At 63.3% G+C, this 57,671-nt stretch carries 41 protein-coding genes, 2 tRNA genes and 3 rRNA genes (2 of these 46 running past the window's edge); 24 read left to right on the top strand and 22 right to left on the bottom strand.

The genetic code is table 11. The features are described from left to right. From SA496_RS26590 to SA496_RS26550, 9 genes are all read right to left on the bottom strand, one after another. On the bottom strand, window positions 1–738 hold the 5' portion of the coding sequence (locus tag SA496_RS26590) for a phosphate/phosphite/phosphonate ABC transporter substrate-binding protein (protein ID WP_330114722.1). It extends 48 nt beyond the left edge of the window; only the first 738 of its 786 coding nucleotides appear in the window; it begins with the start codon at window positions 736–738; the stop codon falls past the left edge of the window. 9 nt (window positions 739–747) lie between these two features. Beyond that, window positions 748–1,692, bottom strand: a complete 945-nt coding sequence (locus tag SA496_RS26585; RefSeq protein ID WP_120653724.1) for a fatty acid desaturase — start codon at window positions 1,690–1,692, stop codon at window positions 748–750. A gap of 296 nt (window positions 1,693–1,988) precedes the next feature. After that, window positions 1,989–2,104, bottom strand: a 5S ribosomal RNA gene (gene rrf / locus SA496_RS26580). A 135-nt stretch (window positions 2,105–2,239) separates the two neighbouring features. Further along, window positions 2,240–5,130, bottom strand: a 23S ribosomal RNA gene (locus SA496_RS26575). A 228-nt stretch (window positions 5,131–5,358) separates the two neighbouring features. Next, a tRNA-Ala gene (locus SA496_RS26570) sits at window positions 5,359–5,434 on the bottom strand. 32 nt (window positions 5,435–5,466) lie between these two features. Beyond that, a tRNA-Ile gene (locus SA496_RS26565) sits at window positions 5,467–5,543 on the bottom strand. A 65-nt stretch (window positions 5,544–5,608) separates the two neighbouring features. Next, window positions 5,609–7,145, bottom strand: a 16S ribosomal RNA gene (locus SA496_RS26560). Together the 16S, 23S and 5S rRNA genes with 2 tRNA genes alongside form the textbook arrangement of a ribosomal RNA operon. A 559-nt stretch (window positions 7,146–7,704) precedes the next feature. Further along, window positions 7,705–8,928 (bottom strand): CaiB/BaiF CoA transferase family protein, encoded by a 1,224-nt coding sequence (locus SA496_RS26555; RefSeq protein ID WP_120653725.1) that lies wholly within the window; start codon window positions 8,926–8,928, stop codon window positions 7,705–7,707. A gap of 63 nt (window positions 8,929–8,991) precedes the next feature. Next, window positions 8,992–10,173 (bottom strand): acyl-CoA dehydrogenase, encoded by a 1,182-nt coding sequence (locus tag SA496_RS26550; protein ID WP_120653726.1) that lies wholly within the window; start codon window positions 10,171–10,173, stop codon window positions 8,992–8,994. Between the two features lie 192 nt (window positions 10,174–10,365). Between SA496_RS26550 and SA496_RS26545 the strand changes: the two genes are divergently transcribed. The 13 genes from SA496_RS26545 to SA496_RS26485 all read left to right on the top strand — a co-directional run bounded on the left by SA496_RS26545 (window position 10,366) and on the right by SA496_RS26485 (window position 26,513). Beyond that, entirely contained in the window at window positions 10,366–11,274 is a 909-nt protein-coding gene (locus tag SA496_RS26545) for a LysR family transcriptional regulator (protein WP_120653727.1), read from the top strand. Between the two features lie 188 nt (window positions 11,275–11,462). After that, window positions 11,463–13,229 (top strand): DUF1302 domain-containing protein, encoded by a 1,767-nt coding sequence (locus SA496_RS26540; protein WP_120653728.1) that lies wholly within the window; start codon window positions 11,463–11,465, stop codon window positions 13,227–13,229. A gap of 17 nt (window positions 13,230–13,246) precedes the next feature. Next, window positions 13,247–14,614, top strand: coding sequence for a DUF1329 domain-containing protein (locus tag SA496_RS26535; RefSeq protein ID WP_280359810.1), 1,368 nt, complete (start codon window positions 13,247–13,249; stop codon window positions 14,612–14,614). A 158-nt stretch (window positions 14,615–14,772) separates the two neighbouring features. Further along, on the top strand, window positions 14,773–17,292 hold the full coding sequence (locus SA496_RS26530) for a LuxR C-terminal-related transcriptional regulator (RefSeq protein ID WP_280359811.1): 2,520 nt from the start codon (window positions 14,773–14,775) through the stop codon (window positions 17,290–17,292). 617 nt (window positions 17,293–17,909) lie between these two features. Then, window positions 17,910–19,031 (top strand): Re/Si-specific NAD(P)(+) transhydrogenase subunit alpha, encoded by a 1,122-nt coding sequence (locus SA496_RS26525; protein WP_120653730.1) that lies wholly within the window; start codon window positions 17,910–17,912, stop codon window positions 19,029–19,031. 12 nt (window positions 19,032–19,043) lie between these two features. Then, window positions 19,044–19,358 carry an NAD(P) transhydrogenase subunit alpha gene (locus SA496_RS26520; protein WP_016490057.1) on the top strand — a complete coding sequence of 105 codons (315 nt, stop codon included), beginning with the start codon at window positions 19,044–19,046 and terminating at the stop codon, window positions 19,356–19,358. 2 nt (window positions 19,359–19,360) lie between these two features. After that, window positions 19,361–20,797, top strand: coding sequence for an NAD(P)(+) transhydrogenase (Re/Si-specific) subunit beta (locus tag SA496_RS26515; RefSeq protein WP_120653731.1), 1,437 nt, complete (start codon window positions 19,361–19,363; stop codon window positions 20,795–20,797). Between the two features lie 244 nt (window positions 20,798–21,041). Then, a complete protein-coding gene (locus tag SA496_RS26510) occupies window positions 21,042–22,535 on the top strand; it encodes an acetyl-CoA hydrolase/transferase family protein (RefSeq protein WP_153919422.1) in 1,494 nt (497 codons plus the stop codon). Between the two features lie 329 nt (window positions 22,536–22,864). Further along, complete coding sequence (locus tag SA496_RS26505) at window positions 22,865–23,080, top strand: DUF1127 domain-containing protein (RefSeq protein ID WP_028627123.1); 216 nt, start codon at window positions 22,865–22,867, stop codon at window positions 23,078–23,080. 335 nt (window positions 23,081–23,415) lie between these two features. Beyond that, complete coding sequence (locus SA496_RS26500; protein ID WP_120653733.1) at window positions 23,416–23,625, top strand: DUF1127 domain-containing protein; 210 nt, start codon at window positions 23,416–23,418, stop codon at window positions 23,623–23,625. 105 nt (window positions 23,626–23,730) lie between these two features. Continuing rightward, window positions 23,731–24,048 carry a DUF2388 domain-containing protein gene (locus SA496_RS26495; RefSeq protein ID WP_120653734.1) on the top strand — a complete coding sequence of 106 codons (318 nt, stop codon included), beginning with the start codon at window positions 23,731–23,733 and terminating at the stop codon, window positions 24,046–24,048. A 166-nt stretch (window positions 24,049–24,214) separates the two neighbouring features. After that, the gene (locus SA496_RS26490; protein WP_330114721.1) at window positions 24,215–24,535 is read left to right on the top strand and encodes a DUF2388 domain-containing protein; all 321 of its coding nucleotides are present in this window, start codon (window positions 24,215–24,217) and stop codon (window positions 24,533–24,535) included. Between the two features lie 19 nt (window positions 24,536–24,554). Beyond that, window positions 24,555–26,513 (top strand): Lnb N-terminal periplasmic domain-containing protein, encoded by a 1,959-nt coding sequence (locus SA496_RS26485; protein ID WP_442965099.1) that lies wholly within the window; start codon window positions 24,555–24,557, stop codon window positions 26,511–26,513. A gap of 118 nt (window positions 26,514–26,631) precedes the next feature. On the opposite strand, the gene SA496_RS26480 is transcribed toward SA496_RS26485, so the two are convergent. Then, the gene (locus SA496_RS26480; RefSeq protein ID WP_330114720.1) at window positions 26,632–27,033 is read right to left on the bottom strand and encodes a GFA family protein; all 402 of its coding nucleotides are present in this window, start codon (window positions 27,031–27,033) and stop codon (window positions 26,632–26,634) included. Between the two features lie 102 nt (window positions 27,034–27,135). On the opposite strand from SA496_RS26480, the gene SA496_RS26475 reads away from it, so the two are divergent. From SA496_RS26475 to SA496_RS26465, 3 genes are all read left to right on the top strand, one after another. Next, complete coding sequence (locus SA496_RS26475) at window positions 27,136–28,044, top strand: AEC family transporter (RefSeq protein WP_330114719.1); 909 nt, start codon at window positions 27,136–27,138, stop codon at window positions 28,042–28,044. Window positions 28,045–28,306: 262 nt separating this feature from the next. Continuing rightward, window positions 28,307–29,614 (top strand): CitMHS family transporter, encoded by a 1,308-nt coding sequence (locus SA496_RS26470; RefSeq protein WP_120653738.1) that lies wholly within the window; start codon window positions 28,307–28,309, stop codon window positions 29,612–29,614. A 102-nt stretch (window positions 29,615–29,716) separates the two neighbouring features. Further along, window positions 29,717–30,475 carry a TerC family protein gene (locus tag SA496_RS26465; RefSeq protein WP_120653739.1) on the top strand — a complete coding sequence of 253 codons (759 nt, stop codon included), beginning with the start codon at window positions 29,717–29,719 and terminating at the stop codon, window positions 30,473–30,475. Between the two features lie 154 nt (window positions 30,476–30,629). On the opposite strand, the gene SA496_RS26460 is transcribed toward SA496_RS26465, so the two are convergent. Beyond that, complete coding sequence (locus tag SA496_RS26460; protein WP_162945857.1) at window positions 30,630–32,471, bottom strand: C1 family peptidase; 1,842 nt, start codon at window positions 32,469–32,471, stop codon at window positions 30,630–30,632. Between the two features lie 272 nt (window positions 32,472–32,743). Between SA496_RS26460 and SA496_RS26455 the strand changes: the two genes are divergently transcribed. After that, the gene (locus SA496_RS26455) at window positions 32,744–33,115 is read left to right on the top strand and encodes a phage infection protein (RefSeq protein ID WP_120653741.1); all 372 of its coding nucleotides are present in this window, start codon (window positions 32,744–32,746) and stop codon (window positions 33,113–33,115) included. 220 nt (window positions 33,116–33,335) lie between these two features. Here SA496_RS26455 and recD read toward each other — a convergent pair whose 3' ends face one another. The 3 genes from recD to recC all read right to left on the bottom strand — a co-directional run bounded on the left by recD (window position 33,336) and on the right by recC (window position 42,190). Continuing rightward, window positions 33,336–35,180 (bottom strand): exodeoxyribonuclease V subunit alpha, encoded by a 1,845-nt coding sequence (recD, locus tag SA496_RS26450; protein WP_330114718.1) that lies wholly within the window; start codon window positions 35,178–35,180, stop codon window positions 33,336–33,338. Next, window positions 35,180–38,707, bottom strand: a complete 3,528-nt coding sequence (gene recB / locus SA496_RS26445) for an exodeoxyribonuclease V subunit beta (RefSeq protein ID WP_330114717.1) — start codon at window positions 38,705–38,707, stop codon at window positions 35,180–35,182. Before recB ends, recD begins: the two co-directional genes overlap by 1 nt. A 237-nt stretch (window positions 38,708–38,944) precedes the next feature. Next, the gene (gene recC / locus SA496_RS26440) at window positions 38,945–42,190 is read right to left on the bottom strand and encodes an exodeoxyribonuclease V subunit gamma (RefSeq protein ID WP_330114716.1); all 3,246 of its coding nucleotides are present in this window, start codon (window positions 42,188–42,190) and stop codon (window positions 38,945–38,947) included. A 318-nt stretch (window positions 42,191–42,508) separates the two neighbouring features. Here recC and SA496_RS26435 point away from each other — a divergent pair, with 318 nt between their 5' ends. After that, window positions 42,509–44,206, top strand: a complete 1,698-nt coding sequence (locus SA496_RS26435) for a Na/Pi cotransporter family protein (RefSeq protein WP_120653744.1) — start codon at window positions 42,509–42,511, stop codon at window positions 44,204–44,206. 45 nt (window positions 44,207–44,251) lie between these two features. After that, the gene (locus SA496_RS26430; RefSeq protein WP_120653745.1) at window positions 44,252–45,271 is read left to right on the top strand and encodes an AraC family transcriptional regulator; all 1,020 of its coding nucleotides are present in this window, start codon (window positions 44,252–44,254) and stop codon (window positions 45,269–45,271) included. 61 nt (window positions 45,272–45,332) lie between these two features. On the opposite strand, the gene SA496_RS26425 is transcribed toward SA496_RS26430, so the two are convergent. Together SA496_RS26425 and SA496_RS26420 are read right to left on the bottom strand one after the other, a co-directional pair. Beyond that, window positions 45,333–46,331 (bottom strand): SDR family oxidoreductase, encoded by a 999-nt coding sequence (locus SA496_RS26425; protein WP_330114715.1) that lies wholly within the window; start codon window positions 46,329–46,331, stop codon window positions 45,333–45,335. Next, window positions 46,319–47,233: a bile acid:sodium symporter family protein gene (locus SA496_RS26420; RefSeq protein WP_120653747.1), complete on the bottom strand. Its 915-nt coding sequence runs from the start codon at window positions 47,231–47,233 to the stop codon at window positions 46,319–46,321. The genes SA496_RS26425 and SA496_RS26420 overlap by 13 nt, the downstream gene beginning before the upstream one ends. Before the next feature lie 189 nt (window positions 47,234–47,422). Here SA496_RS26420 and SA496_RS26415 point away from each other — a divergent pair, with 189 nt between their 5' ends. Further along, a complete protein-coding gene (locus SA496_RS26415; protein WP_330114714.1) occupies window positions 47,423–47,926 on the top strand; it encodes a GNAT family N-acetyltransferase in 504 nt (167 codons plus the stop codon). A gap of 91 nt (window positions 47,927–48,017) precedes the next feature. Beyond that, window positions 48,018–49,061 (top strand): DUF5924 family protein, encoded by a 1,044-nt coding sequence (locus SA496_RS26410; RefSeq protein WP_120653749.1) that lies wholly within the window; start codon window positions 48,018–48,020, stop codon window positions 49,059–49,061. Window positions 49,062–49,163: 102 nt separating this feature from the next. Here the strand turns inward: SA496_RS26410 and SA496_RS26405 are convergent, their stop codons facing one another. Both SA496_RS26405 and gltP read right to left on the bottom strand, forming a co-directional pair. Beyond that, window positions 49,164–50,390: a nucleoside recognition domain-containing protein gene (locus SA496_RS26405; protein ID WP_120653750.1), complete on the bottom strand. Its 1,227-nt coding sequence runs from the start codon at window positions 50,388–50,390 to the stop codon at window positions 49,164–49,166. Between the two features lie 182 nt (window positions 50,391–50,572). Then, window positions 50,573–51,904, bottom strand: a complete 1,332-nt coding sequence (gltP, locus tag SA496_RS26400) for a glutamate/aspartate:proton symporter GltP (RefSeq protein WP_153919398.1) — start codon at window positions 51,902–51,904, stop codon at window positions 50,573–50,575. A 307-nt stretch (window positions 51,905–52,211) separates the two neighbouring features. Here gltP and wrbA point away from each other — a divergent pair, with 307 nt between their 5' ends. Then, window positions 52,212–52,808 (top strand): NAD(P)H:quinone oxidoreductase, encoded by a 597-nt coding sequence (gene wrbA, locus SA496_RS26395; RefSeq protein ID WP_120653752.1) that lies wholly within the window; start codon window positions 52,212–52,214, stop codon window positions 52,806–52,808. 312 nt (window positions 52,809–53,120) lie between these two features. Here wrbA and SA496_RS26390 read toward each other — a convergent pair whose 3' ends face one another. Genes SA496_RS26390 through SA496_RS26375 form a run of 4 tightly spaced genes read right to left on the bottom strand, consistent with a single transcriptional unit; the run spans window position 53,121 to window position 54,177 of the window. After that, window positions 53,121–53,585, bottom strand: a complete 465-nt coding sequence (locus SA496_RS26390; RefSeq protein ID WP_330114713.1) for an inhibitor of vertebrate lysozyme family protein — start codon at window positions 53,583–53,585, stop codon at window positions 53,121–53,123. A 10-nt stretch (window positions 53,586–53,595) separates the two neighbouring features. Next, window positions 53,596–53,757 (bottom strand): DUF1328 domain-containing protein, encoded by a 162-nt coding sequence (locus SA496_RS26385; protein ID WP_069081432.1) that lies wholly within the window; start codon window positions 53,755–53,757, stop codon window positions 53,596–53,598. A gap of 25 nt (window positions 53,758–53,782) precedes the next feature. Beyond that, the gene (locus SA496_RS26380) at window positions 53,783–53,917 is read right to left on the bottom strand and encodes a hypothetical protein (RefSeq protein ID WP_256660888.1); all 135 of its coding nucleotides are present in this window, start codon (window positions 53,915–53,917) and stop codon (window positions 53,783–53,785) included. Window positions 53,918–53,937: 20 nt separating this feature from the next. Continuing rightward, window positions 53,938–54,177, bottom strand: coding sequence for a hypothetical protein (locus SA496_RS26375; protein WP_153919392.1), 240 nt, complete (start codon window positions 54,175–54,177; stop codon window positions 53,938–53,940). A 450-nt stretch (window positions 54,178–54,627) separates the two neighbouring features. Here SA496_RS26375 and algB point away from each other — a divergent pair, with 450 nt between their 5' ends. Together algB and SA496_RS26365 are read left to right on the top strand one after the other, a co-directional pair. Continuing rightward, window positions 54,628–55,974 (top strand): sigma-54-dependent response regulator transcription factor AlgB, encoded by a 1,347-nt coding sequence (gene algB / locus SA496_RS26370; protein ID WP_153919389.1) that lies wholly within the window; start codon window positions 54,628–54,630, stop codon window positions 55,972–55,974. A 13-nt stretch (window positions 55,975–55,987) separates the two neighbouring features. Then, on the top strand, window positions 55,988–57,671 hold the 5' portion of the coding sequence (locus SA496_RS26365; protein WP_330114712.1) for a KinB sensor domain-containing domain. 92 nt of this gene lie beyond the right edge of the window; the window shows 1,684 of its 1,776 coding nt (coding positions 1–1,684); it begins with the start codon at window positions 55,988–55,990; the stop codon falls past the right edge of the window.

Raw genomic sequence — 57,671 nt, 5'->3', positions numbered from 1 at the left:
GAGGAGGAGCCGGTAATCGTCGTCTTTCGCGGGCAGGATTTCACGGATAGCCAGGACGGCGGCAACCTGGGGAAGGTAGCTCAACGCCTGGTTCATAGCCTCGCGCACACGCTCGGCCTCGTCGGGACCGAGATCGGCCGTGCAAATGTACGGCAGGGTCGGGCTGGGGGCGCTGCGCGCTATCAGGCGCAGGCCAGCCACCTCTTTCGGCGCGTAACGAGCCAAGTAGGCATAGGTGACGCTGTCTACCGCGGCAAGATCGGCCTTGTCCTCCCGTAGCAGGCGCAGGCTTTCACGGTGGCTACCGCTGTGGATAAGGCTGGAGAAGAAGGTTCCGCTTTGCTGCAACGGGGCAAGGCGATGGCGGAAGAGATTCATGCCTGTATTCGATCCGGCGTCATTGAGCACGCCGCGACTACAGAGGAAATCATCGAGTGTGGTTCGGGCGTCGTGAACGCGGGCGAGGATCAGACTGCAATGCCAGCCGTCTGTACTGTCGGGCAGCACGTAGTCAGGACGGCCTAGAACGCGAACCCGGCCGCGCAGTTGAGTGATCAGCGGATATCCACAGGTCTGGGTCAGCAACAGGCGGGGCGAGGTCCAGAGTTCTGACAGGCTGAGACCATCGGCGGCAATCCGATCCTCGCCAAGCAGCTCGAGTATCCGTTTTAACCAGATGGCATTGGCCTCCTCCACACATTGCGGAGCGACGTACATCAACAGTTCGGCATGGCGCATGAACGCTCCTCAGTGGGCACTGGGATGACGGGGGCTATCGATCGGACGGAGTCCGTACCGGCGGAAGAACTCGCCATAGCCGCGCACGTGAAAACCACCGCTGCGTGCCAGCCATTGTTCACGGCGCACGCGGTATACCCGAGGCAGGTAGTACCAGGGCAAGCCAGGAAGGTCGTGGTGAACCAGGTGCAGGTTGATATGGAGGAAGAGCCAACTCCAGGGCCAGGCAGACTCGTTGATCACCGTCCGCTGTTCCGGGTGCTCCGCAGGGCGATGCTCATAGAACGAACGCACCATGGCCAGGGACAACGCGGGGACGCTCACCAGCAGCAGGTAGTGCCAGACGGACAGCTGGCTGAAACGGGCGATGAAGGCGAGCATCAGCAAGGTAGCCGTGCCGTGGACGATCCACATGATCCAGGCCTTGAGGTCACCCTTCAACAAGCGAGTAGCCTCCTCCCTGGCCAGCGACCATAGCGCCAGAGGGGGGCCAAGGAGCAGACGACCGAGCAGCGTCTTATCAAGCCATCGCAATGTGCGGGAAAGCCTGTGGCTGTTACTCCATTGGCGTTGGCCGAGGTAGCGGCTTTCGGGGTCAAGACCAGGCAAGGTCAAGTCCTCATCGCGGTGGTGACGCAGGTGGGTATCGCGATAGAGGGTATAGGGATACCACACCGCAAACGGGGCATAGCCGAGCAGTTTATTGATGCTGGCCCAGCGGGTTGGGTGGCCATGGAGCAATTCGTGCTGCACGGATAGCCAGAGCACCACCAGTGGAACGAGCAGCACGGTCGTCGGCCACAGCCCGAGGTGCGGGCTAGCCAGGTGCAAGCTGAACCAGCCGGCGTAAACGCCGATGAGCAACAACCAGGTCGGCCAATCGGTTCTCGCAGTCAGGCTGCTCTGCAGGCGCTCAACCTGCCGGCGCTGGGCATCATCCAGATAGCGCGGCATGGTCGCCCTCGGCTATCGGCTGGAGATAAGCGTGACTCATGGAGGCTCCTGCGTGAGGTCAGCGGAAAGGCCAGCGGCCTGTATTCCCGTCTGTGCAACGACGCAGGAAAAACATGCAGATCGATTGGTTATCAGGTGCTAACTGGAGAATCTATGAGCAATGGAGGCTGCTTGCTGCTACATCGAAGTGGGCTGCAGCGCGTTAGACGTGCGGGTTGGGAAGGCGGTGTGATGATTTTGCGCGCGCAAAGACAAACCCCCGAACCGTTTTCACGGATCGGGGGTTTGGGATAGAAGCTTGACGATGACCTACTCTCACATGGAGAAGCTCCACACTACCATCGGCGATGCGTCGTTTCACTGCTGAGTTCGGGATGGGATCAGGTGGTTCCAACGCTCTATGGTCGTCAAGCAATTCGGTTGGGATCTCGTCTGCGACGCGACCCCGAATCAGGTATGTGACAGTCTGTTTTGCGGTTCAGGCCAATTTTCGGTCTGTCGACTTCAACCAGTCGCACCCACAATCACCAGATTGTTTGGGTGTTATATGGTCAAGCCTCACGGGCAATTAGTATTGGTTAGCTCAACGCCTCACAGCGCTTACACACCCAACCTATCAACGTCGTAGTCTTCGACGGCCCTTTAGGGGATTCAAGATCCCAGTGAGATCTCATCTTGAGGCGAGTTTCCCGCTTAGATGCTTTCAGCGGTTATCTCTTCCGAACATAGCTACCCGGCAATGCCACTGGCGTGACAACCGGAACACCAGAGGTTCGTCCACTCCGGTCCTCTCGTACTAGGAGCAGCCCCTCTCAAATCTCAAACGTCCACGGCAGATAGGGACCGAACTGTCTCACGACGTTCTAAACCCAGCTCGCGTACCACTTTAAATGGCGAACAGCCATACCCTTGGGACCGGCTTCAGCCCCAGGATGTGATGAGCCGACATCGAGGTGCCAAACACCGCCGTCGATATGAACTCTTGGGCGGTATCAGCCTGTTATCCCCGGAGTACCTTTTATCCGTTGAGCGATGGCCCTTCCATACAGAACCACCGGATCACTAAGACCTACTTTCGTACCTGCTCGACGTGTCTGTCTCGCAGTCAAGCGCGCTTTTGCCTTTATACTCTGCGACCGATTTCCGACCGGTCTGAGCGCACCTTCGTACTCCTCCGTTACTCTTTAGGAGGAGACCGCCCCAGTCAAACTGCCCACCATACACTGTCCTCGATCCGGATGACGGACCAGAGTTAGAACCTCAAGCATGCCAGGGTGGTATTTCAAGGATGGCTCCACGAGAACTGGCGTCCTCGCTTCAAAGCCTCCCACCTATCCTACACAAGCAGGCTCAAAGTCCAGTGCAAAGCTACAGTAAAGGTTCACGGGGTCTTTCCGTCTAGCCGCGGATACACTGCATCTTCACAGCGATTTCAATTTCACTGAGTCTCGGGTGGAGACAGCGCCGCCATCGTTACGCCATTCGTGCAGGTCGGAACTTACCCGACAAGGAATTTCGCTACCTTAGGACCGTTATAGTTACGGCCGCCGTTTACCGGGGCTTCGATCAAGAGCTTCGCTTGCGCTAACCCCATCAATTAACCTTCCGGCACCGGGCAGGCGTCACACCCTATACGTCCACTTTCGTGTTTGCAGAGTGCTGTGTTTTTAATAAACAGTCGCAGCGGCCTGGTATCTTCGACCGGCATGGGCTTACGCAGTAAATGCTTCACCCTCACCGGCGCACCTTCTCCCGAAGTTACGGTGCCATTTTGCCTAGTTCCTTCACCCGAGTTCTCTCAAGCGCCTTGGTATTCTCTACCCAACCACCTGTGTCGGTTTGGGGTACGGTTCCTAGTTATCTGAAGCTTAGAGGCTTTTCCTGGAAGCATGGCATCAACCACTTCGTGTTCTAAAAGAACACTCGTCATCAGCTCTCGGCCTTGAACACCCGGATTTGCCTAAGTGTTCGGCCTACCACCTTAAACTTGGACAACCAACGCCAAGCTGGCCTAGCCTTCTCCGTCCCCCCATCGCAATAACTAGAAGTACGGGAATATTAACCCGTTTCCCATCGACTACGCATTTCTGCCTCGCCTTAGGGGCCGACTCACCCTGCGTCGATTAACGTTGCGCAGGAACCCTTGGTCTTTCGGCGTGCGAGTTTTTCACTCGCATTGTCGTTACTCATGTCAGCATTCGCACTTCTGATACCTCCAGCAAGCTTCTCAACTCACCTTCACAGGCTTACAGAACGCTCCTCTACCGCTCGTCTTACGACGAACCCGTAGCTTCGGTGTCTAGTTTGAGCCCCGTTACATCTTCCGCGCAGGCCGACTCGACTAGTGAGCTATTACGCTTTCTTTAAAGGGTGGCTGCTTCTAAGCCAACCTCCTAGCTGTCTAAGCCTTCCCACATCGTTTCCCACTTAACTAGAACTTTGGGACCTTAGCTGACGGTCTGGGTTGTTTCCCTTTTCACGACGGACGTTAGCACCCGCCGTGTGTCTCCCACGCTGACACTTCCAGGTATTCGGAGTTTGCATCGGTTTGGTAAGTCGGGATGACCCCCTAGCCGAAACAGTGCTCTACCCCCTGGAGTGATACGTGAGGCGCTACCTAAATAGCTTTCGAGGAGAACCAGCTATCTCCGAGCTTGATTAGCCTTTCACTCCGATCCACAGGTCATCCGCTAACTTTTCAACGGTAGTCGGTTCGGTCCTCCAGTCAGTGTTACCTAACCTTCAACCTGCCCATGGATAGATCGCCCGGTTTCGGGTCTATACCCAGCGACTAAACGCCCTATTAAGACTCGCTTTCGCTACGCCTCCCCTATTCGGTTAAGCTCGCCACTGAATATAAGTCGCTGACCCATTATACAAAAGGTACGCAGTCACCTAACAAAGTAGGCTCCCACTGCTTGTACGCATACGGTTTCAGGTTCTATTTCACTCCCCTCTCCGGGGTTCTTTTCGCCTTTCCCTCACGGTACTGGTTCACTATCGGTCAGTCAGTAGTATTTAGCCTTGGAGGATGGTCCCCCCATATTCAGACAAAGTTTCACGTGCTCCGTCCTACTCGATTTCACTTCCTGGACCCTTTCGCGTACGGGGCTATCACCCACTATGGCCGCACTTTCCAGAGCGTTCCGCTAAAATCCAAGAAGCTTAAGGGCTAATCCCCGTTCGCTCGCCACTACTAAGGGAATCTCGGTTGATTTCTGTTCCTCAGGGTACTTAGATGTTTCAGTTCCCCTGGTTCGCCTCTTGCACCTATGGATTCAGTACAAGATACCTAGGTTATCCTAGGTGGGTTCCCCCATTCAGAGATCTCCGGATCAAAGTCTGTTTGCCGACTCCCCGAAGCTTATCGCAGGCTACCACGTCTTTCATCGCCTCTGACTGCCAAGGCATCCACCGTATGCGCTTCTTCACTTGACCATATAACCCCAAGCAATCTGCTCGTGATCATAGGGGTGAAGACGACATTCGCCGAAAATTCGCGCTTGAACTCGCAAATTTTTACCTTGAATTATTGAGTGCAGTGAAACACTCAACAAGTCACTTCTATCACATACCCGAATTTTTAAAGAACGATTCTGAAGCAAAGTTCAGAATTCAATATCCCACCCGGGATATTCAATTCTGGACTCTTGGTCAGCCTGGAGATGGTGGAGCCAAGGAGGATCGAACTCCTGACCTCCTGCGTGCAAAGCAGGCGCTCTCCCAGCTGAGCTATGGCCCCAATGTCAACCGGTCATACGACCCCGCGACAATTGGTGGGTCTGGGCAGATTCGAACTGCCGACCTCACCCTTATCAGGGGTGCGCTCTAACCAACTGAGCTACAGACCCAATCGCCTTCGCAATTGAATCAAGCAATTCGTGTGGGAACTTATGAAGAAGCTGAAGTCTTCGATTAAGGAGGTGATCCAGCCGCAGGTTCCCCTACGGCTACCTTGTTACGACTTCACCCCAGTCATGAATCACTCCGTGGTAACCGTCCCCCTTGCGGTTAGACTAGCTACTTCTGGAGCAACCCACTCCCATGGTGTGACGGGCGGTGTGTACAAGGCCCGGGAACGTATTCACCGTGACATTCTGATTCACGATTACTAGCGATTCCGACTTCACGCAGTCGAGTTGCAGACTGCGATCCGGACTACGATCGGTTTTATGGGATTAGCTCCACCTCGCGGCTTGGCAACCCTTTGTACCGACCATTGTAGCACGTGTGTAGCCCTGGCCGTAAGGGCCATGATGACTTGACGTCATCCCCACCTTCCTCCGGTTTGTCACCGGCAGTCTCCTTAGAGTGCCCACCATAACGTGCTGGTAACTAAGGACAAGGGTTGCGCTCGTTACGGGACTTAACCCAACATCTCACGACACGAGCTGACGACAGCCATGCAGCACCTGTGTCTGAGTTCCCGAAGGCACCAATCCATCTCTGGAAAGTTCTCAGCATGTCAAGGCCAGGTAAGGTTCTTCGCGTTGCTTCGAATTAAACCACATGCTCCACCGCTTGTGCGGGCCCCCGTCAATTCATTTGAGTTTTAACCTTGCGGCCGTACTCCCCAGGCGGTCGACTTATCGCGTTAGCTTCGCCACTAAGATCTCAAGGATCCCAACGGCTAGTCGACATCGTTTACGGCGTGGACTACCAGGGTATCTAATCCTGTTTGCTCCCCACGCTTTCGCACCTCAGTGTCAGTATCAGTCCAGGTAGTCGCCTTCGCCACTGGTGTTCCTTCCTATATCTACGCATTTCACCGCTACACAGGAAATTCCACTACCCTCTACCGTACTCTAGCTCAGTAGTTTTGGAGGCAGTTCCCAGGTTGAGCCCGGGGATTTCACCTCCAACTTGCTGAACCACCTACGCGCGCTTTACGCCCAGTAATTCCGATTAACGCTTGCACCCTTCGTATTACCGCGGCTGCTGGCACGAAGTTAGCCGGTGCTTATTCTGTTGGTAACGTCAAAACAACCAGGTATTAACTAGCTGCCCTTCCTCCCAACTTAAAGTGCTTTACAATCCGAAGACCTTCTTCACACACGCGGCATGGCTGGATCAGGCTTTCGCCCATTGTCCAATATTCCCCACTGCTGCCTCCCGTAGGAGTCTGGACCGTGTCTCAGTTCCAGTGTGACTGATCATCCTCTCAGACCAGTTACGGATCGTCGCCTTGGTGAGCCATTACCCCACCAACTAGCTAATCCGACCTAGGCTCATCTGATAGCGTGAGGTCCGAAGATCCCCCACTTTCTCCCGTAGGACGTATGCGGTATTAGCGTCCGTTTCCGAACGTTATCCCCCACTACCAGGCAGATTCCTAGGCATTACTCACCCGTCCGCCGCTCGCCGGCATCCCGAAGGACCCGCTGCCGCTCGACTTGCATGTGTTAGGCCTGCCGCCAGCGTTCAATCTGAGCCATGATCAAACTCTTCAGTTCAATACTGCTTGGGTTTTGAGAAAACCCTAAACTTGGCTCAGCAATCGCAAATAAACTCTCGAATTCACGAGTGTTACTTGTGATGCTGATAATCAGTTGACTACCAGTCTTACCTCACAAGCACCCACACGAATTGCTTGATTCAGTTGTTAAAGAGCGTTTCGATCAAGTCTTTCGTCTCAACCGAGGCCGCGCATTCTACAGCAGCCTTTCTTACTGTCAAGCTGTTTTTCGAAAATCTCTTTTCTACTCAACCGCTTGCGCTTTCGATCCGATTCACTCTTCTCGTCAGCGGGAGGCGCATTCTACAGCGTTGAAAGTCGCTGTCAACACCTCGGCGATCATCTTCTGGCCGACCTCTCGGAAGACCGAAGCGACAAGCACTACCACCGCCTGCCGATCACCTCTCCCCGCGCCTAACTACAGCTAAGTGCTTGATTTTCAAGCATTTCATCTGCTCCGTCGCTGGGAGAGGTGCGCATTATAGGGATGCAGAATCTGCCGTCAACACCTTTCTGAAATTATCTTCAAACCGCCCTTTCTACTTATATAAGGCCGGTTAGATAACTTCCTCCTTGCGTAGGGCCTCCACCTGTTCCGCCGCCAAGCCCAGTACGCGCTGCAGCACTTCCTGAGTGTGCTCGCCGAGAAGGGGTGGAGGCATGCGGTATTCCACAGGCGTTTCGGAAAGGCGCAATGGACTGGCAACTTGGGGGACGACACCTGCCAAGGGATGTTCTAGTTCGACACGAAGACCACGCGCTAGAACTTGGGGATCGGAGAAGACTGCCGCCAGGTCGTTGATTGGCCCACAGGGAACACCGACTTCTTCCAGTGCGCTGACCCACTGAGCCGTCGTCTTGAAGACAGTGGCCTGGCGAATGAGCGGAATCAGCTCGGCGCGATGTGCCACGCGAGCCTTGTTGGTTGAAAAACGCGAGTCGTCCGCCCACTCCCGATGACCGGCGACCTCGCAAAACTTTCGGAACTGGCTGTCGTTACCCACGGTGAGAATGAAGTCCCCATCCGCAGTCGGGAAGTCCTGATAGGGCACGATGTTCGGGTGGGCATTACCCAGACGCTTGGGCGGATTGCCCGTGGTCAGGTAGTTCATCGCCTGGTTGGCGAGGCAGGCCACTTGTACGTCGAGCAAGGCCATGTCGATGTGTTGGCCCTTGCCGCTGATATCCCGGGAGGACAGTGCAGCCAGCATCGCCACCGAGGAATAGAGCCCGGTGAGAATGTCGGTTAGCGCTACACCCACCTTGACCGGACCGGCACCATCTTCCTGATCGGAGCGGCCGGTAATGCTCATCAACCCGCCCAAACCCTGGATCATGAAGTCGTAGCCGGCACGCTTGGCATAGGGGCCAAACTGGCCAAACCCGGTGATCGAGCAATAGATGAGGCGTGGGTTGATGGCTTTCAGCGACTCATAGTCCAGCCCGTAGGCCGCCAAGCCGCCTACCTTGAAGTTCTCAATGAGAATGTCGGACTTTGCCGCCAGTTCACGAACCAGCTTCTGGCCTTCGGGGCGCGTGAAGTCGACAGTAATCGACTGCTTGTTGCGGTTGGCCGAAAGAAAGTAAGCCGCTTCACTGGTGTCCCGGCCATCGGCTCCCTTGAGGAAGGGCGGCCCCCAGGCACGGGTGTCATCACCGGAGCCTGGTCGTTCGACCTTGATTACCTCGGCCCCCAGGTCCGCGAGGATCTGGCCGGACCAGGGTCCGGCCAACACGCGAGAGAGATCGAGCACACGGATATGGGAGAGAGCGCCAGCCATGGTGTCACCTGAGTTCGTGAAGGGACTCGGGCCTCTCTATATGTAGAGAGGCCCGGCCTGAGGTCAGAAGAACGCCTGGATGCCAGTCTGTGCACGGCCAAGGATCAGCGCGTGGACGTCGTGGGTCCCTTCATAGGTGTTCACCACTTCCAGGTTGACCAGGTGACGGGCCACGCCGAACTCGTCGGAGATGCCATTACCGCCAAGCATGTCGCGGGCCATACGAGCGATGTCCAGCGCCTTGCCACAGGAGTTGCGTTTCATGATCGAGGTGATTTCCACCGCGGCGGTGCCTTCATCCTTCATCCGACCAAGGCGCAGGCAGCCTTGCAGTGCCAGGGTAATCTCGGTCTGCATGTCGGCCAGCTTCTTCTGGATCAGCTGGTTGGCTGCCAGCGGGCGGCCGAACTGGTTACGGTCCAGCACATACTGGCGCGCGGTGTGCCAGCAGGCTTCGGCGGCACCCAGGGCGCCCCAGGAGATGCCATAGCGAGCGGAGTTCAGGCAGGTGAACGGACCACGCAGGCCACGCACATCCGGGAAGGCGTTCTCTTCCGGTACGAAGACGTTGTCCATCACGATCTCACCGGTAATGGAAGCGCGCAGACCGACCTTGCCGTGAATCGCCGGAGCGGACAGGCCCTGCCAGCCCTTCTCGAGTACGAAGCCGCGGATCTCGCCGGCATCATCCTTGGCCCAGACGACGAAGACGTCGGCGATCGGGCTGTTGGTGATCCACATCTTGTTGCCGGTCAGGCGGTAGCCGCCATCGACCTTCTTGGCGCGGGTGATCATCGAACCCGGATCGGAACCGTGGTTCGGCTCAGTCAGGCCGAAGCAGCCGATGTATTCGCCGCTGGCCAGTTTCGGCAGGTACTTCTGCTTGGTGGCTTCATTGCCGAACTCGTTGATCGGCACCATCACCAGGGAAGACTGCACGCTCATCATCGAGCGGTAGCCGGAGTCGATGCGCTCGACCTCACGGGCAATCAGGCCGTAGCACACATAGTTCAGGCCACTGCCGCCGTAGGCTTCCGGGATGGTTGCGCCGAGCAGGCCGGTCTCGCCCATCTCGCGGAAGATCGCCGGATCGGTCTGCTCATGGCGGAAGGCTTCCAGCACACGCGGTGCCAGCTTGTCGGCGGCGAACTGCTGGGCACTGTCACGCACCATGCGCTCTTCTTCGGTGAGTTGCTGATCCAGCAGCAGCGGGTCGATCCAGTTGAAGCTTGCTTTGGCGGCCATGGGGAGTGTCCTCGGTAAGCGGAGTTCAGGGGCGGGCCATCGCGGGCCACTGCCTTATTAGTGTTGACGCATCCTAGACAGCCTAGGTCGGATCAGACAAACGAGGATTTCGCATGCTGTTGTGCTAATTTCTCACTCCGAAAAGCCAAAGCACCCTATTTCAAGCCAGCACTTGTGATGCAGAGGTACAGTATGCGTCGGAAGATCCCCAGCACTGCCGCCCTGGTCGCCTTCGAATCCGCTGCCCGCCATCAGAGTTTCACCAAGGCCGCCGATGAGCTGGCACTGACCCAGAGTGCAATCTGTCGTCAGGTCGCAGGACTGGAGGAATTCCTGGGACTGGAGCTGTTCCGGCGCTCCCGGCGTGGCGTGAAGCTCACTGAAGCCGGCCTGGCCTATTCCCGTCGCATCGCCGCCCAGCTCGATGCGGTGGAGCGCGACACCCTCGCGGTAATGGGCCAGCAGGGCGCGATGACGGTGGAGCTGGCCATCGTGCCGACGTTCGGTACCCAGTGGCTGGTTCCCAGGCTGAAGGGCTTCCAGCGCCTGCACCCGGAGGTAACGGTCAACCTGACCAACCGCACCCGCCCCTTCCTCTTCGCCGACACTGATTTCGATGCCGCTCTCTACTTTGGCGATGCCGAATGGTCAGGCACTCGCGCCGATTTCCTGATGCACGAACACTCGGTTCCGGTGTGCAGCCCGGCCTTGCTTGAAGGACACGGCAGCCTGGAACCCGATGCCATCGCCCGCCTGCCCCTGTTGCAGCAGACTACGCGCCCCTATGCATGGCGCCAGTGGTTCAGCTCCCAGGGTATGAATGTCGCCCGCGATCTCAGCGGCCCGCGCTACGAGCTTTTCTCGATGCTTGCCCAGGCCGCCATGCATGAAATGGGGGTGGCGCTGATCCCACCCTTCCTGATCCAGCGCGAACTGGCCGACGGTCGCCTGGTAATTGCCCATCCCCACAGTTTCCGCAGCGACAAGGCCTATTACCTGATCATTCCCGAGCGCAAGCTCGAATCCGCCGCCCTCGGCGCCTTCCGCGACTGGCTGGTTGAAGCCGCCCGTACGTATCGAAGCGGGGCCGGTCTGGAGTGAGCTGTAACCACCAGTAGCACCGACCAACCATCTCCCGCACGTCGAACGACCTAAAGCCCTTCCCTGCCCCTCGCACAGCGTCCGCATCACCCACTCGGGTGATAGATGAAATCGCCCGTTCAGGCAGTTATGGCGGGAGGTAGCGCTGATTAGCATGAGGCCTCCCAAGACCCGCTCTGGAGAGCCGCATGACAACAAGAACAATGCGCGGAATCTTCCGGCCGCACACGCTGGCCGCCGCCATCGCCCTGGGCTGCAGCGCCCAGGCCTCTGCCATCACATTCAACATTGGTGAAATCGAAGCCCAGTTCGACTCCTCCCTCTCGGTCGGCGCCAGTTGGGCAGTGCGCTCACCGGACCCGGAATTCATCTCCACCGCCAGCGGTGGCGAGGCACTTTCGCGTACCTCGGACGACGGCCGCCTGAACTTCAAGAAAGGGGAGACTTTCTCGAAGATCTTCAAGGGCATTCACGACCTGGAGCTGAAATACGGCGATACCGGCGTCTTCCTTCGCGGCAAGTACTGGTATGACTTCGAGCTGAAGGACGAACACCGACTCTTCTACGACATCGACGACCACAACCGCAAAGAGGGCGCCAAGTCCTCCGGTGCGCAGCTGCTCGATGCCTTCCTCTATCACAACTACAACCTGGGCGACCTGCCGGGGAGCTTCCGTGTCGGCAAGCAGGTGGTGAGCTGGGGTGAAAGCACCTTCATCGGCAACAGCATCAACTCGATCAACCCGATCGACGTGGCCGCCTTCCGCCGTCCCGGCGCCGAGATCAAGGAAGGCCTCATCCCGGTCAACATGATCTATGTGTCGCAGAGCCTGACCGACAGCCTCTCCGCCGAGGCCTTCTATCAACTGGAATGGGACCAGACGGTGGCCGACAACTGCGGCACCTTCTTCTCCACCTCGGACGTGGTGGCCGATGGTTGCGTCGACCGCCTGGTAGTCAACGGCCCCGATCTGCCGCCCGGCGTTTCAACCAACACCGGCGCCACGCTCTACATCCCCCGCGCCGGAGACCGTGACGCCCGGGACAGTGGCCAATTCGGCGTCGCCCTGCGCTGGTTCGTGCCGGAGATGAACGATACCGAGTTCGGCGCCTACGCGATGAACTACCACAGCCGCGGCCCGATCTTCAGCACCATACGCACCCGAACGCCAAGCGCGGCGATCATTCCCGGCGCCCCCGGCGCGCGCTACTTCATCGAGTACCCGGAAGACATCCGCCTCTATGGCCTGAGCTTCCAGACCAACGTCGAAGGCACTTCGCTGGCCGGCGAAGTCAGCTTCCGGCCGAACATGCCATTGCAGCTCAACAGTACCGACCTCTCCTTCGCCGCCCTTGGCGTGCCCAACTCACCAATCTTCGAAAGCGGCCATTCCCGCAATCGTGCAGGTGAAGAGCTGCATGGATATGTGCGTAAGCCGGTTACCCAGGCCCAGGTCACTGCCACCCAGTTCATCGACCAGGTCATGGGCGCAAGCCGTCTGACCCTGGTAGGCGAGGTGGGCTACAACCACATCGGCGGCCTGAATGACGACATCGGCGAACTGCGCTACGGCCGCGACCCCATCTACGGCCCCGGCCAGCTGTCCTCCCGGGCCGTGTGCCTGGCGCTCACCGCCGCCAGCCCCCAGCAACGCGAGTGCAACGACAAGGGTTTCTACACCAGCAGCTCCTGGGGCTACCGCGCCCGCGCCAGCCTTGAGTACAGCAACGTCATCGCCGGTATCAACCTGACCCCGAGCGTCGCCTGGTCTCACGACGTCGACGGCTACGGCCCGAACTTCAACGAAGGCTCCAAGGCCATCAGCGTCGGCCTCAATGCCGAGTACGCGAACACCTATACCGCCAGCCTGTCGTACACCGACTTCTTCGGCGGCCACTACAACGTGACCACTGACCGCGACTTCGTCGCCCTCAGCTTCGGCCTCAACTTCTGATCACAAGGATTCCCGCAATGAAGAGAAGCATCCTGCAAAGTGGCGTCCTGGTCCTCAGCCTGCTCGCCGCCAACGTCATGGCCGCCGTCAGCCAGGAAGAGGCAGCGCAGCTCGGCAACAGCCTCACTCCGCTGGGCGCGGAGAAAGTCGGCAATTCCGATGGCAGCATTCCGGCCTGGACCGGTGGCCTGCCCACCAACGCTGCAGTGGTCGACGCCAACGGCTTCGTCGGCAACCCCTATGCCAGCGAGCAGCCGCTGTTCACCATCACTGCCGCCAACGCCGAGCAGTACAAGGACAAGCTGTCTCCCGGGCAGATGGCGATGTTCAAGCGCTACGCCAGCACCTACAAGATTCCGGTCTACCCCAGCCATCGCAGCGCCGCCGCGCCCCAGGCGATCTACGACGCGGCGAAGCAGAGCGCCATCAATACGCAGCCGGTGGATGGCGGCAACGGCTTGTCCAACTTCGCCGACAGCCACTACTACGCGTTCCCGATTCCCAAAGATGGCGTGCAGGTCCTGTGGAACCACATCACCCGCTACCGGGGCGGCAACGCCCGGCGCCTGGTGGTCCAGGCCACGCCGCAAACCAACGGTTCCTTCACGCCGGTGCAGTTCCAGGACGAGGTCGCCTTCCCCGCGGACATGAACGAGCTGGACAAGGCGAAGTCGGCCAACGTGCTGCTCTACTTCAAGCAGCGCGTGTTGGCACCATCGCGCCTCGCCGGTAACGTACTGCTGGTCCACGAGACCATCGACCAGGTCAAGGAACCGCGTCTGGCCTGGCTCTACAACGCCGGCCAGCGCCGCGTGCGTCGTGCCCCGCAGGTCGCCTACGACGGTCCGGGCACCGCCGCCGACGGCATGCGCACTGCCGACAACTTCGACATGTTCTCCGGTGCACCGGATCGCTACGACTGGAAGCTGATCGGCAAGAAGGAGATGTACATCCCCTACAACAGCTACAAGCTGGAATCGCCCAATCTCAAGTACAAGGAGATCATCCAGCCGGGCCACCTGAACCAGGACCTGACGCGCTACGAGCTGCACCGTGTGTGGGAAGTGGTCGCCACCCTGAAACCCAACGAGCGGCACATCTACGCCAAGCGTCACTACTTCATCGACGAAGATAGCTGGCAGATCGCCTATGCCGATCATTACGACGGCCGCGGCCAGCTCTGGCGCGTAGGTGAAGGTCATGCCAGCTACCACTACCAGCGCCAGGTCAGCACCTACGCGGTGGAGGCCCTCTACGACATCATCGCCGGACGCTACATCGCTCTCGGGCTGAAGAACGAAGAGAAGCACGGCATCGAGTTCGGATTCGCCGCCACCGGCGCCGACTACACCCCCGCCGCCCTGCGCAACGCAGGCATCCGCTGAGCACTTCGGACGCCCCGCCAAGCGGGGCGTCCGTTTCCTGCCCATGCCCGTTATGGCGCTGCATAAGCGCTGTCCATGCTGCTTCTAGCCCACCGATTGGCCAACTAGTCTGCGAGGGTCCGGTTCATCCATAACAACAACGCAGTGAGAACCGCCCCATGCCCCGCTCCGGCCAGACATCGCCTGTCCTTCCGTCTCGCCTGCCGCGACTGCCGCCGGCCCACATTCCACGCCCCAGGCTGGTCGACAGCCTAGCCGCCCAAGATGCCCAGCTGCGCCTACTCTGCGCTCCCGCCGGCTTCGGCAAGAGCGTCCTGCTCAACGAATTCCTCCGTGCCCAGACCGAACCCGGCCTGATCATCTGGATCAACCTCGCCGGCCAACCACTTACCCCGGAACAGCTGCTCGCCGAGCTCGCCACCGAACTCGGCGAAGGTGTTCCCGCGCTGCCTGCCGCCCAGGCACTGCAACAACTGCTGGCCCATCGCGGCGAATGCACCTGGCTGGTCCTGGACGACTACCCGGGCCATCCGCCGGCCGGCCTCGATGACTGCATCGACCAACTCCTCGCTCGCGCCCTGCCGGGACTACGCCTCCTGGTCAGCGTGCGCCAGCGTCCAGCCTGGAACCTTCCGCGCCTGCTGCTGGCGGGCGAGCTGCTGGAACTGGACGCACCCCAACTGGCGCTCGATCGCCAGCAACACGAGCAACTGGTGGATCAGCTCGCACCGCAGACCAGCGCCGCCCTGCGCGAGGAGCTCTGGCAAGAAACCGAAGGCTGGTGCGCCGGTGTACGCCTGCACCTGTCCGGCAAGGCACCGTCCAGCGCCAGTGGCAATCACTGCTGGCTCAAGGAATACCTGGACCACGAACTGCTTAACCGCCTGAGCCCGGAAGAAGCGGCCTGTCTGTTCGCCCTGGCACACCTGCCGAAGGTTTCCGCCGAGCTTTGCCAGCACCTCTGGGAGGACAGCGACGGCGCCGAGCTCTTCGAGCGTCTGCTGGCGCGCCAAGCCTTCTGCATGCCCCTGGACGAACACGGCACTTGGTACCGGGTGCTCCCCGCCGTAGCACGCACCCTGCGCAACCGCATCAGCGAAGCGGCAGCTACACGCCTGCATCTCAGCGCCTGTCGCATGTTCATCGCCGCCGGCCAGGTGGAAGACGCAATCGAACAGGCGCTCTGCGCTGGCCAGCCGGAAGCGGCGGCCAACTACCTGGAACGCCTCGGCCAGGAATGGCTGACCGGCGAACAGCACCTGGCCCACCTCCTGGAATGGCGTGCGCGCCTTCCCGCCGCGCTGCTGGAGAGCACCCCGCGCCTGCTCAGCCTGAACGCCTGGGGACTGCTGATCTCCTGGCGCCTGGACGAAGCCGAAGCCTGCATCACCAAGCTCGGCCACTTCCTGCCGCAGCCAACCGCCCTGCGCAACCGCAAGTTGCTGGCCAACAGTCAGGCCCTGCATGGCGTGCTCGCGGCCCTGCGCAGCCAGGACATAACCAGTGCGCGGCAACACTGCCGCGAGGCCCTGGCACACCTGCCCGAGCACGACTGGATGCCCATTCTGTTCTGCTACTCCAGCCTGGCGCGGGTGGCCATGGCCAGTGGTGCTCCCGAGGATGCACCGCACTATCTGCACAAGGCCCTGGAGATTGCCCGCCGCCACGGCAGCCTGCTCTTCGAAGTGCTGATCAACCTCGACCGCATTCGTCTGCTCCTTCTGCGCGGCGAGTTCGGCCGCGCGCAGACTCTGCTGCAGCAGAGTTTCGCGTTGATCGGCCAGCGTAAGCAGGTCGACAGCCTGATGCTCGGGCGCCTGTATCTGATCCAGGCCGAGCTGCACCTGGTCGCCGACCGCCTGGACGACGCCGAGCGCACCTTGCATGCAGGCCTGGAGCAGGCCCAGGGCTGTCTCGACCCTTTCGCCTTGCACGGTTTCCTCGGCCTCGCGGAGCTCCGTGCCCGCCGCGGGCAGTTCGACCAGTCCTATCAGGAACTGCGCGAGGCCGAACGGCAGATGCATTGCCGCCAGGTCTGGCGCTACGCATACAGCGGCGTGTTGAACCTGCAAGGCATGCGTGTGCTTGCGCGCCAAGGCCGCTGGGATCGAATCGAACCTGTCGCCCTGCGCATTCAGCGTTACTTCGTCGGCGACTGCGCCTGGATGGCGCCACTCGACTACCCCACCCTACCCCTGCGTAATCAGTTGCTGCTGGCTCGCGCGCAACTGGAGTCCGGTCGCGCCGAGCAGGCCGAAGCCCTGCTGCAGCCATTGCTGGAGCGCTGTCAGGCGCTCCAGTTCGCGCCATTGGCTTGCGAAGTACGCCTGGCCCTGGCCGCTGCCTGGCGTGCGCTCGACCGTGCCGACTCCGGCCCGCTGCAACGCCAGGCGCTGGAAGAGGCCGAACGCCTGGGTATGCATGGGCTGCTGCGCGACTATCCGCGCTGTGACAACGCAGCGACCATCGACGGCGACCCGGTGAGCCTGCTCAGCCAGCGCGAGCGCGCCGTGCTGCAGCTGCTGGCCGAGGGCTTTTCCAACCAGGAGATCGGCGGCTACCTGTTCATCTCGGTCAATACGGTGAAAACCCATACCAAGAAGATCAACAGCAAACTCGGCGTAAAACGCCGTACCCAGGCAGTGATGCGCGCCAAGACCCTCGGCTTGCTGGTGTGAGCCCCGGTAGCGTGCGCCGCGCGCATCGGAACCCCGCTGGTGCGCATAGTGCACCCTACGGCCAGCCCCAGGGTCTGGACTGACAACCCGCGACAATATGGCGCAGCCCGCGAGGCGACTGGCCTGTGCGCGGACTACGCTTCTCCCGGAAAACAGCAAAAATCCAATTCCTGACCCTGTAGTCAACCATTCTCAAAAACTACAGAACGCCCATTTTCCGCAGCCTTATGGCAACTATTAAAAAGTCTGATTAACGGTGCTCCAGCCATTAACGGCAGGATGTTGCGGACTGCAAGCCTGTACTGGCGCTGCTTTGATGGATAGTCATTCAGGACCGGGATACAACCGGCCCCTGTCTCGACAGGACAAATGCTCTTCTCGCCAAGGGCGGCGAGGCCTGGAATGGAAACCGGGATGAGCGGGTCGGAATATGACTTGTAGTTATTTCAGCGTTTTACTCCAGAACTGCTTGAAGGCCTTGCGGTTCCGATTGCAGAATGCCGCGCCACCAAGGTTTCGGCCGTTGCGGTACCAGGCTGTTGAAAGGCGGATTCGCCTCGCCAGAGCACCACACGCAGTGCACTGGTTCACCAGATCGATCACGCAGGAGATTTGAAGTGCACATCGGTGTTCCTCTCGAAACCCACGCCGGGGAGACGCGGGTTGCCGCGACACCCGAGACCATCAAGAAGCTGGTGAGCCAAGGCCACCAGGTGACGGTGCAAAGCGGTGCCGGCGTCAGCGCCAGCATCCCGGACAGCGCCTTCGAAGCCGCTGGCGCCACCATCGGCAACGACTCTGCTGCCTTCGGCGCCGACCTGGTGTTGAAAGTGGTCGCCCCGACCGAGGGCGAGTTGGCGCACATGCGCGCTGGCGCCGTACTGGTTGGCATGCTCAACCCCTTCAGCAACGAAGTCATCGCGCGCATGAACGCTCGTGGCATCACTGCCTTCGCCCTCGAAGCCGCGCCGCGTACCTCCCGCGCCCAGAGCCTCGACGTGCTGTCGTCCCAGGCCAACATCGCCGGCTACAAGTCCGTGCTGCTGGCGGCCCACCACTATCCGCGCTTCATGCCGATGCTGATGACCGCTGCCGGTACCGTGAAGGCCGCGCGCATCCTCATCCTCGGCGCCGGTGTGGCAGGCCTGCAGGCCATCGCCACCGCCAAGCGCCTGGGTGCTGTGATCGAGGCTTCCGACGTACGTCCGGCGGTGAAGGAACAGATCGAGTCCCTCGGCGCCAAGTTCGTCGATGTTCCCTTCGAGACCGATGAAGAGCGCGAATGCGCCCAGGGTGTCGGCGGTTACGCCCGCCCGATGCCGGCTTCCTGGATGGAACGCCAGGCCAAGGCCGTGCACGAACGCGCCAAGCAGTCCGACATCGTCATCACCACCGCGCTGATCCCGGGCCGCAAGGCGCCGACCCTGCTCCACGAGGCCACCGTCGCCGAAATGAAGCCGGGCTCCGTGGTCATCGATCTGGCAGCCGCCCAGGGCGGCAACTGCCCGCTGACCGAAGCTGACCAGGTCGTGATCAAGCACGGCGTGACCATCGTCGGCCACAGCAATCTGGCCGCCATGGTGCCGGCGGACGCCTCCGCCCTCTATGCGCGCAACCTGCTGGACTTCCTCAAGCTGGTCATCGACAAGGACGGCCAGTTCCATCTCAACCTCGAAGACGACATCGTCGCCGCGTGCCTGATGTGCCGCGACGGCCAGGTCGTCCGTAACAACGGCTAAGGGGAAGCGGACATGGATCTGATTTCAGACGGCATCTACAACCTGATCATCTTCGTGCTGGCCATCTACGTCGGCTACCACGTGGTGTGGAACGTCACCCCTGCCCTGCACACCCCGCTGATGGCCGTGACCAACGCCATCTCGGCGATCGTGATCGTCGGCGCCATGCTGGCCGCCGCCCTCACCGTCACCCCGCTGGGCAAGGCCATGGGCACCCTGGCCGTGGCACTGGCCGCGGTCAACGTCTTCGGTGGCTTCCTCGTCACCCGACGCATGCTGGAAATGTTCAAGAAGAAAGCGCCGAAAGCGCAGGCGGAGAAGCACTGACCATGAGCATGAACCTGATCACTGTTCTCTACCTCGTCGCCTCGGTGTGCTTCATCCAGGCGCTCAAGGGCCTGTCGCACCCGACTTCGTCGCGTCGCGGCAACCTGTTCGGCATGGTCGGCATGGCCATCGCCGTGCTCACCACTGTCGGCCTCATCTATAAGCTCGGCGCCGAGCTGGCCACCCAGGGCATCGGCTACGTGATCGTCGGCCTGCTGGTCGGCGGCACCGCCGGTTCGATCATGGCCAAGCGCGTCGAAATGACCAAGATGCCGGAGCTGGTTGCCTTCATGCACAGCATGATCGGCCTCGCCGCGGTGTTCATCGCCATCGCCGCCGTGGTCGAGCCGCAGTCGCTCGGCATCGTAGCTGCCCTGGGAGACGCCATCCCGGCTGGTAACCGCCTGGAACTGTTCCTCGGCGCAGCCATCGGTGCCGTCACCTTCTCCGGTTCGGTAATCGCCTTCGGGAAGCTGTCCGGCAAGTACAAGTTCCGCCTGTTCCAGGGTGCCCCGGTGCAGTTCGCCGGCCAGCACAAGCTGAACCTGGTGGTCGGCCTGGCCATCATCGGTCTGGGCCTGTACTTCACCTTCACTGGCAACATCGCAGCCTTCGCCCTGCTGGTGGCGCTCGCCTTCGTCATCGGCGTGCTGATCATCATCCCGATCGGCGGCGCCGACATGCCGGTGGTGGTGTCGATGCTGAACAGCTACTCGGGCTGGGCCGCAGCTGGTATCGGCTTCTCGCTGAACAACTCGATGCTGATCATCGCCGGCTCCCTCGTGGGCTCCTCGGGCGCGATCCTCTCCTACATCATGTGCAAGGCGATGAACCGCTCCTTCTTCAACGTCATCCTCGGTGGCTTTGGTGCCGAAGCTGACGCTGGTGCCTCGAGCGGCAGCAAGGAACAGCGTCCGGTGAAGTCCGGTTCGTCCGACGACGCCGCCTTCCTGCTGACCAACGCCGACAGCGTGATCATCGTCCCCGGCTACGGCCTGGCGGTGGCCCGTGCCCAGCACGCGCTGATGGAGCTGTCCGAGAAGCTGAGCCACCGTGGCGTGAACGTGAAGTACGCGATCCACCCGGTTGCCGGCCGTATGCCGGGCCACATGAACGTCCTGCTGGCCGAGGCCGAAGTTCCGTACGAGCAGGTGTTCGAGATGGAAGACATCAACTCCGAGTTCGGCCAGGCCGACGTGGTACTGGTGCTCGGTGCCAACGACGTGGTCAACCCGGCCGCGAAGAACGATCCGAAGTCGCCCATCGCCGGCATGCCGATTCTGGAAGCCTTCAAGGCCAAGACCATCATCGTGAACAAGCGTTCCATGGCCAGCGGCTACGCCGGCCTGGACAACGAACTGTTCTACATGGACAAGACCATGATGGTGTTTGGCGATGCCAAGAAGGTGATCGAGGACATGGTCAAGGCTGTCGACTGATCCTGTTCCGCGATATCAGGAACCCCGGCCTTGTGCCGGGGTTTTTGTTTACCTGGCGCATACCTTTTTGTGGGAGCGAATTCATTCGCGAATGAATTCGCTCCCACAAGGATTAACACGGCTCGGCAAGCGAACCGACAAAAGGCCCTGAATAGAGCCATCTCTTCGACCTTGGTATAGAAGTCGGGCGCCCCGCCAGCCCCTAGACTGCGCGGCTCCTACCCCGTTGCCCGAGGTTTTCCCGATGTACTCTGATCGCGTGCGCCTGTCCTCCCTGCTGGGCAAGGTGATGAGTGCGGCCGAGGCCGCTGCCCTGATCGAAGACGGCATGACCGTTGGCATGAGCGGCTTCACCCGTGCCGGTGAAGCCAAGGCCGTGCCGCAGGCGCTGGCCGTGCGCGCCAAGGAGCAGCCCCTGCGGATCAGCCTGATGACCGGCGCGAGCCTCGGCAACGACCTCGACAAGCAGCTCACCGAAGCCGGTGTGCTCGCCCGGCGCATGCCGTTCCAGGTGGACAGCACCCTGCGCAAGGCGATCAACGCCGGCGAGGTGATGTTCATCGACCAGCACCTGTCGGAAACCGTCGAGCAGCTGCGCAACCACCAGCTCAAGCTGCCGGACATCGCAGTCATCGAAGCTGTGGCCATTACCGAAGAAGGCCACATCGTGCCGACCACTTCCGTGGGCAACTCCGCCAGCTTTGCGATCTTCGCCAAGCGCGTGATCGTCGAGATCAACCTGGCGCACAACCCCAACCTGGAGGGCCTGCACGACATCTATATCCCGACCTACCGGCCGACCCGCACACCCATTCCGCTGACCCGCGTGGACGACCGCATCGGTGGCACCGCAATCCCGATCGACCCGGCGAAAATCGCCGCCATCGTCATCACCGAACAGCCGGATTCCCTGTCCACCGTGCTGCCGCCGGATCACGAAACCCAGGCCATCGCCGACCACCTGATCGACTTTTTCAAGCGTGAAGTGGAAGCCGGGCGCATGAGCAACAACCTGGCGCCGCTGCAGGCCGGCATCGGCAGCATCGCCAACGCCGTGATGTGCGGCCTGATCGAGTCGCCCTTCCAGGACCTCACCATGTATTCCGAGGTGCTGCAGGACTCGACCTTCGACCTGATCGACGCCGGTAAGCTGCGCTTTGCCTCCGGCAGCTCCATCACGCTGTCCGCGCGCCGCAACAGCGATGTCTTCGGCAACCTGGAGCGCTACAAGGACAAGCTGGTACTGCGCCCGCAAGAAATCTCCAACCACCCGGAAGTGGTAAGGCGCCTGGGAATAATCGGCATCAACACCGCGCTCGAGTTCGACATCTACGGCAACGTCAATTCGACCCACGTGGGCGGCACGAAAATGATGAACGGTATCGGCGGCTCCGGCGATTTCGCCCGCAACGCCCACCTCGCCATCTTCGTCACCAAGTCCATCGCCAAGGGCGGTGCCATTTCCAGCGTGGTGCCCATGGTCAGCCATGTGGACCACACCGAGCACGATGTGGACATCCTCGTCACCGAGCAGGGGCTGGCCGACTTGCGTGGCCTGGCGCCCCGCGAGCGTGCGCGGGCGATCATCGACAACTGTGTGCACCCGGATTTCCGTCAACCGCTACAGAACTACTTCAGCGCGGCTTGCGCCAAGGGCGGCCATACCCCACATCTGCTGCGCGAAGCCATGTCCTGGCATATCAATCTGGAAGAAACCGGGCGGATGCTGGCCAACTGATCTGGTATGAGCAAAACAGTTATGGGCTTGTAACCTTTGATTCTGACAAAAAGATCAAAAAACAGTTTCTAAAAAACCGGAACTGTACCGTTCAAAAAACCTGCCTTTCGTTTATTACACAGGAAAAACTACGGTTTCCCGTTGGATCACGAGCGATTCAACGGGATACCCATACAGTTGCGCTCAATTTCAGCAAAACAGTTGATAAGCATGCTAATAAAGACCAACACAATTTAGAGCAACTGTGACTACAGTCGCGGCTGTTCCGGGTAGATCATAGGCACCAGTTGATAACCAAGCCCCGTCACAAGCGGGAAGGACCTGCCGCCATGGAACGTACCCTCAGTTCCGACCTGATTTTCGAAAGCGCCGAACAATCCCCGAAATCCTCGTGGGCCCTGCGCACTATCTCCACCCTGCTGCTGTGGCAGCGCCGCATCGCCAGCCGTCATCAACTGGCCATGCTGGACCACCGCCTGCTGGCTGACGCTGGCATCAGCGAAGCCCAGCGCGAAGCCGAACTGAACAAGCCCTTCTGGCGCTAAGCAGTTCACCGGGCCAAGCGGCCCGACAGCAACACCCCAGACAGAACCCGTCGCCGCCCGCGACGGGTTTCGTCGTTTCTGGACCCTGGAATTTTCAATTTTTGCCGGGTGCGCCATGCGCGGCAGTGCAGGAATGTCAGTCTGTACAGCGCGCCCTACGCTCGGCCCTTCAGTGGTTTCGACACAGCTGACGCGAATCAGACCAATACAGTTCACAACAAGAGCAATCTGATGCAGCACAATTCAATCTCACTGTGACTGCACAGTTTTCCTGCGGGGCGTGATCATGTCATTCCATAACCCATCCCCGCCCTGCCGCGGGAAGGACAAGCGCCATGGACCGCACCCTCACTGCCTCCGCCCAGTTCCAGACCATCAGCCCGCGTACGCATTGGTACCTGCGACTGTTCGCTACCATCGCCCTGTGGCGGCGCAACGCCCGCACGCGGCACCAGCTCGCGCAGCTGGATTCCCGAGCGCTGGCAGATGTGGGTATCAGTCCGAGCGACCGCTATCAGGAACTGGAGCGCCCCTTCTGGCGCTAGCACACGCACCTGGCCAGTACTGGCCCGCAAGCTTCACTTTGACTAGGCTTTCCCCCAGCCGGCAGCGCTTCTCGTGCTGCCGCACTGGTCTAAAAGGAGCCCCCCATGACCTCACTTCGCCTGCTCAGTGCCGCAGCCCTGCTGGCGCTCGCCACCAGCGCATCCGCTACCAGCTTCGTGGTGACCACTGACGCCGTGGTTGGCGCCATCAAGGCCACCTCGGATGCCACCTCGGACATCACCTCTTCCTTCAACGACGACAAGATCGTGCTCGCCGCGCGTGAAGACGCTGCCAGCTTCGTCGCCAGCGACGGTGACATCCGCGGGGCCCGGCTGGAGGCCGCGTTCAAGCACATCCGTGGCCTGCAACCCCAACTGGCTGCTAGCGACCTACAACTGGCCCAGGCCATTCTCACCCTCTGACCCCGCCTTCCGGGCCGTGCACTGCGCGGCCCTTTGGGCTGCATGCCCCGCAGCGCTTGGCCCTCACCCGCCCATTCCGCTAACCTTCGCGCCCTGTGCCCGCGGCAGAGAACTGCCGTAGGGTATTTCCGTCCAATACCTTAGAAATTTCCTTCGGAGAGCTTCCATGCGCCGCTCGCTGTCTGTCGCAGCCATCGCCCTTTCCCTCGTAGCCGGTGCCGCCCAGGCCCAGACCCTGGTGGCGACCAGCAACATCATCGTCCGCGCGCTGGACCGCACTCTCGACTTCACCTCAGACACCACGACTTCGATCCGCGACATGAAAGTGGTCGTGGCCGCCCGCGACGACGCCGCCAGCTTCGTCGCAAGCGCCGGTGAGATTCGTGGCGCCCAGCTCGAGGCCGCTTTCGCCGCCCTGCGCGATCAGTTCCCGCAAGCCCGCGAGGCCAGCGATCTGGCGCTGGCGGAAACCATCGTCGCCCTCTGACCTACGCGAGCATCAGCCCCTGAACACCTGGTTGCGCCTGATCGGCCTGGGCGTCCTGCTATTGGCGGGCACTGCCCAGGCCGAGTTGCGCCTGTTGCTGGATGACGAGGGACTTACCACGGCTCAGCGTCAGGCCAGCCAGCAGCTTCTCGATGAAGCTCTCGCAGCCCTGCCACCGACCTTCGTCCACCGACTGGACCGGGACGTTACCGTGGGTTGGAGCGATGACCTGCCCGAGAACGGTTACGGCCGCGCGACACGTTTCGATGCCCTGGTGCTCAACCGCGACCTGTTGACCGGCCTCACCGACGGCACAGCGGCCACGCAGAAGACCGCTCGCGTTCACGGAACGGTGCGCCGCGAAATGCTCGCCACCGTGCTTCACGAGCTGACGCACATCTACGACCGCGCCCGCCTCTGGTCCCCCGCCGAGAAGACGCAACAGTTCCGCTGTCGCAACCAGGCTTCCAGCAACGGCCGTATAGGCCTGCCTGGCGACTGCCGGGGTCAGACCGAGCGCCGCTTCACCTTGAGCGACGATCCGCGCCTTCTCGACCTTGCCGGCTGGCCGCAGTACGTCGGCAAGCGCGGTCAGCGCGAGCAGGAAAACCACCAAGTGGCGCGAAGCCCGGATATCTACGAGCTGAAGAACGCCCGCGAGTTCGTTGCCGTGAACATGGAGTACTTCCTCCTCGATCCGGCCTACGCCTGCCGCCGCCCGGCGCTATACCGCTATTACCGCGAACATTTCGGCTGGGGCCCTGAACTGCAGGCCCCCTGCAACGACGGCTACGCCTACCTCAATGCCGGCCGCGACTTCGGCAAGCAGCCCCTGGGCAAACTCGACCCGGACCGGGTCTACGAAGTCGACTACCTGTTCGCCGAGGCCAACCAGAACTGGGTCAGCCGCTGGGGCCACAGCATGCTGCGCCTGGTGATCTGCGCCCCCGGCCGACCGCGCGGGCCGGACTGCCGCCTCGACCTCGACCAGCATCTGGTGCTGTCCTACCGCGCCTTCGTCGGGGACGTGCAGCTATCGAGCTGGGACGGCCTCACCGGCGCCTATCCCTCGCGCCTGTTCGTGCTGCCGCTGCATCAGGTGATCGAGGAATACACCAAGGTGGAGCTGCGCAGCCTCGCCTCGGTGCCGCTCAAGCTCAGCCGCGAGGAAGTAGAAGCCCTGGTGGAGCGCGCTGCCGAGATGCACTGGAGCTACGACGGCGACTACTGGTTCCTCTCCAATAACTGCGCGGTAGAAACGCTCAAGCTGCTGCGCAGCGGTACTGACCACCCGGCGCTGCGTGATCTCGACAGCATCATGCCCAACGGCCTGCTCAAGCTGCTGGAGGGGCGTGGAGTGGCCGACCGCACGCCACTGGACGATCCCAAGGAAGCGCTGCGCCTGGGGTATCGCTTCGATTCCTTCCGCGACCGCTACCAGGCCATGTTCAAGATCCTTCGCGAGCGCCTGAAGGTGCCCCAGGAAGAGGTCGAGGACTGGCTTCATCTCACCGCCGAGCAACGCCGGCCCTGGTTCGACAAGGCCGACCTGCGCGCCAGCGCCGCCCTGCTCCTGCTGGAACAGGCCGCCCAGCGCCGCCAACTCTTGCTGGCCCAGGACGAGCTCAAGCGCAATTACCTCAGCTCCCGCGAGCAGGCCGGGCAAACCCGCTTCGCCAAGGCCGGCGGCACCCTGGAGCAAATGCTCGCCAACAGCGGATTCCTCAGCCGCCCGGCTGAGCTGCTGCAGGGTGGTTACGGCCTGCCGCAGAGTGCGGAGTGGCAGCGCCTGGAATCCGAAAGCAGCACCCGCCAGCAGACCATGCGCAAACTCAGCGACGACCTCGACCGCGAAGTTCGCAGCCTGCTGGAACCTCAGCGCATGGCTGAGCTGAACGCCACCGAGGCCAACCTCAAGGCCATCGGTGCGCACCTGCGCCAATTGCACAAGGACGCCGGAGGGCTCGTGCTTCCCTGAGCCTTTGTAGCTACCAGAGTGGAGCCCAACGATCCTGCAATCGGGCCGTCGGGTTTCGCGGAGCCCTACCCAACCTACGAATTGATTGAAATCCCTTTACGTAGGGTACGGCCTCGATTCACAACTGTTCCTCATCCTCCTCCGGCAACTGCGGGTCCAGATGCAGCCAGGGCAAGCGGCTGCTCACCCAGATGTGCCGATCCGCCGGAACGGCCTCCGGATGGTCCAGGGTGGCGATGGTGAGGTCCAGGGTGCTGGGACTGAGGCTGGTAAGCAGCGCCAACTGGCTGCTGCAATGCGGACAGAAGTATCGGATGCAGGTCGCAGATGAGGTGTACTCGGCTGGTGTACCGGTCGTCCAGCGGAAGCTCGCCAGTGGTACGGTCGCCCAAGTTGTGACTATGCCGCCGGTAGTGCGCCGGCAGATCGAGCAATGGCAATGGGCGACATCGTTCAAGGGCGCTTCAACGGTGTAACGCAGCTGCCCGCAATGACAGCCGCCGGTATGGTGTTCGGCCATGGGGTTCTCCGGCTTGAGCTCTGCCTTTCACCCTAGCAGGCGGTTGCATGCCACCGAGCCGGAACTGAAGATAGAGCGTCCCCAGCTGACCCGGATGTCGCCGTGCTGACCCTTCTCGAAGCCCTCTGGCCGCTCTTTGCCCTGATCGTCGGCGGCTACCTGCTACGCCGCTGGGACTTTCCCGGCGAAGTCTTCTGGCCCGCAGCCGAGCGCCTGAACTACTTCATCCTGTTCCCCGCCCTGCTCTTCAGCAGCCTGGCCACAGCGCCGCTCGACAACCCGACACTGCCACGCCTTGCCCTGGCGGTTTTCCTCGGCCTCGGGGCCGGTTGGGCCGCCCTGCTTCTGGCGCGGCGCCTGCTGGGCTGGCCGACGACGCGCTTCGGCGCGATCACCCAGGGCATCCTGCGCTTCAACACCTACCTCGGCCTCGCGGCCATCGGCAGCCTCTACGGCAAGGACGGCCTGGCGATGGCCGCGCTAATGCTGGCGCTGATGGTTCCCACGGTGAACCTGATGTCGGTCTGGGCCCTGACCGCAGAGCGCGGCGTGAGCCTGCGCGGCCTGTTGCTGCCCATGGGGAAGAACCCGCTGATCCTCGCCTGCCTGGCCGGTGCCCTGGTCAATCTCGCCGGGTTCGGCCTGCCCGGCGGCACCGACCGCCTGCTAAACCTGTTGGCGGTAGCCAGCCTGCCGCTGGGCCTGCTCTGCGTCGGCGCCGCGCTGCGTCCGCAGGAGCTGGCCGGTGAAGTTCCGGCCCTGGCCTGGAACTGCGCCTTGCGCCTGCTGGCCATGCCCGTACTCGCCTTCGCAGTGGCCCGCCTGCTCGACCTGCCCGCCATGGAAAGCAGCATCCTGGTACTGTTCTTCGCCCTGCCCACCGCACCCACGGCCTATGTGCTGACCCGCCAGCTCGGCGGCGACAGCCATCTGATGGCCGGCATCATTACCCTGCAGACCCTGCTCGCCGCGGGCAGCCTGTTGCTGGTGATGCGCACGCTAGCCAGCTGACGCCCCGGCAGTCTGGCCGCCGTTCGTCGACAAATCGCTACGTAATCGGCTCCGATCACCGCCGAAAGCTGGCTGAAAGGTTGCGCGCTTAGCATCCGCCCCATTGCCGGCACGAGACCGGCAACCCGACAACAACAAGATTGGTGATCGCCATGTTCCGTTCCTGCTGCCGTCCCGGCACCCCTCCGCCCGTTCTCCGCACGTCTTCGGCCACGCGCTGACCCGCCCCCCATCCCGCCCGAATCACGCCCGGAGAACTGCCATGCTGACTCTGCTCGGCTTCGCCATGGTCATCTGCTTCATGTACCTGATCATGACCAAGCGCCTGTCCGCCCTGATCGCCCTGATCATCGTCCCCATCACCTTCGCCCTGATCGGCGGCTTCGCCGCGGGCATCGGCCCGATGATGCTGGAAGGCATCAGCAAGCTCGCCCCCACCGGCGTGATGCTGATGTTCGCCATCCTCTACTTCGCGCTGATGATCGACTCCGGCCTGTTCGACCCGGCCGTGCGCAAGATCCTCAAGCTGGTGAAGGGTGACCCGCTGAAAGTGTCGATGGGCACGGCCGCCCTGGCCCTGATCGTCTCCCTCGACGGCGACGGCGCCACCACGTACATGATCTGCGTCGCCGCCCTGCTGCCGCTGTACAGCCGCCTGGGCATGAGCCCGCTGATCATGGCCGGGCTGATCATCCTCGCCGGCGGGATCATGAACATGACCCCCTGGGGCGGCCCCACCGCTCGCGCCGCCAGCGCCCTGCACGTGGATCCGTCGGATATCTTCGTGCCAATGATCCCAGCCATGATCGCTGGCGCCGTCGCCCTGTTCGGCCTGGCCTGGGCCTATGGCAAACGCGAGCGCGCCCGCCTCGGCGTGCTGCACCTGCCGGATGACCAGCTCAACCATGACGAAATCAGCGTTTCGCAGTTCCCGGAAGCCCGCCGGCCCAAGCTGCTGTGGGTGAACGGCGCGCTGACCGCCGCTCTGATGGTGACCCTGATTACCGGTCTGCTGCCGTTGCCGGTGCTGTTCATGATCGCTTTCAGCATCGCCATGATCATCAACTACCCTTGCCTGCAGCAGCAGAAGGAAAGGGTCGCGGCCCATGCCGGCAACGTGTTGGCGGTAGTCGGCCTGATCTTCGCTGCGGGCATCTTCACCGGCATCCTGTCCGGCACCGGCATGGTGGAAGCCATGTCCAAGAGCCTGCTGGCGGTCATCCCGCCGTCCATGGGCCCTTACATGGCGGTGATCACCGCGATCGTGAGCATGCCGTTCACCTTCTTCATGTCCAACGACGCTTTTTATTACGGCGTGTTACCGGTTCTGGCCGAGGCTGCGAGCCATTACGGCATCAGCCCGGTGGAGATGGCGCGAGCGTCTATCGTAGGCCAGCCGGTGCATCTGCTCAGTCCACTGGTACCGTCCACCTACCTGCTGGTGGGGCTGGCCAAAGTGGAGTTCGGTGACCACCAGCGCTTCACGTTGAAGTGGGCGGTGATGATTTGTCTGTGTATCCTCCTCGCCGCCTTGTTGCTGGGTGTGTTCCCGCTCTTCGGATCGCACTGACAGCCGCTGAATGACACCCCGATCAAGCCGGAATCTGCGTAAGCTCTTTCCGGCTTGTTCGTACTCTCCCCAAACCAAGAAACTCACGAGGATCAACGCATCATGGAATGGCTGACCAGCCCGGAAATCTGGGTCGCCTTCTTCACCCTGACCGCCCTGGAGATCGTCCTGGGCATCGACAACATCATCATGATCGCCATCCTCGTTGGCCGTATGCCGCCGCACATGCAGGCACGCACCCGCCTCTTCGGCCTGGCCCTGGCGATGATCACCCGCATCCTGCTGCTGCTCTCCATCACCTGGATCATGCGGCTCACCACTGACCTGTTCCACCTGTTCGGCCAGGGCATCTCCGGCCGTGACCTGATCCTGTTCTTCGGCGGCCTGTTCCTGCTATGGAAAAGCACCACCGAGATGTACCACAGCCTGGAAGGCGAAGATGAGACCGACGCGGCGCCCTCCGGCGCGGCGCGCAACTTCATCGGCACCATCATCCAGATCGCCATCATCGACATCGTGTTCTCCCTGGACTCGGTGATCACCGCCGTCGGCATGGTGTCCCACGTGCCGGTCATGGTCGCCGCGATCATCGTCGCCGTCCTGGTGATGATGCTGGCCGCCGGTACCATCAGCGACTTCATCGACAAGCACCCGAGCCTGAAGATGCTGGCCCTGGCCTTCCTGGTGGTGGTCGGTACCGTGCTGATCGCCGAATCCTTCGAAGTCCACGTGCCGAAGGGTTACGTCTACTTCGCCATGGCCTTCTCCCTGGCCGTGGAGGCGCTCAACATCCGCATGCGCATCGCGCGTGGTCGCAAGGAAGATCCGGTGAAACTGCGCAAGGACATTCCTGGGCAGTAAGCCGAAGCAATGAAGAACGGGGCCGATTGGCCCCGTTTTTCATTGCTCACGGTTTACTTGTAGGGGCGAATTCATTCGCCAAGGGCTGCGCAGCTGCCCCCCCCCCGCGGTCCAAGGGCAGGCCTTCGGCCTGCCTGGCGAATGAATTCAATATTCAATACCCCTTCAATTCCTCCGCCTTGAAGCCACGGAAGCTGCCACCGCCCAGCAGCAGTCTCAGCAGGCTGTCCATGGTCTGCAGGTCGTTGTCGAAACCGCCATGGCTGGTGCTCCGGCTGGCCGGGCTGCCGGTGTCGGCCACCACCAGGGAACTGCCGGGCGGCTGCTGGGGCGGCTGGAACTTCTGCATACCGAGCAGCGGTACCCGCCGCTGCTTGTCTTCCAGAGCATTGGAAACCAGGTAGAGCAGCGACTTGCGGTAAGCCCCGGCAACGTTGTCCTCCTGCTCAGCCTGATCTGACAGGATGAACAGAGTCTGCTGGCGAATGCCCTTGCCCAGCGCCTTGAGGAAGGTCGACTGGTATAGCTCCAGGGTGCAGGCCGGGGCAAACAGCACGAGATTGTCGATGACAGGACCATTCAGCGCCTGCCAGACCTGCAACAGACGGGCATGCCAGATGGAGCCGGCGCTGTGCCCAACCAGATGCACCTTGGGCGCCTGCGCCCCCTGGGCCGCCAACCAGCCGACCAGGCGTTGCAGCGCCAGCGTGCCCGCCGCACCCTTGCGGAAGGCCCGCTCGACGTCCAGCTTCATTTCCTGCCAGAGTGCGAACCCGGCCGGCTGCACCAGGCTCTCCATCTGGTTATCCCACCACGAGCTCACCGATCCCACGCGTTCCCCCACCAGCGGCAGCTTGCGGAGCAGGATGTCGCCCAACTCGGCCAGCAGCCCGGTTTCCCAGATGAAATGCAGTTCGTGGATCTCGTTATCGCGACACGCCGGTCGCCACTTGAAGGCGCGCATGGCCGAGCCGTTCACGCTGTTCAGGCCGCCATGGGCATAGAGCAGCAAGTGCTGCGGCCGGCTGTGCTGCAGCTCTTCGATGATGGCGTCCAACTGGGTCAGGTCCGAGGCGTACTGGCCCAGGCCGTCGAAGTGGCCATCGTCGATGTGCAGGTAATGCAGGTAGATGGCCTCCTGGGGCGGGCCCTGCAAGGCCAGGCGCGCGGTGCCGCCATCGGACACGTATCGGGTCGCGGTATCGGTGACGCCATGGTTCACCGCAACGCCCAGCTGGGCGACCCAGACATCCCAGACATTGGCCTCGAAATCGGCATAGCTCCACAGCGCCACACCGGCGTACACGGCCTTGCCCTGACGGTAGCCGCCCCAATCAGGCCCCCAGGAGTTCTGCACCAGGAAGCCGTCACGGGTATAGCCGACGATGGCGAAGGCGTGCCCACCGCCAACGTCCAGCGCATCCGGCTTCCAGTCGATCACCCCGCGCCGTGGCGAGCGCCAGCCCTCGTGGGTACGCGCCGAGGCGAACAGCACGCCGACGTCACGCAAGGCCGCCTGGACGTCGTTGATCCGCGAGAAGACCCGGAAATACGCGCCCAGCGGCATATCCAACGCCTCCTGCTGAATCGCCGGGGTCAGGCCGCCGCCACCAGCCCAGCTGTCTTCCTGGCAGACACCGTGCTTGTGCCAGCCCTTCATCGCGCCCCGGGCGCTGCTGAAGTCGTAGTTCTCACCTGGCCACTGGTCGTAGCGCCTGGCCATGGCGAAGAGCATCGCCGGGCTGGCCCGGCCGGGCAGCGCGCACCGGCTACGCAGGTAATTGACCGCCGCAGCCAGGCCGAAGCCCGTGCAGGCACCTTCCTCGCCCTGGTCGAGGATGTGCAGCAGTTGCCAGTCCGGGAATAGCTCGTCGGGGAGTGGCGCCAGGGATGCGGAATAGGTGAGGTCGCGAAAATCCATGGAGTCGCGGCGGACATCCAGCTGCCTGGGCGCAGCCCTCCTGCGGGACTTTGTCGTGGCGGTACGCTTGGCCATGCTGACCTCCCTGTGCGGGTCCGGGCGACAAAGGAAGGATTGACCGCTTTCAACGCCTGGGAGGGATTGCTGACGAATGGCGACATGGGTCGGTCGCTCGCCACGCGGCCATTGGCGGCTTCAACTGCCTATATGCAACTGATTCAGAACGACTTTTCATACCATCAACAGCGTTGATGTTCTCTATCTAGAGTGATCACTTTTTAATCGCACCCCCGTCCGTAAGATTGGCTCCGTACCCAGTTTCCAGCCCCCTTGAGGAGCCCCCGATCATGAAAACCCAAGCCTTCGCCGCCCTGTTCATCGCCAGCCTGAGCACCAGTGTCTTCGCCCTGCCGTCCGACTCCCAACCGGTACTGGGCGAGTCGAAGGACGGCGCCTACATCCAGGTCATCGAGCCGGTTGCGGCCGAAGGCAGCTTCATGGTGCTGGACCGCGTAGCCGAAGGCGGTTCCGATCGCACGGGCGCCAACCGCATTGCTGAAGGTGGCTCTGACCGCACCGGTGCCAACCGTATTGCTGAAAGTGGTTCCGACCGCACCAATGGCTTCCGCGTAGCTGAAGGCGGTTCCGACCGTACCAACGCTATCCGTGTAGCCGAAGGTGGCTCCGATCGCCTGCCGCAAGCCCAGCACATCAGCTGATCGCAACTCGCTGTAAACCCTCAAAGCCCGGCGGATGCCGGGCTTGTTGTTTATGGGGCGAATTCTTTCGCAACTGGCCGCCCAGCGGCCCGTAGCCCGTACGCTGGTCCGGGCCAGGCTGGTCGAGCGGAGCTCGGCCTAACGAAGAAACACCCCACCCCGCACCGTTTGGCTTCGTTCCTCTGCCCAACCTACAAGGGCGGTTCCAGCCGCGTCTTGATCAGAACAGGCTCAACTGATCCTGTCCCTTGTCCGCTATGGGTGCCGCCGCTGGCGGGCTGTCGGCCTGCGGCATGAAGCCCAGGCGCTCTGCCAATCCTGCTGCTCGCTCGGCGCGAGTCGAGACCGCCTCAGCCAGGCGTGCCGGCAGGCCCCAGATCTCTACCTTCTTCTTCGCCCGGGTGATGCCGGTGTAGAACAGCGCGCGGCTGAGCAACGGGCTGGGCTGTTCCGGCAACGCCAACAACACCTCGGTGAACTCCGACCCCTGGCTCTTGTGAACCGTCATGGCGAAGGCACTGTCGTGGCTGGGCAGGCGGGCCGGGGCGAAGGGGCGATAGCCCTCGTCGCCTTCAAAGAACACCCGCAGGCCATGGGGCGTGGCCAGGCACAGGCCGATATCGCCATTGAACAGACCAAGGGCGTAATCGTTCTGCCGCACCATCACCGCCCGACCGGGGTACCAGCGCTCGCGGGAAGGCACGCCCAGCCGTCGCTTGATGCGCGCCTCGAAGGTTTCGTTGATGCCACTGACACCCCAGGGGCCTTCACGCTGGGCGGTCAGGGCGCGGAAACCGTTGAAGGCGGCGAACGCCGACTCGGGGTCGGCAGTGCGTACAGCAGCGAAGTAGGGGGCATAACCCGCCTCCAGCCGCTCCAGCAAGGCAGTCGGGGTAGGGCCAGCGTTCCAGACCAGGTCCGGATGGCCGCCACGTAGCAATTCCTGAGTGCCGCGAGCATCACCGCCGTTGATGCGCCGCGCCAGTTCGCCAATGCCGCTGTCGCCCGCGAAACGATGGCTATGGGTCAGCAGCACCACGGCATCGCCCAGGCGCGAACGGGGTTGCTCCACCGGCACTGGCTGGCCGGTGATACGCGTGAGGTCTGCCGCCGCCACGGAGTCCAGGCCACGGCCTTCGCAAAGCTCAGCGAACACCGCGCCAGCCTCCACCGCCGCCAGTTGGTCCTTGTCACCCAGCAGGATCAGCCGGGCATTGGGAGGCAGGGCGTCAAGCAGCTTGGCCATCAGCGCCAGGTCGACCATGGAGGCTTCGTCCACCACCAGCACATCCAGCGGCAGCGGGTTATCAGCGTGATGGCGAACCTTTGGCGTGTCGCCACGGCTGCCGAGGAGCCGGTGCAGGGTGCGTGCCTCTTCGGGCAGGACTGCCTTGATAGTGTCGCTCACCGGCAGTTCGGCCTTGGCGTTGCGGATGGCCTCGGCCATGCGCGCGGCGGCCTTGCCGGTGGGCGCAGCCAGGCCGATAGCCAGCCGCTCACCGCCCGGCTGTTCCAGCAAGGCCGCGAGCAGGCGCACCACGGTGGTGGTCTTGCCGGTGCCGGGGCCACCGGAGATCACCGCGAGGTTGCGGCGCACGGCCTGAGCCGCTGCCAGGCGCTGCCAATCCGGCTGCTGGGTATTGCGGGCGAACAGCCGCTGCAAGGATTCGCCCAATTGCACTTCGTCCACCACAGGTCGGGCCAGCGCGCGTTGCAGCAGGTTGTCCGCCAGATGCGCCTCATAGGCGTGGTAGCGGCTCAGGTAGAGCCGGGCGCCATCCAGGGTCAGCGGCGCATAGCCGCCGGGCGGCGCCACCAGGGGCGATGCCTGCAGTGCGGTCAGCCAGACGGGCAGGGTGGGGGCCTGTACACCGGAGCCTCCCTCGACAAACAGCGATTGTCCGGCCCAGCGCGCCAGGGGCAGGCAGACATCACCAGCTCCCAGCGCCTGGCAGCACAGGGCAGCGGCGGCCAGCACAGAGTCCGCCGCCTGCGGATCGAGGCGTTGCAGGCTCTCGGTGAAATGGCGCTCCAGCGGTCCCAGGGACCAGTCGGCCAGGCCCATCAGTGGCCCTCCTCGAACAACAGGTCCAGCGCATCCAGCAAGCTGTCGGCAGGACGATGGAAGAACACACCCGCGTCCGGCATGCCGCGCAGGAACAGGTACCAGGCACCGCCCAGTTGCTCGCTGGAGAAACCGTCCAGGCGCTGGCGCAGGAAGCGCCGCAGCGCTACGAGATAGATCAGGTACTGCAGGTGATAGTGCTCGGCGGCGATGGCTTGCGTTAGGCGATCGCCGCCGTAGTAGCTGGCATCCGGGCCAAGCCAGTTGGACTTGTAGTCGGCGATGTACCAGCGCCCGTCATGCTCGAAAGTCAGGTCGATGAAGCCCTTCATGAAGCCCTTGAGGGTGTCGAACTCCAGACGCTCGGCGGCCGCGCGCATGGCATCCGGCAGTGCGTGGACAGGATCGGTGAGGATCGCCCGCAGACGGCCGACATCCAGCCCGGCCACCGGGAAAGTGAAACCCAGCTCCGGCAACCGTCGGTGAGCGGCGAGGGCGGACAGACTCAACCCCTGGCCATCCAGGTCGGTATCCAGCACCAGTTGCAGGTGGGCGCTGGCGATGTCCGTCCAGCTGTCCGGCAGGCCGTGGCCCTGCAAATGCTTCTGCACCAGCGCCGACAACTTGCCCTCGCCGCGCATCCAGTCTTCCAGCACCGCGTGCAGGCAGGTACCGGCGCGGGCGCCGCGGGGGAAAGCGAAGAAGCCGCTGCCCGGCTCGGTGGCCGGCGGTATCACCAGACCGTCACGGTCAGGCGCTTCCATATGCAGGCCGGCGGCCAGGCCCGAGAAACTACCCACCCGCCAGGCGCTGGCCAGGGTCCGCTCCATCGTGGCGAGACCGGCCGGGGGCAGCGCGCGGGATTCGCCTTGCGCACTGGCTTCCTCGGCCTGCAGTTCGACAACCGCAATCTGACCTTCGCTGGCGTTGGCCAGGGTTTCCAGCTCGGCGCGCAGGGCGACGCCATCGCGGCTGGCCAGGTGCCGGGCGAGGGCGGCCAGTACATCGGCCTCGTCCAGTTCGCGGCCATGCAGCAGCCAGGCGAGGGCGCAACTGTGCAGGCCATCCTCCGGAAGCTCGCCATCCTTCTTCGCCTTGGGCAGGGCCACGGGGCCCCAGTGCAGCCAGAGACGGTCGCGGGCACGGGTCAAGGCCACATAGGCCAGGCGCAAGCGTTCGGCAAAGCGTTCGCGGCGGGCAGTTGCGCGATGGTTGTCGTAATCCTCTCCGCCGAGATCGAGCAACGGCGTTCCGTCCTCGGCGTGGCAGGTGATGTCCTCTTCGCGGCGCAACAACGCGCCGTCCCAGAGGTAGGGACAGAACACCAGCGGGTACTCCAGGCCCTTGCTGGTGTGCACGGTGACGATCTGCACCCGCTCGGCATCGCTTTCCAGGCGCAGCAACGCATCGTCGCCATGGCTCTCGGCGGCACGCTGGGCGTTGAACCAGGCCAGCAGCGGTTCCAGGCCAGGCCGCTGGAGGCTTTCGGTTTGCAGCAGTTCGGCCAGGTGGAGGAGGTTGGTCAGCCGTCGCTCGCCATCGGGCAGGGCAATCAGACGCTCGGCCACGCCTTGCTCATCGAGCCAGGCGCGGAAGGCCCGCATGAAGCCCTGCTGTTGCCAGAGCTGGTGATAACGCTCGGCATTCTCGCGCTCTTCGTCCCAGGCGTGTTCGTCATCCTGGCAGCGCGCCAGTTGCTGCGCGTCCCGGCCCAGCAGGCGGGTGGACAGGGCATAGCGCAGCACGCCTTCACGACCGGGCTCGGCGTAGGCCGCCAATACTGCCGCCAGTTCCGCAGCCTCTTCGCTGTGCCAGACGCTGTCTCGCCCCCGACGCACGCTGGGTACACCACGGTCGGCCAGCTCGGCAGCCACATCACCGGCCTGACGGTGGCTGGCCACCAGCACAGCGATGTCCCCGCCCTTGAGTGGCGAACGTACGCCATCTTCTTCGAAATATGCCTCTCCACGCGCACTGGCGGCCAGCAGACCGGCAATGCGGCGCGCGGTATCCGTGGCCACCGCACCGCCCGCTTCGCCCTTGCCAAGCGGTTCATCCCCCAGCCACACCAGTTCCAGCGGCGCAACGGCTTCAGGCAGCACCAGCCGCGCGCGAGCCTTGCTGCTGGCTCCCACGGGCGGGTAGTCGAGGCCGGGTTCGGCGAATGGCAGGGGGCGGTCGAAGACCTGATTGAGGGCTGCGATCAGCTGCGGTGTGGAACGGTGGTTGGTGTCCAGGCTGTACTGTCGCGCGGCCTCATCGCGGGCCTTGAGGTAGGTGGCGAGGTCGGCGCCACGGAAGGCGTAGATGGCCTGCTTGGGATCGCCGACGAAACACAGGTCGCCCCGTTCTTCGTATACCCGGTGGAAGATCGCGTATTGCACCGGGTCGGTGTCCTGGAACTCGTCGATCAGCGCCACCGGATAGCGCTCGCGCAAGGCCTCGCCCAGCGCATCGCCTGCCGGTCCGCACAAGGCGTCGTCAAGGCGATTGAGCAGATCGTCGAAGGCCAGCAGACGCTGGGCAGCCTTGCGTGCCGGCAGCTCTCGGTTGAGGGTGTCCAGCAGGCGTACCTGCAGGTCGATCAGACGGGCCTCACCCGCGGGAGCGGCTTCTGCCAGGGCGTCGAAGAGCCTTTGCAGCGCGGCACAGAGGGCATGGTCCGGCGCATCGAAGCCCTTCTTGGTGGCCTTGGCCAGCGCCTCGGTGCCGAGCTTCTCCAGGCCCGTTGGCGGCGCGAAGAGGGCGGCCGGGTCGGCGAAGTAGGCATCCAGTTCGGTCTGCCATATCGCAAATTTGGCGGCGTCGTAGCTGCGCTTGTTGAGGCCATCGAGCTGGGCGAGCTGGGCCACGCACTCGGCACCCTGGCGTTGCCAGAAAGCCTGGGCGTGGGTCCAGGCTTCGCTGGCAGCGGACAGATCGCCAGCCTTCAGCTCACGCGGTTCGACACGCAGGTAAGGCTTGCCCAGGTGCGAACGCAGGCGCTGGCGCAGCGAGACCGGGGTGATGCGCTTCTGCGCCAGGAAGCGCGCCCAGGCCGGTTCGGCTTCCGCCAGCTCGCGCCGCCAGAGATCGGCGAGCAGCGCATCCAGCACTTCACGGTCGTCGGTTGCCAGTTCGCTGTCGAAGTCGCCTCCGGCTTCGAACGCGGCATCCTGAAGCGCGCGTTGGCAGAAGCCGTGGATGGTGAAGATGGCCGCCTCGTCGAAGCCGTGCACGGCCAGCAGCAAGCGACGGTGAGCGTCTTCACCGGGGTACTGGGCATACAGCCCGGCCAGCACCGGATCGGGCGCCGGCGCGCCCTCGTACATGGCGAGCAATGCCGCCAACCGCGCGCGAATGCGCTCGCGCAGCTCGGCGGTAGCGGCCGTGGTGTAGGTCACCACCAGGATCTGCCCGACGCCGAGCTGGCGCTCCAGCAACAAGCGCGCATACAGGGCGGTCAGGGTCCAGGTCTTGCCGGTACCGGCGCTGGCCTCGATCAGGCTGCGGCCGGTGAAGGGGTCCTTGAGCAGGTCGAGGCTCATGGCTGCTCCTTGTCGGTCAGGCAGGTGACCGGTTTCGCGAATGAACTCGCTCCGACAGGGAGTTCGGGACGGCACCGGACAAACCCCCTCTCCCTCTGGGAGAGGGTTGGGGTGAGGGAAATCAACGCCGCTGCCTGGTTACGACAGGCAGACCTGCGGTCTGCTTGGCGAATGAATTCGCCCCTACAGATGAATTCGCCCCCAGAAGTGAATTGGCACCTGCTGGAGTACACGGCGTCATTCCTCATCGTCATCTCCCGCCAGGGCATCCAGTGCCGGGCCGAACAGGGTTTCGGCCAGTTGTTCGAAGCGCTCGTCCAGGGGTTCACGATCGCGGAAGGCGAGGGCGTACCAGGGGTCATGGGATTCGCCGAGCGGGCCGAAGTCGATGCCTTCCCAGGCCACACGCGCCTTGGAACGGGCAGCGTCGATCGGCTCCTTGCGACCGGGTTTGCGCAGGCCGTGGGCGAAGCCATAGCTGGCCTTGGTCAACAGCGGCAGGGGCGCGCATAGAGCTTCGCGATAGGCGTGCAACCAGGGCTCCAGCAGTTCGCGGGCGTTCGCCAGGGGACCGGCCTGCCAGTCGCCAGCCGGCGATAGCAGGCGGCTGTCGCGCGCAATGCCGGGCGTGGCGGCGAGGTTGAGCAACAGATGGCGCAGCCAGAACGGCGCGAGCTCCCATTCGCCGAGTCGGTTCAGGCGCCAGCCAAACAGGCCGTCGGGCGTCACCCCATCGAGCCAGCCGTGAATGCGTACACCGGCCAGTTCGATATCCACCAGCAACGGCTGCGGCACCGCCTCCGGTCGCGCCTCAAACAGGCGCGGGGCGAAGGCACGTACCGGGCCACGCAGCTGGCCCCAGAGGGCGTGGCCCAGCTCGCCGACCGGTAGCCAGCCAGCGGCACGGGCAATGCGTCGTTCGTCAGTCTCAGACCAGTCGCGTTCCACGGCGTCCAGGGCGAGCTGGCGCAGGCCGCGCCAGGCCGGGCCTTCAAGGCTGAAAGGCTCGTCGCTGGCCAGGGCTTCCTCGGTGTCCGCCAGACGCAGGCCAAGGCGCTGTTCGAGGAGAAAGCGCGCCGGATGGCGGAAGCACTGGATCAACTGCGAGGGCTCGAGGGTCAGCCAGTCGGCATCGGGCTCCGGTAGCGGCAAGGCGAAGGGCGCCGCGGCGGCCTGGGGCGTTTCCGCCAGACGTTGAGCCGCGCGGAACCAGGGCGCGGCAAAGCCGGCCTGCTGGCCACCGACGAAGTTGCCCGAGGCGAAGGGTTGCAGCGGATGCATCACCAGCACCCGCTCGCTTGCCTTGTGCGCACCGGCAATAGCGGTGAGGTCGATGGTTTCCAGCAGCTCGCTGACCAGCACGGAAGGCGGCAGGTGCGCGTTATCCCGTGGGTCGCGTCCGACAAAACTGAGATAAAGCCCGTCGCGTGCCGATTGCAGGGTTTCCAGCAACAGGTAACGGTCGTCCAGGCGCCGGGCGCGATCACCGCGCCGGGGTTTGCGGCTTATCAGGTCGAAACCGGCCGCCGGGGTACGACGCGGGAAGGCGCCGTCGTCCAGTCCAAGCAAACAGACCTGGCGGAACGGCAGGCTGCGCATGGGCACCATGGTGCAAAAGGTCACCGCGCCGGTCAGGAAGCCCGAAGCGCCGCTGCCCTGGTCCAGGGCTGCCACCAGATGCTGGCGTACCAGGGCCAGTTCCAGCGGGCGCTCGATGCCGGCGGCCTCGGCCTGTTCGCGCAAGGCACCGCAGGCCTGGGACAGCAGCAACAGGGTGTCGCCGGCCTCGCGCTCGTCGAACAGCAGGTCGATCAGGCCCTGCAGGGTTTCCGCCCACTCCGCCAGTGGACGCGGCCGGGCCATGTCGTCGGCCAGGACACCAAGGCGCTGGACGAAGCCGGCGAGACGGCCGAGCAACTGCGCACGAGCGCCCTCCAGGGCATCCAGCGGCCAGTTGTCGCCGAGCAGGGGCGGGGCGTCACCGGCCAGTTGCGGCGGCGCGGCGAAGCCCAGCAGCAGGCGGTCCAGCCCCTGTCTCCAGCTGAAGGCGCCTTCCTCGGGCAGGCCAAGGCGCGCGCGGTGGGCCCCATCACGCCCCCAGCGCACGCCGGCGTCACGCAGCCAGTCGCGCAGCAGCGGAAGGTCTTCGTTCTCGATACCGGCGCGAGCGGCCAGGGCCGGCTGTTCCAGCCAGGCCAGGAGTTCTTCGGCGGCGAAGCGGCTTTGGGGAAGCTCCAGCAGGGCGAGGAAGGCTTCCACCAACGGCAACTCGGCGCGCAGGCTGCGGTCGGCCAAGCTGAAGGGGATGCGCGGCACGCCTTCGCGGGGGGCGAAGACCGCTTCGATATAGGGGGCATAACGCTCGATGTCCGGCGTCAGCACTACCACCTGGTCGGGGGTGAGTGCGGGGTCGGCCTTAAAGCGCGCCAGCAGCTGGTCGTGCAGCACCTCCACTTCGCGCAGGGGCGAGTGGCAAAGGTGGACTTCCAGGGAGCGATCATCCTCGCGCAGGCTCATGCGCTCTTCGGGACGACGGGTGCGCAGGCGCAGGATGTCGTTCTGCACGGCGCGCAGCAGACTGCTGTCATGCAGGTCGTCGTCCTCGGCATAAACGCCGATGTCCTGGCCGCCCAGAGTGAACAACGCATCGAAAAAATCGCGGCCCTGCTTGCCGAGGCTGGCCAGCAGCGGATGGCCGACGTCCAGGTACCAGTCGTCGATGCCCGGCTCCGGCAACCGCGCCAACTCGCGGATATCGCGGATGTCGCCCCATGCCTCGCGGCACGGGTTGAGCGCGAAGAGGATCACCTCGCAATGCCGCGCCAGGCCTTCCAGTACGCGCATGTGATGCGGCGGCAGGCTGCTGATGCCGAACACCACCAGGCGTTCCGGCAGACCTGCAATGCCTTCGCCTGCGTGCAGTCGCGCCAGCAGGTCACCCAGCAGGCGCGCACGATGCGGATGGCCATCGGCAGTGAGTTCGCGCCAGAGCAGCGCCTGCCACTCCTCGTCCGCGCCCAGTCCCAGCAATTCGCCACGCTCCCAGGTGTCGAGCCAGTCGTCGCGGTAGAGCAGGTACTGGTCGAAGACGTCGGCGATGCGTGAGCCGAGGGTCAGGCGGCGGCGTTCGTCGCCGCCTTCCAGGTACTGCGCCAGACGAGGTGCACGGGCTAGGTTGTCGGGTTCGCAGAGCCAGTCGTATAGGCGCCAGCCCAGGGTCACGGGGTTGAAGGCCGATTGCGGCGGCAACTCGCCCAGCACAAGGCGTGTGACATCCCAGACGAAGCGCGCGGGCAGCTGGATATCCAGATGCATGGCAATGCCTTGCTTGCGCGCCAGTTGCAAGGTCAGCCAACGCCCCATGCCCTGGCTCGGCACTACGACCCGAGCAGGCGCCAGCGGGTCGCGCTGGGGTTGTGCGAGCAGGGTGCAGGCCAGCTCGCCGAGGCTTTCCAGGTCGTTGGCGTGGTAGAGGTTGAGCATGGGAGCGCCGATGTCTGAAGGTCGGCACAGGTTAGCAGCCGATCCGGCCGCAGGTCGCCCCCGTTACAGGGTTCGCAGCATGAGGAAGACCACGCGGAAACCACCTCAGCTTCATGCGCCAAGCCATTGATCGGTAATGAGCAGAATCGCCGAGAAGCGTCTTTAATTGTCATCAGGTGCCATACCAGTCAGGCGACTCGCTGAAATCAGCCAGGACCATGAAGGTCTAACGACAATCGTGTTACACAACGCCTGACCGCGCCGCTGTCTTCCTGCGCATGGATACGGCGGCCTTTCAAGATCGCCAGGAGGGCCACCATGCTGACGTTGCTCAATCTCCTCTCGGCCGTCGCCTTGCTCATCTGGGGCACGCATATCGTGCGAACGGGCATCCTCCGCGTGTACGGCGCCAACCTGCGCCGCCTGCTCAGTCGCAGCGTCCGCCGTCCGCCCCTGGCCTTCGCCGCTGGCATTGGCGTCACGGCCCTCGTGCAAAGCAGCAACGCCACTGCACTGCTGGTCAGCTCCTTTGTCTCCCAAGGGCTGATGCTACTGGCTCCGGCGCTGGCCATCATGCTCGGCGCCGACGTCGGCACGGCCCTGATGGCGCGGGTGCTGACCCTGGACCTGTCGTGGCTGTCGCCACTGCTGATCTTCTTCGGGGTGATCTTCTTCCTCTCCCGCAAGCAGACCCGCCTGGGGCAGCTCGGGCGGGTAGGCATCGGACTCGGGCTGATCATCCTCGCCCTGCAATTGATCATCGCTGCCGCCGAGCCCATCACCACCGCCAAGGGCGTGAAGGTGCTGTTCTCTTCGCTGACCGGTGATGTGCTGCTGGACGCCCTGACCGGCGCGCTGTTCGCGATGATTTCTTACTCCAGCCTGGCCGCCGTTCTGCTCACCGCCACGCTGGCCGCGTCCAAGGTAATCTCCCTCAAGGTGGCGCTCTGCCTGGTGATCGGCGCCAACCTCGGCAGCGGCATCCTCGCCCTGCTCAGCAGCAGCCTGCAGAACCCCGCCGGACGCCGCGTGGCCCTGGGCAGCCTGGCCTTCAAGCTGGCCGGCTGCATCCTCGTACTGCCGCTGGTGGGCCCCCTGGCCAGCTGGATCGACACCTGGCCCATTTCCAACGCCGAACTGGTGATCGCCTTCCACCTGCTCTACAACAGCGTGCGCTGCACTCTCTGCCTACCCCTGACGGTACCCATGGCGCGACTGTGCAACTGGTTGCTGCCGGACCGACCGCAGCCAGACGATGTCGCCAAGCCGCGCCATCTCGATCCAGCCGCCCTGGATACTCCGAGCCTGGCCCTGGCCAACGCCGTGCGCGAGACCCTGCGCATGGGCGATATCGTCGAGCAGATGCTGAACAACCTGTTGCATCTGCTGCGCGGCGGCGACCCGGTGCTGGGCAAGGACATCCACCGCCTGGATGACGACATCGATGCGCTCTACACCGCCATCAAGCTTTACCTGGCGCGCATGCCGCGCGATGACCTGGGTGAGCGCGACAGCCGGCGCTGGGCCGAAATCATCGAGCTGACCATCAATCTGGAGCAGGCCGGCGACATCATCGAGCGCATGCTCGATGACGTGCAGAGCAAGAACAGGGCCCAGGGCCGCGCCTTCTCCGAAGAAGGGCTGGGAGAGATCGTCAATCTTCACGACCAGTTGGTGGAAAACCTGCGCCTGTCGCTGTCGGTGTTTCTCAACGGCGATCAGGAAAACGCCAAGCGGCTGCGTCGGGCCAAGCAGCGCTTCCGCATCCTCGAACGCCGCTACGCCCACGCCCACGTCTCGCGGCTGCACCAGCAGGTGGTGCAGAGCATCGAGACCAGCGCCCTGCACCTTGGCCTGATCAGCGACATGAAGCGCATCAACTCGCTGTTCTGCGCCATCGCCTATGCGGTGCTGGACAACCCGGATGCCCCGGACTCCCTGGAAATCCCGGAGGAAAAACACCCGCAGGAAGAGCCGCAGCGCTATTTCGAACCGGAGATCGGCTCCCATCGTTGAGAATCGCTCTTCCCAGTGAGCAGGCCGCGTGGGCAGAATCCGGGGATGACGCCACACGACCCCTCCAATGCCTCGGTCAGCGCCAGTCTGACCCAGGCAATCCTGCACGCCGCATCCCAGCTCGGCCTTGGCCGCGAGGAGCTGCTGCGCGCCAGCCAGCTCGACGAAAAGCGCCTGGCCGACCCGGATGCGCGTATCGCTTTCAGCACCCAGGAAGCACTCTGGGCGGCCATCCACGCCCGCCTGCCGCATCCCGAACCGGGAATCGCCATCGGCCGCGCCCTGGCCCCCGGCCAGTTCAGCGTGCTCGGCTACCTGTTGCAGAGCAGCCCCACCCTGGGCGAAGCCCTGGAAGCCGAGCTGCGCTACCAGCGTCTGGTAGGAGAGGGCGGCAGCCTGGCGCTGGAAGTACGGGGCGATGAACTCTGGACCCTGTATCGCCCGCTGCACCCGAAGTTGCCGGCCACTCGTGCAAGGGTGCTGGCGCTGATGGCGTTCTGGCTGGAGCTGATGCGGCCGTTGCTGGCCGATCTACGTCTGGTGCGGGCCTGCTTCGTACACCCGGCGCCGGCGGATACCACGCTCTACCAGCAATGCTTCGCCTGCCCGCTGCAGTTCGAGGCGGAGGACTACGCCCTGGTACTGCCCCTGTCACTGCGCTCGGCCGCACTGAAGCAATCCAACCCGCCGCTGCAGGCAGTGCTGCGACAGCACGCCGAGGCCTTGCTCGCACGCCTGCCCAGCGAAGGGCTGCGGGCACGGGTGGTAGCGCTGCTCGGCGCCCAACTGGCGCGCGGCGAACCCGACCGCGGCGCCTTGGCGGCGGCCCTTGGCATCAGTGAACGCACCCTGCAACGGCGCCTGGCAGATGAGGGCAGCAGCTACCAGCAACTGCTCAACGACACCCGTCGTCACCTGGCCGAGCGCCACCTGCAGGAAGGCCGCTTGCCCATCGCCGATATCGCCGTGCTGCTCGGCTACTCGGAGCCCAGCGTGTTCTTCCGTGCCTTCCGCCAGTGGACCGGGCTGACGCCGGGAGAGTACCGGCAGAAGCATCGGGACTGAGCGCTTCTGCTCTTTGTGGGAGCGGGTGGGGCGGGATATCCAGCATCCCCGCCTGATCTCCTCAGGGCCGCCCTTCGGGCTGCTTGGCGAACGAATTCGCCCCTACAGACGCTATCCCCCGCGCCTTGAGGAACGCCAGGAATGCCTCGCGGCTGGAGTACTTCGGCCGATAGCCGAATTCTTCCTTCAGCCGGCGATTGTCCAGCACCGGGCGGTAGCGCAGAAAATCCAGCTGCTCGGGACCGTACTGGGTCAGGCCAAGGGGCTTGAGCAGGGCCAGGGCGGTGCGCAGCAACCCCGCAGGCAAGGGCCGGTAAGGTTTGCCGAGGATGCCGGCGATCTCGGCCATGCTCAGCGCACCATCGCCTGCCAGGTTGTAGATGCCACCGGCGCCGCGCTCCAGGCCTTCGCGGATGATCGCCACCACGTCCTGGTCCCAGATGAACACGAAGCGGCTGTCATGCCCCCTGATGCCCAGCACCGAGCGCTTCTGGAACAGCTCGGTGATCTGGTTGTTCACCTGCTCGCCGAGAATGGTGCCGGGGCGCAGGACCAGCTGGCGCAGCTGTGGATGTTGCCTGCGGGCGTCGGCCAGCAGCAGCTCCACCTCGCGTTTGTGGCGGGCATAGGCGAAGAGGTCGTGGCCGCGCAGCGGGTGCTGTTCGTCGATCCACTCCGCGTTTTCCGGGTAGTAGCCGTAGGCGGCGCCGGAGCTGGTGACGATCAGTTGGCCCACGCCGTGGGCCACAGCCGCGTCCAGCACGGCACGGGTGCCGCCGACGTCGATGGCGTGGAGGCGCGCCTCGCTCATGCCGCGCGGCGGCGTCACCACCGAAGCCAGATGCACGATGGCATCGGGCTTCCAGCGCTGCACGCAGGCGGTCACTTCGCGGGGCAGGCTGATGTCCAGCGAAACCGGCTCGATGTTGGACTTGAGTCCTTGATGGCTCAGCGGGCGGATGTCCGCGGCCACCAGGGTCCAGTCCTGGTGGCGCGTGGCCAGGTCGTTCAGTACCTGCTGGCCGATGAAACCGGCCGCACCGGTGATCAGGACGCGCACGGCACTTCCTCCTGGACGCGGGGCGCGCGGCGGCGCCAGACAGCCACCAGCAGGAGGCCGGAAACGATGTGCCAGAGTCCCCAGAAGCCCGCCACCAGAGCCATGTCCAGCTGACCACCGAACTGGGTCAGGATCAGGCCGAGCGCGAGCCCGGAGTTCTGCATGCCGACCTCGATGGTCAGGGCGCGGCGGTCTGCATCGGCAAGTCCGGTCAGGCGCGAGGCGCTCCAGCCCAGCAACAAGGCAGCGGCGTTGTGGCCAACCACCACCAGCAGCACCAGGCCGGCGTTGGCCACCAGCAGTTGCCAGTTGCCCGCTGCCGCCGCAACCAGGAAAACGCCAAAAGCCAGCAGGGAAAAGCGTTTGAACCAGGGCAGCACGCGGGCACTGAAGGCCGGCGCCAGGTTGCCCACCGCCATGCCGGCGAGCAGCGGCAGCACCAGCAGTACGACCAGGCCACCGATGATGCCGCCGGCATCGACGTCCAGGCTGCTCATCTGGCCGTGCAGGAAAGCGTAGGTTTCCGGGTTGAGGCTGGCGGTGGCGGCGAAGTTGAGCGGCAGGCTGATGATTGCCAGCAGGCTCGAGAGACTGGTGACGCTCACCGACAGCGCAGTATTACCGCGCGCCAGATGGGTGATGACGTTGGACAGGTTGCCGCCGGGGCACGCGGCCACCAGCAACATGCCCAGCTCCAGTCCGGGGCGCAGGTCGAGGAAGAGAGTGACCACGAGGGTCATCCAGGGCAACAACAGGCACTGACAGAGCAACCCCACCAGCGCCGGCAGGGGCCGTTTCAGTACCAGGAGGAAATGGGCCAGGCGCAGCTCCAGGGCCACGCCGAACATCAGCGCGGCGAGCACCAGCCCGAGAATCAGTTGCTGACTGCTGTCGTAGTTCATCGATGGGTTCTCTTGTTGTTCTTCTGCGGCCATTGGCAGGCGCAAGGCCAGAGCAGCTTAGCCGTCCGACCGGACGGCAGCAGTGGCCGACGTCGCCAGCGCGAGTGGCCAATCGCGACAGTCGCCTCCCGGTTGTCAGCCGGTGCCCCATGGGCCAGAGTGCCAGCATTCACCCAGGACAGGATGCCCATGTCGATCAGGAAGCTGCGCATCAGCGATATCGAAGCCTTGCACCGGCTGTTCGCCGAGGTCAGCGCCGAAGGCGAGTACCTGCTGCGCGCGGAGGCACCGCCCCTTGAGCAGATGCGGGCGCTGTTGCTGCGCTCACTGCCTCTGGACCTGCCGCAGTTCGTCGTCGACGCCGAGGGCTATCTGGTGGGCTCCATTGAAATATTCCCGGCCAGCCTGTGCCAGATGGAGGACGCCTCCGGGGAAGACTTCGGCGTGCTCGGCATGCAGGTGAGGAAGACCCATCGCGGCCGGGGCCTGGGCAGTCAATTGATGGAGGCAGCGCTCGAACATTGCCGTCGGCAGGATATGCGCCGGGTGGAACTTACCGTGCTGAAATCCAACGAAGCGGCGATCCGCCTTTACCAGCGTTTTGCCTTCCATTGGGTGGAGGACCTGCCGCCCGTCACCCTGCCCAACGGCCGCCCCGACCAGCCACAGAAGATGCGCCTGCTGCTGGACTGAGCGACAGGCCGTCAGCCCAGCTCCGACGCGCCTTCTCAGGGCTTCCGGTGGGCAGTATCCTGCGCGCCTCCCCCACGTCCTGTTGCGACCGATGCTGCTGTCGACCTTCAAACCCCATGTGCTCAAGCTGATCGAGCTGCTGCAGCGCCACCCGAGGCTGATCGCCCTCTACGGCTTCTGCTCCGGCATGGCGAGCTTCTTCCTGGTGGAACGAGGGGCGCGGGTGGCCAAGGTGATCGCCATCCTGCTGCTGGTGAGCTGGGTCTGGCTGATGCTGGAGAACCTGTTCCGGCGCAGTGTCGAGCGCCTCTTCGGCGTCGAGCTGCCGCCACCCCTGATGCGTTTCCTGACCCAGCTGATCCACCAGGAAAGCCTGTTCTTCGTGCTGCCGTTCTTCGCCATCACCACCAGCTGGAACAGCGGCCAGGCCCTGTTCACCGGGCTGCTGGGCGTGGCCGCGATCTGCTCGATCACCGACCCGATCTACAACCGCCATCTGTCGTCGCGCCGCTGGCTGTTCCTCGCCTACCACACGCTTACGTTGTTCGCCGTGCTGCTGGCCGCGCTGCCACTGATCCTCCAGCAGACCACCGCGCAGAGCTATCGCTGGGCGTTGGGCATCGCCGTGGCGCTGTCCTTCGTCAGTCTGCTCGGTGTGTTCCGTGGACAGCGCTGGTGGCGCGTCCTGGGCCTGGGGGTGCTGACCCTGGCCCTCGGCGGGCTGGGCTGGGTCTCGCGGGTCTGGGTGCCGCCGGCGACGCTCTGGCTTACCGAAGTGGCGGTAACGCCCGACTTTGACAATCACCAGCGCACGCCAGGCGATGGCGTGGAAGAGGTCAGTGCCGCCGAGCTACGCAGCAAGGGGCTCTACGCCTACACGGCAATCAACGCCCCGCGCGGGCTGAACGAACGCATCTACCACGTGTGGCGCTTCAACGGCCGTGAAGTGGACCGAATTGCCCTGGACATCCACGGCGGCCGCGAAGCCGGCTACCGCGCCTGGACCCACAAGCAGAACTTCCCGGCTGACCCGGCGGGCCGCTGGCAGGTGCAGGTACTGACCGAAGCGGGGCAGATGATCGGTACGCTGCGCTTCCGGGTGACCCCATCCGACCTGCCACCCAAGCCCCACTGAGCACCAAGGTTGTTGGAGCAAGGGGAACGCCGAGTTATTGCTCGCGCAACCATCCGAGCGCGATCTTTTGCGAGCAAGCTCGCTCCTACACAAAGCGGTGACTCAACCGAAGAACCAGTAGCAGACGATGATGGACGCGATTACGCCGGCCAGGTCCGCCAACAGGGCGCAGCCCACGGCGTGGCGGGCGCGCTGGATGCCCACCGAACCGAAGTAGACCGCCAGCACGTAGAAGGTGGTTTCGGTGCTGCCCTGCATGGTGGCGGCCACCAGCGCCGGGAAGCTGTCGACGCCCTGGGTCTGGATCGTCTCGATCAGCATGGCGCGGGCGGCACTGCCGGAGAAAGGTTTGACCAGCCCTGTCGGCAGTGCCTCGACGAAACGGCTGTCCAGTCCCAGGCCTTCGACTACCCAGCGGATGACGTCGAGCAGCTGATCCAGCGCACCCGAAGCACGCAGGGCACCCACGGCGCAGAGCATGGCGACCAGGTATGGCAGGAGGTTCTTCGCCACATCGAAGCCTTCCTTGGCACCTTCCACGAATGCCTCGTAGATCGGCACCTTCCGCAGCGCCCCCATCACCAGGAAACCGAGGATCAGCGCGAACAGGGTGAGGTTGCCGAGCAGGGAGGAGAGGGCAGTCAACGCGGTCGCCGAAAGACCGGCCAGCACTGCCATGAAGCCACCAAGCAGCAACGCGGCGCCGCCGAACCAGGCGAGCAGTACCGGGTCCGTCAGCCTGATCCGCTGCATGAACGCCACCGAAAGCAGCGCCGTCATGGTGGAAATCGCGTTGGCCAGGAGGATCGGCAGGAACACCAGGGCGGGATCGCTCGCACCGGCCTGGGCGCGGTACATGAAGATGGTCACCGGCAGCAGCACGAAGGAGGACGCGTTCATCACCATGAACAGCACCTGGGCGTTGCTCGCCGACGTGCTGCTGGGATTGAGCTCTTGCAGTGCCTTCATCGCCTTCAGGCCGATGGGCGTGGCGGCGTTGTCCAGGCCGAGGCCGTTGGCGGTGAAACTCAAGGTGACCAGACCGAGCGCCGGGTGACCACGTGGAACCTCGGGCATCAGGCGGGCGAACAGTGGCCCGAGCAGACGCGCGAGGATATCCACAAGACCGGCCCGTTCGGCGATGCGCAGGAAACCCAGCCACAAGGTCAGGGTCCCGAATAGCAGGATCATCACATCCACCGAGAGCTTGGCCATGGCGAACAGGCTCTCCACCATCGCCGCCCAGACACCCGGGTCCCCCCCGATCCAACGCACCAGCGCGGCCACCGCCGCCACCAGGAAGAAGCTCAGCCACAGGCCGTTGAGCATTTGCAGTCCCCCAGAAAACAGTGAGGCGGATTCTAGCGGGGGTGTAGCCGCAGGGGCGAATTCAATCTGCCCTTGAGCCCGCGTGAAATCCTGCCTCCCTCACTCCCGCAGGTGCTTGAATCAGGGCGCCAACAAAAAAGCCCCGATCTGGTCGGGGCTTTCTCGTTCAGCACGGCGCGGCCTCAGTCGATGACTGCACGGCCCTTGGCCGAGGTGGCGGTGTTGCCGGTGCTCGGCAGGGAGGCCAGGTAACGCTGGCCCTTCTCGGCGTCGTACATGCCTTCCCACTTCGCAATGACCAGTACCGCCAGGGCGTTGCCGATCACGTTCAGCGCGGTACGGGCCATGTCCATGATGCGGTCGACGCCCGCGATGAAGGCCAGGCCTTCCAGCGGGATGCCAACGCTGCCCAGGGTGGCCAGCAGGACCACGAAGGAGACGCCCGGCACACCGGCGATCCCCTTGGAGGTGACCATCAGAGTCAGCACCAGCAGCAGCTGCTGGCTGATGCTGAGATCGATGCCGTAGAGCTGGGCGATGAAGATGGCCGCGATGCTCTGGTACAGGGTCGAGCCATCGAGGTTGAAGGAGTAGCCGGTGGGGACCACGAAGCTGCTGATGGCGCGCGGTGCGCCGTAGGCTTCCATCTTCTCGATGATGCGCGGCAGGACGGTCTCGGAGCTGGCGGTGGAGTACGCGAGGATCAGCTCGTCCTTGAAGATGCGCATCAGCTTGATGATGGAGAAGCCGAACAGACGCGCCACCAGCCCCAGGACCATGAAGGCGAAGAAGGCGATGGCGAAGTACACCAGCACCACCAGCTTGGCCAGCGGCAGCAGCGAGGCGAAGCCGAAGTTGGCCACGGTCACGGCGATCAGCGCGAATACGCCGATGGGGGCGTACGCCATGATCATGTGGGTGACCTTGAACATGGTCTCGGACACGCCCTGGAACACCTTCACCACTGGCTCGCGAGTCTCGCCCGGAAGGCTCGAAAGGCCGAGGCCGAACATCACGGAGAAGAAGATGATCGGCAGCATCTCGCCACGGGCCACGGCGGCGAAGATGTTGGAGGGAATCAGGTTCAGCAGGGTCGAGATCAGCGCGTGGTCGTGCTGCACTTCCTGGGCGGTCTGCTGGTACTTGGAGATGTCCACCGTACCCAGGGTGCTCATGTCGATGCCGGCGCCGGGCTGGAAGAAGTTGGCCAGCAGCAGGCCGACGACGATCGCCACCGTGGTGATGATCTCGAAGTAGAGGATGGTCTTCAGGCCGATGCGGCCAAGCTTCTTGGCGTCGCCCACGCCAGCGATGCCGACGACCAGAGAAGCGATGACGATCGGGATGACGATCATCTTGATCAGGCGGATGAAGATGTCACCGGCCGGTTGCAGGACGTTGGTGATCCACCAGGCCTTTTCGGCACTGAAGTGGTTGAGCAGGGCGCCAATGGCGATACCCAGCACCAGCCCGATGAGAATCTGCCATGCGAGGCTCAATCTGGCCTTGGTCATAGTCGTCACCCTCTGAGTTCTTGTGGAAGTCGGGAGTACGGCACCGCCGGGATGGCCGAGCGGACCGCAAAAAAGGGGCGACATGATTCATAGGGAGCTAATGATCGTCTAATGCCGTAACCGCCTACCCTATGCCAAATCGGCATGACTAAAACCGGATGGGACCATGGTTCCAGCGCTTCCTGGATAGCATTTCCGGCATGGGAATTTTCCCGGAAGCGGCGACAGCAAAGTCTGTGAGCGCCATCTAGGCTGACTGGGTCCGGCCCGATCGGGCTGCCAGTTTGTAGATGAATGGAGAGCGGCGATGAAGAAGGTCTTGGTGCTCTATTACTCGATGTACGGTCATATCGAACGTATGGCGGAATCCGTCGCCGAAGGCGCGCGCAGCGTGCCCGGCGTGGAAGTGACCCTCAAGCGTGTGCCGGAAACCATGCCTGAGGATGTGGCCCGTAAAGCCGGCGCCAAGCTGGATCAGGCCGCGCCCGTGGCCAGCCCGCAGGAGCTGGAGGACTACGACGCCATCCTGTTCGGCACGCCGACTCGCTTTGGCAACATGAGCGCACAGATGCGCAGCTTCCTCGACCAGACTGGCGGGCTTTGGGTGAAGGGCGCGCTGATCGGCAAGATCGGCAGCGTCTTCACCTCAACCGGCACCGGCGGCGGTTCGGAAACCACCATCACTTCGTTCTGGCACACGCTGGCGCATCACGGAATGCTGCTTGCCGGACTGCCCTATTCGGCACCGGAACTGACCGATATCAGTGAGCTGCGAGGGGGCTCACCCTATGGCGCGGCTACCGTGGCCGGCAGCGATGGCTCGCGCCAGCCCAGCGCCAAGGAGCTATCCCTGGCGAAATTCCAGGGCGCGCACGTGGCGACTTTGGTCAGCAGGATGAAATGAGGGGAGACCCTTGTGGGGGCGATTTCAATCGCTATGCAGGCCGAAGGACTGCTCGACAAGGTCCCAGGGGGCAACCCTGTCGCCATTCGCGAATAAATTCGCCCCCACAAAAGAAGCATTCATTACTGACGAGCAAATGTTTCTGCTGCCAGGAGCTGGAACTTTCCAACTCCCGGCAGCAGCTCGCCCGACCCGGCCCACATGGTCGTGGAGGCACCCCTTCTGCCCCTGGGTCACGCCGCTCCAGACAACGCGGAACAACCCGGCCCCTTGGTCCATCGGCCCGTCGCCGGACCTTGATCCCTTGAGTCCTCAATACCAGTTCGGATCCGCTTTCAATTGCTCGTCGAGGATGTGCCGGACTTCTTCGTCCGGCTCGCCGAGCCAGCGATAACTGGCATGTCGACTGGGCGACTTGTCGGATGGCAAGCCGTCCGGCAACTGCACATAGAGTGCCCAGACGTCGTCCTTGTTCCAGCTGAAGGCAACATAGAGGCGCTGGCTGAAGCAGTTCTTGGCTTCGCAGAGCCCGCCCACCAGATACTTGTCACCCTCGTCTTCAACCGCCTTCATTGGCGGCGCAGGGCCCGAAAGATTCATGACCCACTCGGGTAGTCGGCTTTCGTCTTGCACCAGCTCCTGCCAGGTCTCCTGATACTCAGGGTCGCTGCCGAGCAGTTCGTTGAGGCGGTGCTGGGCGTCCGTGTCGGCGGCCAGCGCTTGAGCGCCGGCCAGCCCCAGGAGCAAGGCGGTAACCGCCTTGATCGAGCGATCCATGAAAGCCTCCTCAGGGGGCGCGTCGGCCCATGATGAAGGACACCACGAACAGCACCAGGAAGATGACGAAAAGTATCTTCGCGATGCCCGCAGCGGTTCCGGCGATACCACCGAATCCAAGCACGGCGGCGACGATTGCGATGACCAGGAAAGTAAGTGCCCAACTCAGCATGGCCTTTCTCCTTTTGCTTCTGTTGTCAGCGCGACTGCGCAGGGACCACCGGCACGACGCAGACCGCAGCGTCGGTGGGTGTTGCATACCGTTGGCAGGCGCTGCGCAACATGACGATGCCACACAGCGCGGTAGTCAGGGCGAAGGCAAGGCTCAACATGACGGCACGCCTCTGCTCGATCAGAAGACCCAGCGCGGCTGGGCGCCGGCCTCGGTCCACATGTGCTGACTCACCTCATGCAGCGGGCCATCGGCACGAACCGGGGCCGTCCGGCTGCTCTGTTCCGCAGCGGGAACCTGCAACGGAGCGGGCTGAATGCGCTCTCGCAGGTGCTGTTCGGCGAGCATGCCGAGCACCACGACCAGTCCGGTCAGAAGGACCATCAGCCATCTGGACGACCACCACTGGAAACCTTTCATCCTCGAATCCTCCCTTGGGGTGGATTTGTGGCCTCGTTACTTCAGATGCATGGCTCACGCCAGCCGCGGCCCTTCAAAAATCCTCACCAGCTCAATGGGTTACTTGAGAACCTCGACCACGCCCGACGGCACTTTGCACGATCAGGCTCAGCTCGCCAGGCAAATTGCATGCTCTTAAAAGGCCCGGAACCTCCCTGTTCCAGGCGGAGCTGTCCTGAAGGTGCACTGGGGTCACAAGAGGTAGAAAGACCGATGCGCCTTCAGGTATCGGGAACATCGCAAGGCCTGTGCCAGTCTTGATAATGAATAAACTTTCTTAGAAATCAGTAAGTTATATTTTGTCTAGGCACTTCACACACTTGCATGCTGCAATGCCTGTAGGAAAAACGCGTGCAACTTGCACGACATTTCTTGGACTAACTTTCTATGACTCGGAAATGGAGTGAGAGCATGGAACAGGTAACCGAGAACCAGGGACGAATCCTGCTGGTGGATGACGAGGCCGCCATCCTGCGTACCTTTCGCTACTGCCTGGAGGACGAAGGCTACAGCGTTGCCACGGCCGCCAGTGCGGCGCAGGCGGAGACGATCCTGCAGAGGCAGGTCTTCGACCTGTGCTTCCTCGATCTGCGTCTGGGCGAGGACAGCGGCCTCGACGTACTGGCGCAGATGCGCGTACAGGCGCCTTGGATGCGCGTGGTGATCGTGACTGCGCACTCAGCGGTCGATACGGCGGTGGATGCGATGCAGGCCGGCGCCGCCGATTACCTGGTCAAGCCCTGCAGCCCTGACCAATTGCGCATGGCCGCGGCCAAGCAGCTGGAAGTGCGCCAACTCACCGCGCGCCTGGAAGCCCTCGAAGGTGAAGTACGCCGCGCGGGTGAGGGACTGTTTTCCCAGAGCCCGGCCATGATGGCCGTGCTGGAGACCGCGCGGCAGGTGGCCGGCACCGACGCCAATATCCTCATTCTTGGTGAATCGGGCACCGGTAAGGGAGAACTGGCCCGCGCCATCCATGGCTGGAGCAAGCGCGCGAAGAAAGCTGTCGTCACCATCAATTGCCCCTCGCTGTCGGCCGACCTGATGGAAAGCGAGCTATTCGGACACAACCGGGGAGCCTTTACCGGTGCCAGCGAAAGCACCCTGGGCCGGGTAAGCCAGGCCGATGGCGGAACGCTGTTCCTCGACGAGATTGGCGACTTCCCCCTGAGCCTCCAGCCCAAACTGCTGCGTTTCATCCAGGACAAGGAGTACGAACGGGTGGGCGACCCGGTGACCCGTCGCGCCGATGTGCGCATTCTCGCCGCCACCAACCTTGATCTGGACGAGATGGTTCGCGACGGCCGCTTCCGAGAGGACCTGCTCTATCGCATCAACGTGATTGCCTTGAGCCTGCCGCCGTTACGCGAACGCCACGAAGACATCCTCGACCTCGCCGAGCGCTTCCTGGCGCGCTTCGTCGGCGAGTATGCACGTCCGGCGCGGGCCTTCAGCGAAGAAGCGACGGCAGCGCTGCTCAACTATCGCTGGCCGGGTAACGTGCGCGAACTGCGCAACGTGATCGAGCGCGCCACGATCATCTGCAACCAGGAGCGAGTCGAGGTCAGCCACCTGGGGCTGGGCGACACACCCACGGCCAATGCGCCGAGGGTAGGAGGACCGCTGAGCCTGGAAGACCTGGAACGCGCACATATCGCCGGAGTACTGGCCACTAGCGAGACGCTCGACCAGGCCGCCCGTACGCTGGGTATCGACGCTTCGACCCTGTATCGCAAACGCAAGCTTTACGGCCTCTGAAGGGGTCGCCGCCATGCGACTGCGCACGCGACTGTTTCTGAGCATCTCGGCACTGATCACCGTCGCCCTCCTGGGATTGCTGCTGGGCCTGGTCAGCGTGATGCAAATGGCAAGCTCCCAGGAACGCCTGATCAACCAGTCCTTCGCCACCATCGATATCAGCCTGCGGATGCGCCAGCAGCTGGGCGACCAGATGGTCAACCTGATGGGCAGGGACCTGGACCTGCCGGCCTTGCAGGCCTCGCAGCAGAAGTTCCTTGCGGCGTTGGATGAGGGCCTGCACTCGACCACGGATGAGCAGACCCTCGCACACTTCCAGCGGATCGCCGCGTCCTACAAGATCTTCCTCGACGTCGTGCGACAGCCCGTCAGCCTGCGCTGGAGCCTGCTGGACGACGACGACTTCAGCCACTCCCTGGATATCCTGCGCACCAGCATGGTGGAGCTGCAGCGCCATTCGCTGTCCGTGGTCGGCGACGCCGAAGGCGCTGCGCGCAATCGGGCGCTGCTGGTTGCAAGCCTGCTCGGCCTGCTCGGTATAGCGGTCCTGGCGGTCGGCCTCATTACCGCCCATGGCATGGCTCGTCGCTTCGCCGAACCCATCGACGCACTGGCCAAGGCCGCCGACCAGGTGGGCCGGGGAGATTTCAAGGTCACGCTACCCCTGTCGCCGGTGAACGAGATGTCCACGCTGATCCGTCGCTTTGGCCTGATGGCCGAGGCCCTGCGCATGTTCAAGGAAACCAATGTCGAGAAACTGCTGGCCGAGCAGCAGCGCCTGAAGGCAGTCCTCGACAGCATCGACGACGGCCTGCTGATCCTTGATCGGCAGGGGCGCATCCAGCACGCGAACCCAGTGGCACAGCGGCAGCTCTCCTGGGAGGAGGTCGTCCCCGGCCAGCTGCTGTCGCAGGCCCTTGGCCGGCCAGAGCTGGACGAGCTGGCCCAGCGGGTGCTGCGCGGTGAAACCCTGGACGAAGCGCCCGAGGACCTGGAAGTAAACGCGGACGGCGAGCAACGCCTGCTGAACTGGCGGCTGGTGCCGGTGGCGCTTGACGCAGAGCGCCTGCAGGGTGGAGTGATGGTGCTGCGAGACGTAACTGAAGAACGTGCCTTCGAGCGGGTACGTAACGAGTTCGTGCTGCGCGCCTCCCACGAGCTGCGGACACCGGTAACCGGCATGCAGATGGCCTTCGGTCTTCTCAACGAGCGCCTGAACTTCGACCCCGAAGGCCGCGAGGCGGACTTGCTGAAGACGGTGGACGAGGAAATGCAGCGGCTGGTACGCCTGATCAACGACTTGCTCGACTTTTCCCGCTACCAGAGTGGCGTGCAGGTACTGGAGCGCGAGCCCTGTGACCTGGAGGAGCTGCTTGTAGCTCTACGTCAGCGCTACGAGCCCCAAGCCAGCGAGCACGGTATCGAGATCGAACTGGAGCTGCACCCACCACTACCGCGGATGAGCCTCGATCGACTGCAAATCGAGCGGGTGCTGGACAACCTGGTGGGCAACGCGATTCGCCATAGCCCGAATGGCGGGCATATCCGCTTGCAGGCCCGGCGACACGGCGAACGGGTGCTGTTGAGTGTGGCGGACGACGGCGAGGGCGTGCCCTACAGCCAGCAGTCGCGGATCTTCGAGCCATTCGTGCAGGTTGGCCACCGCAAAGGTGGTGCCGGCCTTGGCCTGGCCATGT

It is taken from the genome of Pseudomonas sp. JS3066, assembly GCF_036328175.1.
In the GTDB taxonomy this organism is placed as follows: domain Bacteria; phylum Pseudomonadota; class Gammaproteobacteria; order Pseudomonadales; family Pseudomonadaceae; genus Metapseudomonas.
The sequence above is the reverse complement of the archived record's forward strand: the minus strand, read 5'-3'. Positions and strand labels throughout refer to the sequence as shown.

Coding starts and splice junctions, on each gene's coding strand:
- SA496_RS26470 (WP_120653738.1), top strand. CDS start 28,307: ATGCTGACTCTGCTCGGCTTCGCCATGGTCATCTGCTTCATGTACCTG.
- SA496_RS26390 (WP_330114713.1), bottom strand. CDS start 53,585: ATGGATCGCTCGATCAAGGCGGTTACCGCCTTGCTCCTGGGGCTGGCC.
- SA496_RS26555 (WP_120653725.1), bottom strand. CDS start 8,928: ATGGCTGGCGCTCTCTCCCATATCCGTGTGCTCGATCTCTCTCGCGTG.
- SA496_RS26430 (WP_120653745.1), top strand. CDS start 44,252: ATGACGCCACACGACCCCTCCAATGCCTCGGTCAGCGCCAGTCTGACC.
- SA496_RS26530 (WP_280359811.1), top strand. CDS start 14,773: ATGCCCCGCTCCGGCCAGACATCGCCTGTCCTTCCGTCTCGCCTGCCG.
- SA496_RS26515 (WP_120653731.1), top strand. CDS start 19,361: ATGAGCATGAACCTGATCACTGTTCTCTACCTCGTCGCCTCGGTGTGC.
- SA496_RS26420 (WP_120653747.1), bottom strand. CDS start 47,233: ATGAACTACGACAGCAGTCAGCAACTGATTCTCGGGCTGGTGCTCGCC.
- SA496_RS26410 (WP_120653749.1), top strand. CDS start 48,018: ATGCTGCTGTCGACCTTCAAACCCCATGTGCTCAAGCTGATCGAGCTG.
- SA496_RS26540 (WP_120653728.1), top strand. CDS start 11,463: ATGACAACAAGAACAATGCGCGGAATCTTCCGGCCGCACACGCTGGCC.
- SA496_RS26535 (WP_280359810.1), top strand. CDS start 13,247: ATGAAGAGAAGCATCCTGCAAAGTGGCGTCCTGGTCCTCAGCCTGCTC.
- SA496_RS26460 (WP_162945857.1), bottom strand. CDS start 32,471: ATGGCCAAGCGTACCGCCACGACAAAGTCCCGCAGGAGGGCTGCGCCC.
- SA496_RS26495 (WP_120653734.1), top strand. CDS start 23,731: ATGACCTCACTTCGCCTGCTCAGTGCCGCAGCCCTGCTGGCGCTCGCC.
- SA496_RS26510 (WP_153919422.1), top strand. CDS start 21,042: ATGTACTCTGATCGCGTGCGCCTGTCCTCCCTGCTGGGCAAGGTGATG.
- SA496_RS26435 (WP_120653744.1), top strand. CDS start 42,509: ATGCTGACGTTGCTCAATCTCCTCTCGGCCGTCGCCTTGCTCATCTGG.
- recC (WP_330114716.1), bottom strand. CDS start 42,190: ATGCTCAACCTCTACCACGCCAACGACCTGGAAAGCCTCGGCGAGCTG.
- SA496_RS26505 (WP_028627123.1), top strand. CDS start 22,865: ATGGAACGTACCCTCAGTTCCGACCTGATTTTCGAAAGCGCCGAACAA.
- SA496_RS26455 (WP_120653741.1), top strand. CDS start 32,744: ATGAAAACCCAAGCCTTCGCCGCCCTGTTCATCGCCAGCCTGAGCACC.
- SA496_RS26520 (WP_016490057.1), top strand. CDS start 19,044: ATGGATCTGATTTCAGACGGCATCTACAACCTGATCATCTTCGTGCTG.
- SA496_RS26500 (WP_120653733.1), top strand. CDS start 23,416: ATGGACCGCACCCTCACTGCCTCCGCCCAGTTCCAGACCATCAGCCCG.
- SA496_RS26380 (WP_256660888.1), bottom strand. CDS start 53,917: ATGTTGAGCCTTGCCTTCGCCCTGACTACCGCGCTGTGTGGCATCGTC.
- SA496_RS26385 (WP_069081432.1), bottom strand. CDS start 53,757: ATGCTGAGTTGGGCACTTACTTTCCTGGTCATCGCAATCGTCGCCGCC.
- SA496_RS26550 (WP_120653726.1), bottom strand. CDS start 10,173: ATGGCCGCCAAAGCAAGCTTCAACTGGATCGACCCGCTGCTGCTGGAT.
- gltP (WP_153919398.1), bottom strand. CDS start 51,904: ATGACCAAGGCCAGATTGAGCCTCGCATGGCAGATTCTCATCGGGCTG.
- SA496_RS26490 (WP_330114721.1), top strand. CDS start 24,215: ATGCGCCGCTCGCTGTCTGTCGCAGCCATCGCCCTTTCCCTCGTAGCC.
- SA496_RS26480 (WP_330114720.1), bottom strand. CDS start 27,033: ATGGCCGAACACCATACCGGCGGCTGTCATTGCGGGCAGCTGCGTTAC.
- SA496_RS26465 (WP_120653739.1), top strand. CDS start 29,717: ATGGAATGGCTGACCAGCCCGGAAATCTGGGTCGCCTTCTTCACCCTG.
- wrbA (WP_120653752.1), top strand. CDS start 52,212: ATGAAGAAGGTCTTGGTGCTCTATTACTCGATGTACGGTCATATCGAA.
- SA496_RS26585 (WP_120653724.1), bottom strand. CDS start 1,692: ATGCCGCGCTATCTGGATGATGCCCAGCGCCGGCAGGTTGAGCGCCTG.
- SA496_RS26545 (WP_120653727.1), top strand. CDS start 10,366: ATGCGTCGGAAGATCCCCAGCACTGCCGCCCTGGTCGCCTTCGAATCC.
- recD (WP_330114718.1), bottom strand. CDS start 35,180: ATGGGCCTGGCCGACTGGTCCCTGGGACCGCTGGAGCGCCATTTCACC.
- recB (WP_330114717.1), bottom strand. CDS start 38,707: ATGAGCCTCGACCTGCTCAAGGACCCCTTCACCGGCCGCAGCCTGATC.
- SA496_RS26375 (WP_153919392.1), bottom strand. CDS start 54,177: ATGAAAGGTTTCCAGTGGTGGTCGTCCAGATGGCTGATGGTCCTTCTG.
- SA496_RS26415 (WP_330114714.1), top strand. CDS start 47,423: ATGTCGATCAGGAAGCTGCGCATCAGCGATATCGAAGCCTTGCACCGG.
- algB (WP_153919389.1), top strand. CDS start 54,628: ATGGAACAGGTAACCGAGAACCAGGGACGAATCCTGCTGGTGGATGAC.
- SA496_RS26405 (WP_120653750.1), bottom strand. CDS start 50,390: ATGCTCAACGGCCTGTGGCTGAGCTTCTTCCTGGTGGCGGCGGTGGCC.